Source organism: Halogeometricum limi (assembly GCF_900115785.1).
Taxonomy (GTDB): Archaea; Halobacteriota; Halobacteria; order Halobacteriales; family Haloferacaceae; genus Halogeometricum; species Halogeometricum limi.
This window is the reverse complement of record NZ_FOYS01000007.1, coordinates 56,653-111,967: the sequence shown is the minus strand read 5'-3', so window position 1 is coordinate 111,967 and position 55,315 is coordinate 56,653. Positions and strand designations below refer to the sequence as shown.

The 55,315-nt window shown below is 66.3% G+C and carries 57 protein-coding genes and 1 pseudogene (2 of these 58 running past the window's edge); 32 read left to right on the top strand and 26 right to left on the bottom strand.

Annotation, left to right across the window (positions count from 1 at the left end; translation table 11 throughout):
* On the top strand, positions 1–394 hold the final stretch of the coding sequence (locus BM282_RS17295) for a thioredoxin domain-containing protein (protein WP_089883381.1). It extends 1,787 nt beyond the left edge of the window; the window shows 394 of its 2,181 coding nt (coding positions 1,788–2,181); its start codon lies beyond the left edge, outside the window; the stop codon is at positions 392–394.
* Here BM282_RS17295 and BM282_RS17290 read toward each other — a convergent pair whose 3' ends face one another.
* Entirely contained in the window at positions 395–775 is a 381-nt protein-coding gene (locus tag BM282_RS17290) for a thioredoxin family protein (RefSeq protein WP_089883523.1), read from the bottom strand.
* 187 nt (positions 776–962) lie between these two features.
* Between BM282_RS17290 and BM282_RS17285 the strand changes: the two genes are divergently transcribed.
* Complete coding sequence (locus BM282_RS17285; RefSeq protein ID WP_089883379.1) at positions 963–2,030, top strand: PLP-dependent cysteine synthase family protein; 1,068 nt, start codon at positions 963–965, stop codon at positions 2,028–2,030.
* On the opposite strand, the gene BM282_RS17280 is transcribed toward BM282_RS17285, so the two are convergent.
* The 4 genes from BM282_RS17280 to BM282_RS17265 all read right to left on the bottom strand — a co-directional run bounded on the left by BM282_RS17280 (position 2,003) and on the right by BM282_RS17265 (position 5,067).
* Complete coding sequence (locus BM282_RS17280; RefSeq protein ID WP_089883377.1) at positions 2,003–2,875, bottom strand: alpha/beta fold hydrolase; 873 nt, start codon at positions 2,873–2,875, stop codon at positions 2,003–2,005. The genes BM282_RS17285 and BM282_RS17280 overlap by 28 nt on opposite strands.
* Positions 2,876–2,928: 53 nt before the next feature.
* Positions 2,929–3,384 (bottom strand): DUF5804 family protein, encoded by a 456-nt coding sequence (locus tag BM282_RS17275; RefSeq protein ID WP_089883375.1) that lies wholly within the window; start codon positions 3,382–3,384, stop codon positions 2,929–2,931.
* A 109-nt stretch (positions 3,385–3,493) separates the two neighbouring features.
* Positions 3,494–3,763 (bottom strand): hypothetical protein, encoded by a 270-nt coding sequence (locus BM282_RS17270; protein ID WP_089883373.1) that lies wholly within the window; start codon positions 3,761–3,763, stop codon positions 3,494–3,496.
* Positions 3,764–3,894: 131 nt separating this feature from the next.
* Positions 3,895–5,067, bottom strand: coding sequence for a tRNA sulfurtransferase (locus BM282_RS17265; protein ID WP_089883520.1), 1,173 nt, complete (start codon positions 5,065–5,067; stop codon positions 3,895–3,897).
* 246 nt (positions 5,068–5,313) lie between these two features.
* On the opposite strand from BM282_RS17265, the gene ppk1 reads away from it, so the two are divergent.
* On the top strand, positions 5,314–7,779 hold the full coding sequence (ppk1, locus tag BM282_RS17260; RefSeq protein ID WP_089883371.1) for a polyphosphate kinase 1: 2,466 nt from the start codon (positions 5,314–5,316) through the stop codon (positions 7,777–7,779).
* Here the strand turns inward: ppk1 and BM282_RS17255 are convergent.
* On the bottom strand, positions 7,776–8,981 hold the full coding sequence (locus BM282_RS17255) for a methionine adenosyltransferase (RefSeq protein WP_089883369.1): 1,206 nt from the start codon (positions 8,979–8,981) through the stop codon (positions 7,776–7,778). The two genes, ppk1 and BM282_RS17255, sit on opposite strands and share 4 nt — an antisense overlap.
* A gap of 81 nt (positions 8,982–9,062) precedes the next feature.
* Complete coding sequence (gene cyaB / locus BM282_RS17250) at positions 9,063–9,611, bottom strand: class IV adenylate cyclase (RefSeq protein WP_089883367.1); 549 nt, start codon at positions 9,609–9,611, stop codon at positions 9,063–9,065.
* A gap of 112 nt (positions 9,612–9,723) precedes the next feature.
* Here cyaB and BM282_RS17245 point away from each other — a divergent pair, with 112 nt between their 5' ends.
* The 6 genes from BM282_RS17245 to BM282_RS17220 all read left to right on the top strand — a co-directional run bounded on the left by BM282_RS17245 (position 9,724) and on the right by BM282_RS17220 (position 14,570).
* Positions 9,724–10,242 (top strand): DUF6789 family protein, encoded by a 519-nt coding sequence (locus BM282_RS17245; protein WP_089883365.1) that lies wholly within the window; start codon positions 9,724–9,726, stop codon positions 10,240–10,242.
* Positions 10,243–10,377: 135 nt separating this feature from the next.
* A complete protein-coding gene (gene coxB / locus BM282_RS17240; protein WP_089883363.1) occupies positions 10,378–11,124 on the top strand; it encodes a cytochrome c oxidase subunit II in 747 nt (248 codons plus the stop codon).
* 215 nt (positions 11,125–11,339) lie between these two features.
* The gene (locus BM282_RS17235) at positions 11,340–13,844 is read left to right on the top strand and encodes a cbb3-type cytochrome c oxidase subunit I (RefSeq protein WP_175501615.1); all 2,505 of its coding nucleotides are present in this window, start codon (positions 11,340–11,342) and stop codon (positions 13,842–13,844) included.
* Positions 13,845–13,855: 11 nt separating this feature from the next.
* Positions 13,856–14,116: a cytochrome C oxidase subunit IV family protein gene (locus BM282_RS17230; RefSeq protein WP_089883359.1), complete on the top strand. Its 261-nt coding sequence runs from the start codon at positions 13,856–13,858 to the stop codon at positions 14,114–14,116.
* Positions 14,113–14,337, top strand: coding sequence for a hypothetical protein (locus tag BM282_RS17225; protein WP_089883357.1), 225 nt, complete (start codon positions 14,113–14,115; stop codon positions 14,335–14,337). Before BM282_RS17230 ends, BM282_RS17225 begins: the two co-directional genes overlap by 4 nt.
* A 32-nt stretch (positions 14,338–14,369) precedes the next feature.
* Positions 14,370–14,570, top strand: coding sequence for a hypothetical protein (locus BM282_RS17220; RefSeq protein WP_089883355.1), 201 nt, complete (start codon positions 14,370–14,372; stop codon positions 14,568–14,570).
* Between the two features lie 45 nt (positions 14,571–14,615).
* Here the strand turns inward: BM282_RS17220 and BM282_RS17215 are convergent, their stop codons facing one another.
* From BM282_RS17215 to BM282_RS17205, 3 genes are read right to left on the bottom strand one after another with little or no spacing between them, the layout of a single operon-like run.
* Complete coding sequence (locus tag BM282_RS17215) at positions 14,616–14,903, bottom strand: DUF7410 domain-containing protein (RefSeq protein WP_089883353.1); 288 nt, start codon at positions 14,901–14,903, stop codon at positions 14,616–14,618.
* A 3-nt stretch (positions 14,904–14,906) separates the two neighbouring features.
* The gene (locus BM282_RS17210) at positions 14,907–16,289 is read right to left on the bottom strand and encodes a hypothetical protein (RefSeq protein ID WP_089883351.1); all 1,383 of its coding nucleotides are present in this window, start codon (positions 16,287–16,289) and stop codon (positions 14,907–14,909) included.
* A gap of 14 nt (positions 16,290–16,303) precedes the next feature.
* The gene (locus BM282_RS17205) at positions 16,304–16,744 is read right to left on the bottom strand and encodes a hypothetical protein (protein ID WP_089883348.1); all 441 of its coding nucleotides are present in this window, start codon (positions 16,742–16,744) and stop codon (positions 16,304–16,306) included.
* A gap of 249 nt (positions 16,745–16,993) precedes the next feature.
* Here BM282_RS17205 and BM282_RS17200 point away from each other — a divergent pair, with 249 nt between their 5' ends.
* Positions 16,994–17,977 (top strand): FKBP-type peptidyl-prolyl cis-trans isomerase, encoded by a 984-nt coding sequence (locus BM282_RS17200; protein ID WP_089883346.1) that lies wholly within the window; start codon positions 16,994–16,996, stop codon positions 17,975–17,977.
* A 61-nt stretch (positions 17,978–18,038) separates the two neighbouring features.
* The gene (locus BM282_RS17195) at positions 18,039–18,308 is read left to right on the top strand and encodes a hypothetical protein (RefSeq protein WP_089883344.1); all 270 of its coding nucleotides are present in this window, start codon (positions 18,039–18,041) and stop codon (positions 18,306–18,308) included.
* A 54-nt stretch (positions 18,309–18,362) separates the two neighbouring features.
* Here the strand turns inward: BM282_RS17195 and BM282_RS17190 are convergent, their stop codons facing one another.
* The 3 genes from BM282_RS17190 to BM282_RS17180 are packed head-to-tail and all read right to left on the bottom strand — an operon-like array spanning position 18,363 to position 20,037.
* Positions 18,363–18,983, bottom strand: a complete 621-nt coding sequence (locus tag BM282_RS17190) for an RAD55 family ATPase (protein ID WP_089883343.1) — start codon at positions 18,981–18,983, stop codon at positions 18,363–18,365.
* Between the two features lie 24 nt (positions 18,984–19,007).
* A complete protein-coding gene (locus BM282_RS17185; RefSeq protein WP_089883341.1) occupies positions 19,008–19,619 on the bottom strand; it encodes a MinD/ParA family ATP-binding protein in 612 nt (203 codons plus the stop codon).
* A 43-nt stretch (positions 19,620–19,662) separates the two neighbouring features.
* On the bottom strand, positions 19,663–20,037 hold the full coding sequence (locus BM282_RS17180; RefSeq protein WP_089883339.1) for a YlbF family regulator: 375 nt from the start codon (positions 20,035–20,037) through the stop codon (positions 19,663–19,665).
* A gap of 231 nt (positions 20,038–20,268) precedes the next feature.
* On the opposite strand from BM282_RS17180, the gene BM282_RS17175 reads away from it, so the two are divergent.
* The 3 genes from BM282_RS17175 (at position 20,269) to BM282_RS17165 (ending at position 23,853) form a co-directional block, all read left to right on the top strand.
* The gene (locus BM282_RS17175) at positions 20,269–21,060 is read left to right on the top strand and encodes a hypothetical protein (protein WP_089883337.1); all 792 of its coding nucleotides are present in this window, start codon (positions 20,269–20,271) and stop codon (positions 21,058–21,060) included.
* Positions 21,060–22,304, top strand: coding sequence for a thiol-disulfide oxidoreductase DCC family protein (locus tag BM282_RS17170; RefSeq protein WP_089883335.1), 1,245 nt, complete (start codon positions 21,060–21,062; stop codon positions 22,302–22,304). Before BM282_RS17175 ends, BM282_RS17170 begins: the two co-directional genes overlap by 1 nt.
* Before the next feature lie 91 nt (positions 22,305–22,395).
* Positions 22,396–23,853, top strand: a complete 1,458-nt coding sequence (locus BM282_RS17165; protein ID WP_089883332.1) for a hypothetical protein — start codon at positions 22,396–22,398, stop codon at positions 23,851–23,853.
* Positions 23,854–23,860: 7 nt separating this feature from the next.
* Here BM282_RS17165 and BM282_RS17160 read toward each other — a convergent pair whose 3' ends face one another.
* The gene (locus tag BM282_RS17160; RefSeq protein WP_089883330.1) at positions 23,861–24,064 is read right to left on the bottom strand and encodes a hypothetical protein; all 204 of its coding nucleotides are present in this window, start codon (positions 24,062–24,064) and stop codon (positions 23,861–23,863) included.
* Between the two features lie 135 nt (positions 24,065–24,199).
* Here BM282_RS17160 and dph2 point away from each other — a divergent pair, with 135 nt between their 5' ends.
* Positions 24,200–25,234, top strand: a complete 1,035-nt coding sequence (gene dph2, locus BM282_RS17155; protein WP_089883328.1) for a diphthamide biosynthesis enzyme Dph2 — start codon at positions 24,200–24,202, stop codon at positions 25,232–25,234.
* A gap of 81 nt (positions 25,235–25,315) precedes the next feature.
* Here the strand turns inward: dph2 and BM282_RS17150 are convergent, their stop codons facing one another.
* Complete coding sequence (locus BM282_RS17150) at positions 25,316–25,780, bottom strand: TIGR00725 family protein (protein WP_089883326.1); 465 nt, start codon at positions 25,778–25,780, stop codon at positions 25,316–25,318.
* Between the two features lie 573 nt (positions 25,781–26,353).
* Here BM282_RS17150 and BM282_RS17145 point away from each other — a divergent pair.
* The 3 genes from BM282_RS17145 (at position 26,354) to BM282_RS17135 (ending at position 29,894) form a co-directional block, all read left to right on the top strand.
* A complete protein-coding gene (locus tag BM282_RS17145; protein WP_089883324.1) occupies positions 26,354–27,193 on the top strand; it encodes an MBL fold metallo-hydrolase in 840 nt (279 codons plus the stop codon).
* A 66-nt stretch (positions 27,194–27,259) separates the two neighbouring features.
* A complete protein-coding gene (locus BM282_RS17140; protein ID WP_089883322.1) occupies positions 27,260–28,951 on the top strand; it encodes a hypothetical protein in 1,692 nt (563 codons plus the stop codon).
* Between the two features lie 46 nt (positions 28,952–28,997).
* A complete protein-coding gene (locus BM282_RS17135) occupies positions 28,998–29,894 on the top strand; it encodes a hypothetical protein (RefSeq protein ID WP_089883320.1) in 897 nt (298 codons plus the stop codon).
* 17 nt (positions 29,895–29,911) lie between these two features.
* Here the strand turns inward: BM282_RS17135 and BM282_RS17130 are convergent, their stop codons facing one another.
* From BM282_RS17130 to BM282_RS17115, 4 genes are all read right to left on the bottom strand, one after another.
* Complete coding sequence (locus tag BM282_RS17130) at positions 29,912–31,495, bottom strand: galactose oxidase-like domain-containing protein (protein WP_139229755.1); 1,584 nt, start codon at positions 31,493–31,495, stop codon at positions 29,912–29,914.
* A gap of 204 nt (positions 31,496–31,699) precedes the next feature.
* Positions 31,700–32,692 (bottom strand): tyrosine-type recombinase/integrase, encoded by a 993-nt coding sequence (locus tag BM282_RS17125; protein ID WP_175501614.1) that lies wholly within the window; start codon positions 32,690–32,692, stop codon positions 31,700–31,702.
* Positions 32,693–32,744: 52 nt separating this feature from the next.
* On the bottom strand, positions 32,745–33,167 hold the full coding sequence (locus BM282_RS17120; protein ID WP_089883314.1) for a DUF5805 domain-containing protein: 423 nt from the start codon (positions 33,165–33,167) through the stop codon (positions 32,745–32,747).
* Between the two features lie 1,581 nt (positions 33,168–34,748).
* On the bottom strand, positions 34,749–35,459 hold the full coding sequence (locus BM282_RS17115) for an SOS response-associated peptidase (RefSeq protein ID WP_089883312.1): 711 nt from the start codon (positions 35,457–35,459) through the stop codon (positions 34,749–34,751).
* A gap of 110 nt (positions 35,460–35,569) precedes the next feature.
* Here BM282_RS17115 and BM282_RS17110 point away from each other — a divergent pair, with 110 nt between their 5' ends.
* The 4 genes from BM282_RS17110 to BM282_RS17095 all read left to right on the top strand — a co-directional run bounded on the left by BM282_RS17110 (position 35,570) and on the right by BM282_RS17095 (position 38,797).
* Positions 35,570–36,361 (top strand): ribonuclease H-like domain-containing protein, encoded by a 792-nt coding sequence (locus BM282_RS17110; RefSeq protein WP_089883310.1) that lies wholly within the window; start codon positions 35,570–35,572, stop codon positions 36,359–36,361.
* Between the two features lie 59 nt (positions 36,362–36,420).
* Positions 36,421–36,810 carry a hypothetical protein gene (locus BM282_RS17105; RefSeq protein WP_089883308.1) on the top strand — a complete coding sequence of 130 codons (390 nt, stop codon included), beginning with the start codon at positions 36,421–36,423 and terminating at the stop codon, positions 36,808–36,810.
* A gap of 50 nt (positions 36,811–36,860) precedes the next feature.
* Complete coding sequence (locus tag BM282_RS17100) at positions 36,861–37,547, top strand: dolichyl-phosphate hexose transferase (protein ID WP_089883306.1); 687 nt, start codon at positions 36,861–36,863, stop codon at positions 37,545–37,547.
* 86 nt (positions 37,548–37,633) lie between these two features.
* A complete protein-coding gene (locus BM282_RS17095; protein WP_089883304.1) occupies positions 37,634–38,797 on the top strand; it encodes a DUF3179 domain-containing protein in 1,164 nt (387 codons plus the stop codon).
* An 80-nt stretch (positions 38,798–38,877) separates the two neighbouring features.
* On the opposite strand, the gene BM282_RS17090 is transcribed toward BM282_RS17095, so the two are convergent.
* Complete coding sequence (locus BM282_RS17090; RefSeq protein ID WP_089883302.1) at positions 38,878–39,078, bottom strand: DUF5800 family protein; 201 nt, start codon at positions 39,076–39,078, stop codon at positions 38,878–38,880.
* 100 nt (positions 39,079–39,178) lie between these two features.
* Between BM282_RS17090 and BM282_RS17085 the strand changes: the two genes are divergently transcribed.
* From BM282_RS17085 to BM282_RS17075, 3 genes are all read left to right on the top strand, one after another.
* Positions 39,179–40,030 (top strand): polymer-forming cytoskeletal protein, encoded by an 852-nt coding sequence (locus BM282_RS17085; protein ID WP_089883300.1) that lies wholly within the window; start codon positions 39,179–39,181, stop codon positions 40,028–40,030.
* A gap of 69 nt (positions 40,031–40,099) precedes the next feature.
* A complete protein-coding gene (locus BM282_RS17080; RefSeq protein ID WP_089883298.1) occupies positions 40,100–41,017 on the top strand; it encodes a DUF4349 domain-containing protein in 918 nt (305 codons plus the stop codon).
* Positions 41,018–41,095: 78 nt separating this feature from the next.
* Positions 41,096–42,271, top strand: a complete 1,176-nt coding sequence (locus BM282_RS17075) for a redox-regulated ATPase YchF (RefSeq protein ID WP_089883296.1) — start codon at positions 41,096–41,098, stop codon at positions 42,269–42,271.
* A 196-nt stretch (positions 42,272–42,467) separates the two neighbouring features.
* Here the strand turns inward: BM282_RS17075 and BM282_RS17070 are convergent, their stop codons facing one another.
* The 3 genes from BM282_RS17070 to BM282_RS18720 form a co-directional block, all read right to left on the bottom strand.
* Positions 42,468–42,770, bottom strand: a complete 303-nt coding sequence (locus BM282_RS17070) for a DUF7344 domain-containing protein (protein WP_089883294.1) — start codon at positions 42,768–42,770, stop codon at positions 42,468–42,470.
* Positions 42,771–43,075: 305 nt separating this feature from the next.
* The gene (locus BM282_RS17065) at positions 43,076–44,197 is read right to left on the bottom strand and encodes a pyridoxal phosphate-dependent aminotransferase (RefSeq protein WP_089883292.1); all 1,122 of its coding nucleotides are present in this window, start codon (positions 44,195–44,197) and stop codon (positions 43,076–43,078) included.
* 115 nt (positions 44,198–44,312) lie between these two features.
* Positions 44,313–44,471 (bottom strand): hypothetical protein, encoded by a 159-nt coding sequence (locus tag BM282_RS18720; protein ID WP_175501610.1) that lies wholly within the window; start codon positions 44,469–44,471, stop codon positions 44,313–44,315.
* Between the two features lie 402 nt (positions 44,472–44,873).
* Between BM282_RS18720 and BM282_RS17055 the strand changes: the two genes are divergently transcribed.
* Positions 44,874–46,223 (top strand): DEAD/DEAH box helicase, encoded by a 1,350-nt coding sequence (locus BM282_RS17055; RefSeq protein WP_089883288.1) that lies wholly within the window; start codon positions 44,874–44,876, stop codon positions 46,221–46,223.
* Between the two features lie 28 nt (positions 46,224–46,251).
* Here the strand turns inward: BM282_RS17055 and BM282_RS17050 are convergent, their stop codons facing one another.
* On the bottom strand, positions 46,252–46,656 hold the full coding sequence (locus BM282_RS17050) for a transcriptional initiation protein Tat (RefSeq protein WP_089883286.1): 405 nt from the start codon (positions 46,654–46,656) through the stop codon (positions 46,252–46,254).
* A gap of 114 nt (positions 46,657–46,770) precedes the next feature.
* Here BM282_RS17050 and BM282_RS17045 point away from each other — a divergent pair, with 114 nt between their 5' ends.
* Complete coding sequence (locus BM282_RS17045) at positions 46,771–48,309, top strand: DUF790 family protein (RefSeq protein WP_089883285.1); 1,539 nt, start codon at positions 46,771–46,773, stop codon at positions 48,307–48,309.
* Between the two features lie 13 nt (positions 48,310–48,322).
* On the opposite strand, the gene BM282_RS17040 is transcribed toward BM282_RS17045, so the two are convergent.
* Together BM282_RS17040 and BM282_RS17035 are read right to left on the bottom strand one after the other, a co-directional pair.
* Positions 48,323–48,856 carry a DUF7122 family protein gene (locus BM282_RS17040; protein WP_089883283.1) on the bottom strand — a complete coding sequence of 178 codons (534 nt, stop codon included), beginning with the start codon at positions 48,854–48,856 and terminating at the stop codon, positions 48,323–48,325.
* Positions 48,853–49,791, bottom strand: coding sequence for an RsmB/NOP family class I SAM-dependent RNA methyltransferase (locus BM282_RS17035; protein ID WP_089883282.1), 939 nt, complete (start codon positions 49,789–49,791; stop codon positions 48,853–48,855). Before BM282_RS17035 ends, BM282_RS17040 begins: the two co-directional genes overlap by 4 nt.
* Before the next feature lie 157 nt (positions 49,792–49,948).
* On the opposite strand from BM282_RS17035, the gene BM282_RS17030 reads away from it, so the two are divergent.
* The 5 genes and pseudogenes from BM282_RS17030 to dnaJ all read left to right on the top strand — a co-directional run.
* Positions 49,949–50,686, top strand: coding sequence for a proteasome assembly chaperone family protein (locus BM282_RS17030; protein WP_089883280.1), 738 nt, complete (start codon positions 49,949–49,951; stop codon positions 50,684–50,686).
* A 97-nt stretch (positions 50,687–50,783) separates the two neighbouring features.
* A complete protein-coding gene (locus BM282_RS17025; protein WP_089883278.1) occupies positions 50,784–51,494 on the top strand; it encodes a nucleotide exchange factor GrpE in 711 nt (236 codons plus the stop codon).
* A gap of 120 nt (positions 51,495–51,614) precedes the next feature.
* Complete coding sequence (locus tag BM282_RS17020) at positions 51,615–52,331, top strand: alpha/beta hydrolase (protein ID WP_089883518.1); 717 nt, start codon at positions 51,615–51,617, stop codon at positions 52,329–52,331.
* A gap of 189 nt (positions 52,332–52,520) precedes the next feature.
* Positions 52,521–54,413 carry a molecular chaperone DnaK gene (dnaK, locus tag BM282_RS17015; RefSeq protein ID WP_089883276.1) on the top strand — a complete coding sequence of 631 codons (1,893 nt, stop codon included), beginning with the start codon at positions 52,521–52,523 and terminating at the stop codon, positions 54,411–54,413.
* 99 nt (positions 54,414–54,512) lie between these two features.
* Positions 54,513–55,315, top strand: a pseudogene (gene dnaJ, locus BM282_RS17010) (molecular chaperone DnaJ); it runs 364 nt beyond the window's last position.

Below are 55,315 nucleotides of genomic sequence, written 5' to 3'. Positions count from 1 at the left end.
CCGACCGCTCGAACACGTCTCGCTCGCACTCGCCTCTGAGAAGCGCGCCCGCGGCGGGTCCGAGGTAGTCGTCGCCGCGGACGGACTCCCCGAGTCGTTCCGCGAGTCGCTGGTCTCGCGGTATCTCCCCGACTCTGTTCTCTCCGTCCGGCCGCCGACCGACGAGAAACTGACGTCGTGGCTGGAGACGCTCGGCCTCGACGAAGCCCCACCCGTCTGGAGGGGAAGAGAGATGCGCGACGGCGAACCGACGGTCTACGCCTGTGAAGGCCGGTCCTGTTCGCCGCCCGCGCACTCGATAGACGAGGCGCTCCGGTGGTTCGACGGCGGCGACGACGTGGACGTCGAACCGACCGAGGTAGAACTGGACGAGACGGAACTGGACTTCGACTGACTACGCCAGTTCGTCGGCGAGATAGACGGCGATGGGGACGTTCGCCTCCTCGACGAACCGGGCCACTTCCTCGCCCTGACGTTCGACGACGACGGTCGGAATCAGTTCGATACCGTACTCCTCGACGCCCGGGCCGACCTTTTCGCCGTCTTCCTTCTCGACCGGGTAGTGTTCGATTCGATGTTCGGGTACCTCGGCGGCGCGGAGGGCGGCGGCGAAGTCGGGCAGTTGGTTGCGGCAGTCCTTACACCAGTCGCCGCCCCACACCTTGAAGACGAGTCCGTCTTCCGAGAGCGTCTCGACCACGTCCTCGTAGGAGGCGGCGTCCCACGCGGGGTTCGGTTCCATCGTACTGAGCGTTCCAGATTCGGATTCGGCCATGCGACAGGGTAGCGAGTCCGGCGACGTAAAGCGCGCGGTGTCGGACGGGTTCGCCGCGCGAACGCGTCGACGTTCAGTCCCGTCGGCGAACCGGTCGTCGTCCGCGAACCGGTCGTCGTCGACCCGATATCGGCGTCTCTTGCCCCGGTCCATCACCGTTTTCGGTCCGAGTCCTCTACTGAGGGCAATGAACGGTACCATCCTCGAAACCATCGGGTCCCCGTTAGTCGAGGTGTCGTCGCCGGAGGGAGCGACGATTGCAGCGAAGATAGAGTCGAAGAATCCGGGCGGGTCGGCGAAGGACCGGCCGGCACTCGCGATGATAGAGGCGGCCGAACGCGCCGGAGAAATCTCTCCGGGCGACAGCCTCGTCGAACCGACGAGCGGAAACACAGGCATCGGTCTCGCGATGGTGTCGGCGGCGAAGGGGTACGACCTCACCATCGTGATGTCCGAGTCCGCCTCGCCGGAGCGACGCGACATCATGCGCGCCTACGGCGCCGACATCGAACTCGTCGCGGGCGACATCTCCGAGGCGAAAGACCGCGCGGACGAACTCGAAGCGGAGGGGATGACGCAACTCCGGCAGTTCGAGAACGCCGCGAACCCCCGCGCGCACTACCGCACGACGGCCGAGGAGATTCTCGAACAGGTCGGGGACAGAGAGATAGACGCGTTCGTCGCGGGCGTCGGTACCGGCGGGACGCTCTCGGGCAACGGCCGCCGCCTCCGCGAGGAGTTCCCCGAGATGGACGTCGTCGCCGTCGAACCCGCCGAGAACGCCGTCCTCTCCACGGGCGAACCCGGGCACGACGACTTTCAGGGGATGGGACCGGGGTTCGTCAGTCCCAACCTCGACCGCGACCTCTTGGACGGAATCGAGACGGTCACCCTCGAAGACGCCGAGGCGGAGTGCCGTCGACTCGCCCGCGAGGAAGGGATTCTCGTCGGCCAGTCCTCGGGCGCGTCGTACCTCGCGGCCCGACGCGTCGCGGAACGACTCGCGACGCCCGAGGCGGACTGCCCGGAGTCTCCCGACGGATACGTCATCGAGAACGCGCCGGCGAACGACGACGGCGCGGCGGACGACGAACCGGCCGCCGACGCCCGCGTCGACGGCGGGTCGGCGGCCGACGGGAGCGGCGACACCGGCACCGCCCCTGACACCGGCACCGGCACCGACGACTGTCCCCTCGTGGTCACCGTGTTCTGGGACAGCGGCGAGCGCTATATGTCGACCGGGATGTTCGACTGAAAGAACAGACGGACGAGCGAGTTCACCCTGTCGGGCCGTTCTCGCGGCGGCCAGTGCCCGCAGTCGGGGAGGATTCGCACCTCGGCGTCGGGGACGAGCGACCCCGCTCGGACCGACCACGCGGGCGGCACGAGTCTGTCGTCCTCGCCGTGGACGAACATCGTCGGCACCGACAGGTCGGGCAACCGGTCGACGTAGTTCGTGCGGAGACTCCAGAACCCCACTTCGGCGCGTTGGAACGCGCGCCACGCCGACCCGTCGTTCTCCTTCGCCGCGGCGTACACCTGGTCGACGACGCCCGCTCTGACGTTGCCGTAGGCGACGATTGCTCGGACGGCGAAGTACGCGACCGTCCGACTCCGCGCCGTCGCGCGCCACGACCACTCGGAGACGTACGGGAGGCGGACGAACAGTGCGCCCAGCGGACCCCCCGGCACCGACCCGCCGAGGCCGTAACTGTCGATGGGGACGAGCGCGGAGACGTCGTCGGGATGACCGAGCGCGTAGCCGAGACAGACGGCCCCGCCGAGCGAGACGCCGACGAGAGCGGGGTGGGCTATCGATTCTGCGTCGAGGAACCGTTCGAGGACGCGAACGTAGTAGTCCGTCGTCGGGACGCGTTCGGGTGGGTCGCTGTCGCCGTAGCCCGGGAGGTCGAGAGCGTAGACGCGGTAGTCGTTCGAGAGCGCCGGAATCAGTTCGGTCCAGGACAGTTCGGCGCTGTCGAGGCCCCCGCCGTGGACGAGGACCACCGGCGGGTCCCCCTCGTCGCCGGCGACGAGGAACGAGAGGCCGAGTTCGTCGAGCGTCGTCTCTCGTCGCGTCGCGCCGTGGGGGACCTGCATGACGAGTCGTTCTTCGTTCTCGCAGAAAAATCTATAGCCGCGTCTGCGCGTCCTCAGCCGCCGAACTCCGACTCGGCCACGCGAACGACCACCGTCTCGTCCACGTCGCGCAGGTCGTACGACGGAATCGACCCGTCCGGCCGCCGCGTGACGAACATCGGTTCGACGAGACGGCCGTCTTCGACGCCGTAGACGGCCAGTCGCTCCTTCGTCTCCTCGGGGCGCACGTCGCCGTCGCGGACCTGTTCTGCGAGGCGGCGCGACAACCACTCGTCGGTGGAGATGCTCGGTTCGTCGACGAGGACGTGGTCGACGAACCGGACGAGGTACCAGTTCAGGTCGTTACAGAGCGAGACGGCGGCCCCGACGCTCACGGTGTCGACGGCCAGCGAGTTCTCGAACGGGTCGTGAATCTCGTACGTCGAGAGGGCGGCCCGCGCGGTGTCTCTCGACAGCAGTTCGTACTGGACGTTCACTTCGGGCGACCCGACGAAACAGACCCGCGTCACGTCATGAACACTGACGCGGGGGCGCTTTATCCGTTCCGATGCGGACGGGGCGGCCGCGGCGGGCGGTTCGCGGAGGAGGGCGGGGACCCGAGACGACGCGCGCGCGTGCTTACTCGGCGTCGCGGGCCACGACCCACTCGTCGGCACACGACTCGTCGCAAAACGAGAGGAGTCGGCGTTCGCGGGTCAGTTTCTCGCTCGGGTTCGGCGGTCGTTCGCGGTCGAGTTCGACCTGATAGTGCGCGCCGTCGAGTTCGACGGTGGCACCGCAGGCCGGACACGACTCGGTCCCGGTCCGCCACCGGGCGCGGGGGGTCACCTGTCGGACGGTCCACTCTGCGCCGGCGGCCGATGTGGAGGGGCGGCGAATCTCTACCATGGATGAACGCACGCGTCCGGGCTATGTAAATGCATTTTTGGCCGGTCTTTCATTCACAACGTGTAAATTCGTGTGAGAATGTGTCGCTATGGTTGTGATATACACACACGAACCGCCATCGTTGCCACGGCTCACTCGACGTCGACGACGGACGCCCGTTCGCCCGCCTCTCGCGCCGACGCGAGGACGCCGTCGGGTTCGGCGGCGAGAACGGCGTCGAGGGATGCGCTCGTCTCCGGGAACGACGGCGCGACTCGCTCGCACCCGACGGGGAGCGTCGAGTCGTCGTAGGTGCCGATACGTCTGGCTTCGGCGACGATGTCGGATTTGTCGGCGGTCAAGAGCGGTCGGTGGACGGGGAGCGTCGCCGCCGCGTCCGTGACGGCGAGGTTCGCGCCGGTCTGACTCGACTTCTGCCCGAGTGCTTCGCCCGTCGCTATCGAGTGCGCGCCCTCTCGCCGCGCCACCGCCTCCGCGGCGACGAGCATCGCCCGACGGAGCGACAGCATCCGCGTCGCGTCGACGTCGGCGACGAGTCGGTCCACGACGGCGGACCCGTCGACGACGCGGGGACGGACGTCTTCGCCGGGAGCCCGGGCAGCGAGCGTTCGCATTACCTCGAACGCGCGGGCGCGGTGGTCGGCACCGCCGTAGTCGCCCAAGTCGACGTAGACGGGAATCGGCACGCATCCCCGACGCATTAGTCGCCACGCCGCCACCGGCGAGTCGATACCGCCGCTGAGGAGGACGGCGACGCGGCCCTGCGTCCCGAGGGGGAGGCCGCCGGGGCCGTCGAACCGACTCACCGAGACGAACGCGTCGTCGCCGCGGACTTCGACGCGGTACGTCCGGTCCGGGTCGTCTAAGTCGACTGACGCGCCCGTCGTCTCCTCGACGAGACGGCCGCCATCGACTTTCACGTCGGTGTTCGCGAAGTCGTGCGCGTCGTCGGGGCCGACGCGCGTGCTGTCTACGGCGAACGTCTCGTCGGGCGCGTGGTCGCGGGCGAGTTCGGCCAACGCGTCGCAGATGGCGGAGAGCCTCGCGTCGGCGACGACGACGGGTCGTGCGAACGCGACGCCGGGGAGCGTCGCCACCGCCTCGGCGACGGCCTCGCAGTCGTCGGCGTCCGCCGGGCGGACGAGGAGCCGAGACCACCGTCGCTCGACGTCGCCCGCGACGCCGCGCGAACGGAGCAACGCGAGGACGTTCCCCGCCAACTGCTCGGCCATCTTCGCTCGGACTTCGCTGCTCTTCGTCCCCACCTCGCCGTAGCCCACGAGGACGGCGTCCGCTTCTCTCACGGAGCGAGGTTGCTCGCCCACCGCTATCAGCGTCTCGGTATCCGACGACCACCTTCGAACGCGGGCGTTTCGAGACGCCGCCACGCCTCTCCCTGAAACTATATACTGCCCGTATGCGAACCAATCACAACACGTGTCGGTCGAGCAACCAATATAAACCGTTTAGTACCCAACCACACTTGACATAGTCAAGAAGATGCGCTCGTTCTCGAAAACACTGGCAGTACTTCTCTTCGACCTACAATAATGGACGAAATTTACCGGTTCGAACCGTACGAACCTGAAGGCGATATCGACCTGACCGACCCGGAGTTCTACCTCAACCGCGAACTGAGCGAGATGGAGTTCCAGCGTCGCGTCCTCCACGAGGCGTTGGACGACCGGCAACCGCTTCTCGGACGCGTCCGCTTTCTCTCGTTGTTCACGAAGAACATGGACGAGTTCTTCATGAAGCGCGTCGGCGGCCTCAAACAGCAGATAGACGCCGACGTGACCGAACAGACCGTCGACGGCCGAACGCCGAAACAGCAGTTGGCGGACGTGCTGCGGAAGGCCCGACCGATGTTCCGCGCGCAGGCGTCGTGTTACCTGAACGAGATTCGCGGCGCGTTGGCCGAGGCGGGAATCGCCGTCCGAGAGTACGAGGAACTCACCGACGACCAGCAGAGACGGATGCGCGAGTATTTCGAGCAGTCGGTGCTTCCGACGCTCACGCCGCTCGCGTTCGACCCCGCACACCCGTTCCCGTTCATCTCGAATCTCAGCCTCTCTCTGGCGGTCGTGACGCGTCGCGACGCGGACGACGACCCGACGTTCACGCGGGTGAAGATTCCGCAGAACCGGCCCCGACTGGTCGAACTGTCCGCGGGCGAGTACGTCCTCTTAGAGGAGGTCATCCGCTCGAATCTCGACCTGTTGTTCCCGAACGTGGAGGTGGTGGACACGACGATGTTCCGCCTCACGCGAAACGCCGAGGTGCGCCGAAATGAAGAGGTCGCAGAGGACCTCATCGACATGATTCAGGAGGTCATCGAACAACGGCGGTTCGCCACCGTCGTCCGCCTCGAAGTCGAGGAGGGCGCACCGAAACCGGTGACCGACCTGCTCACGTCGCAGTTGAACCTCTCGGAGGAGGAGGTGTTCCGCCTCCCCGGTCCCCTCGACTACCGCGAACTCATGTCGCTGACCGACCTCGACCGGCCCGACCTGAAACTCGACCCGTGGAGGCCGCAGTTGCACCCGCGACTCGAACACGGCGACCAGCGCCCGGACGTCCTCGGGGAGAACCCGCGAAGCATCTTCTCGGAGATTCGCCGCGACGACATCCTCCTTCACCACCCCTACCACGCGTTCGACGACACCGTCCAACGGTTCCTCGAAGAGGCGGCGTCGGACCCGGACGTCCTCGCCATCAAGGCGGCCATCTACCGGACGGCGTCGGACTCGAAGGTCATCCAGAGCCTCATCGACGCCGCCGAGAACGGCAAGCAGGTGGCGGTGATGGTCGAACTGAAAGCGCGGTTCGACGAACAGAACAACTTAGAGTGGGTCCGTCGCCTCGAAGAGGAAGGTATCCACGTCGCCTACGGCACTATCGGTCTGAAGACGCACACGAAGACGGCACTCGTCGTCCGCGAGGAAGCGGACGGCGTGCAGTTGTACTCGCACGTCGCCACCGGCAACTACCACTCCGAGACGGCGAAGGGCTACGTCGACTTGGGACTGCTCACGGCGGACCGAGACATCGGACAGGACCTCGTGAAGGTGTTCAACTTCTTCACCGGCCCCTCGCTGGACGAACAGTTCCGCAAACTCCTCATCGCGCCCGTCACGATGCGCCGCGAGTTCACCGACTGCATCCGCCGCGAGGCCGAACACGCGCAGAACGGCGACGGCGGGCGCATCGTCGCGAAGGTGAACGGTCTGGAAGACCCCGAGATGGTCGAAGAACTCTACCGCGCCTCGATGGCCGGCGTCGACATCGACCTCGTCGTGCGAGACATCTGTCGACTCCGTCCCGGTCTGGACGGCATCAGCGAGAACGTCACCGTCCACAGCGTCGTCGACCGCTTTCTCGAACACTCGCGCATCTTCTACTTCGAAAATGCGGGCGACCCCGAGTGGTACCTCGGGTCGGCGGACTGGATGACGCGCAACCTCGACAAGCGCGTGGAGGCCATCACGCCCGTCGAGGACCGAGACATCCGCGAACAACTTCGATTCATCCTCGAACTCTGCCTGAACGACAACCGCAAGCGGTGGACGATGAACGCCGACGGGACGTACGACCAGCGACATCCCGCGGACGGCGAACCCGTCGTGCAGATGCAGCGTATCTTGATGGAGCAGGCCGCCTCGGCGCACGGTCGAGACGGGACGCGGGGGATGCCGGCGACGCACCACGCCGCGCCGGGTGAACTCCTCGTCGCCCCCCGAGACGAGGAGAGCGAGGACGCCGACGCCCCGTCCGAGATTCCGGTCGCGAAGGACGGTGGAGCGGTCGAGTCGCCGCCCGCCGAGACGGGAGACGCCGTCGCGTCCGCAGGTCACGGAGGAGACGACGAGATGCCGCGAGTGATGCGCGAGAACCCCGACCGCTGGTACGTCCCCGACAGCGACCACTACGCGTACGCGGTTCGGACGCCGGGGGGAGAACGGAAGTACCGGAAGACACGGCAAGCCACCGTGTCGTTACTCGAACGCTACTACTAGAACGTCGTCAGTTCACCGTCGATGACGCGACGGGTGACGTTCGTCACGTCGGCCAGTTTTTCGTCGATGATGGCCTGCACGTCGGCTTCGATGTCGGAGAGTTCGACGCCGTCCTCGGTGACGACTTTCGCGTCGGCGACGTGCGGTTCGTCGATGGGGCGACCGATCTGCGAGAGGAGTCGGACCTGCAGGTCGCGGATGCCCTCGACGTCGGCGACGACGGACTCCGCGATGTCCGTCGAGAGGAGGTTGTATATCTTCCCGATGTGGTTGACCGGGTTCTTTCCGGAGGTGGCTTCCATGCTCATCGGTCGGTTCGGCGTGATGAGGCCGTTCGCGCGGTTCCCGCGGCCGACGGACCCGTCGTCGCCCATCTCCGCGCTCGTGCCGGTGACGGTGAGGTAGATAGAGCCGTCGTCGTAGTCGTCGGCGGTGTTCACGTCGACGTTCACGTCGCGGTCGGTGTACTCTCGAGCCACGTCGGAGACGTAGCCGCGGACGTGTTCGACGGCGTCTTTGTACTCGCCGATGTCGGCGATGTGCGCGTCCACCATCGCGGCGGCGACGGTGATGTCTATCTGGTCGTCCTCGCGCTTGCCCATCACCTTCACGTCGGGACCGAGATACGGGTGTCGCTCGGCGTAGGGGCCGTTGAGTTGCCGTTCGACGTTCAGGACGATGCTCTCGGTCTCGGTGAGGGGCGCGTGGCCGACGCCGAACGAGGTGTCGTTCGACATCGGGACTTCCACGTTGTCCTCGCCGAACACGTCTTGGAGGTCGCCGGAGCCTTCGCCGAGTTTCACGTCGACGATGACGTCCGTGCCGAACTCCAGTTCGGGGATGTTCTCGGCGAGGTAGTCGCGTGCGGCCTCGAGTGCGACGGCGTCGACGGGGAGTTTCTCTCCGTCGTACTTCTTCGTCGCGCGGCCCACGAGGAGGATGTAGATGGGTTCGATGACCTCGCCGCCGCCGAAGGCGGGCGAGGACTCGCCGGCGACGAGTTGCGTCTCGTCGGTGTTGTAGTGGAGGACCTTCCCGACACGGTCGAGATAGAGGTTCGAGAGCGCTCGGGAGACGCTCTCTGCGATGCCGTCGGCGATAGAGTCGGGGTGACCGATACCCTTCCGCTCGACGATTTCGACGCTCTGATCTTCGACGGCGAGTCGTTCGACCGCCTCGATCTTGATGTTCCGCTCGGTCATTACCCATCCTCCGCCGCACGGCGTGCTATAACTTACGGAAAAAATCGAGGCGTCTCTAATTACTGAAAGTTATATACGTCGTCACTCGTCGAGGAGGAGCGAGAGATACGAGGTCCGAATCTGGTCGTCCGGGTCCAACTCCAACTCGCGGAGGACGGCGAACGCGCCCTCGCGGGCGGCGTCTATTCCGTCCTCCGTCTCCGTCTCGACTTCGACGAACTCGCCCAGTCCGGTCACCGCGTCGAGCGTGACGGTGTAGCCGTCGAGACTGTAGAAGTCTCGGTCTTTCTCGACGGTGGCGACGGGGTCGAAGCCGAGTCCCGAGAGGATGCCCATCGCGCTCTCGTCGTCCGCGACGGCCGTCTCGTGTTCCGTCCGCGTCTTCGACTCGGCGTCCACGAGGGGTCCCTTGTACGTCATCTTCGTCGTCGTCTCGTCCGCCTCGCCGTCGGTGCGGTGCGTCTCGCGACGGAGTCTGAGCGCTTCGTCCGTCTCCGCGAAGTCGCGGTGCGGCGCGCCGTAGTACGTATCTACCTGCGTGACACGCGCGTCGTGGACGGCGTCCGTCTCGGCGAGTCGCGCCCGCACCGTCTCGTGGTCTGCGGGGAGTTTGACCTCCACTTCGTACATGCTGAGTCGGTGGCGGGGCCGGGGTAAAAGACTACGCGCTCTCCGCTCCGAATATCAGCCTCTCTATGTAATAGTTTATAATGGTTCGCTGTGTAGGATGTGAACGAATACCATGAGTAGCGAACTAGCGGAGCGAGAGGTGACGACGGTAGAGGAGTCGATAGTCGAGAGTTTCGAGATACCCATCACCGCCCGCGTCGTCGCGATGGCGATGTTCGGCGGGTTCGTCGGCACCGTGTTCATGATGCCCATCTTGGTGGGCGTCCCCGAACTGCTGGGTCTGTTTCAGACGACGCCGATAACCGAGTTCGCCGGTTTCGCCGCGTTCTTCGGTCTCCAACCGACGCTGACGCTCGGTATCTTACTCTTCGGGTTCGGCGGCACCGTCGCCCTCCCGTTGACGTTCCTCGTCCTCGGGGCGTTCCTCCCGCCGGAGGAACCGCGATACCTCCGCGGTGCGACGTTCGCGACGTTCTTCTGGACGGGGTTCGCCCCGGCGTTCTGGCCGGAGGGCGGCCTCCTCGTCGTCGCGTCGTACCTCGTCTCTTCGCTCGTCGCCCACTGGGTGTACGGCCTGACTCTCGGCACCGTCCTCCACCGCACGACGGGCATCCCCCAGCACCAGGTCTGAACCGTCTCGTCTCCTGACTGTCGACTCTCCGTTCCTCGTTTCCGCTCTCCGTCTCTCTCGCGTGTCTCTCTGTTCGCTAGTGACATCCGCGAAATAGATAAATAGTATAAATAATAATTAGCAACAGGTGTGTCCATGTTTATTGTTACCGTGCGTGACGAACTGTCGGCTCACGTCCTCCAGACCGGTATCGTCCCGCGAGGGACGCGCGCGTTCGTCTTCGAGCGTATCTTCGAGGTGTTTCTGGTCCTCGGGACACTCGTCGGCGTCGTCGTCATCGGGTACATGCTGTACAACGCGTACAAGTACCGCGTCGGAAGCGGGCGCGGCAGCGACCTGGACGTCGACAGGCCGGTGCTCGGCGAACTCCCCACGGGCGGGGGCGGCGGCAAGAAACTGTTCACCTCGTTTCTGTTGAGCACCGTCGTCGTCGTCTCTCTCGTCTCGTGGACGTACGGGACGCTGCTTTTCGTCGAGGAGGGCCCGCAAGCTGAGGACACGATGGAGGTCCGCGTCGAGGGCTACCAGTTCGGGTGGCGGTTCGTCTACCCGAACGGCTACGCCGAGGACGGGACGCTCCGCGTCCCGCAGAACCAGTCCGTGAGACTCGTCGTCACCTCCGACGACGTGTTCCACAACTTCGGCATCCCCGAGTTGCGGGTGAAGACGGACGCCATCCCCGGCACGGAGACGGAGACGTGGTTCCGCGCCGAGGAGACGGGTAACTACAGCGCACAGTGCTACGAACTCTGCGGGTCCGGCCACTCGTTCATGCGGGCCACCGTGGTCGTCATGGAACCCGAGGAGTACGAGGCGTGGTACGAGACCACCGGCGGGTCGAACAGCACGTCGAACACCACACAGGAGCGTGTCTCACTATGACCGACGAGAGTCCAAACGACGACAGAACCGAGAGCCGAGACGAGTCGGACGTGCGGTCCGACGCGACGGACCGCCGACCCGACGGTGGAACGGCCGTTGAGTCCGACGGCGGGACGGACGTCCACTCGGACGGTGGGACGGCCGTCGGCACCGAACTGACCGTTCCCGCGCGGAAGGCCGACTACGAGGACGACTCGGACCACGACTTCCCCGGCATGGGAACGATTCGCCGCTGGTTCGTCACGACCAACCACAAGGACGTGGGCATCCTCTACATCGTCACGTCGCTGTTCTTCCTCGTCCTCGGCGGCGTCCTCGCGTGGTTGCTCCGCATCCAACTGTGGGCCCCGCGGACGCCGACAACGACGGTGCTCGAACCGTTGGCGTACAATCAGGCCGTTTCCGCGCACGGCCTCATCATGGTGTTCTGGTTCCTCTCGCCGTTCGCGTTCGGCTTCGCGAACTACATCGTCCCCTTACAGATAGGGGCGAAAGACCTCGCGTTCCCGCGACTGAACGCCCTCTCCTACTGGCTCTACCTGTTCTCGGGCATCCTGTTCGGCGTCTCGTTCTTCCAAGGGGGGACGTTCGCGGGCGGGTGGACGATGTACGCGCCGCTGAACGTGCCGACGTTCACGCCCGACGTGGGGGCGAGCACGGCGGTGTTGGCGCTCACGCTGTTCGTCGCCAGCGTCACCGTCTCCTCCGTGAACTTCCTCACGTCGATGCACAAGATGCGGGCGGAGGGGTTGACGCTCCGGCGACTGCCCCTCTTCACGTGGTCTATCCTCCTCACCGTCTGGATGATGCTGTTCGCGTTCGCCGCGTTGCTGGCGGCGCTCATCATCCTCTCGTCTGACCGACTGCTCGGAACGACGTACTTCACCTTAGAGTCGCCCGCCGGGTCGATGCTCTGGGCGCACCTGTTCTGGTTCTTCGGTCACCCCGAGGTGTACATCGTCTTCTTCCCCGCGTTGGGCGTGATGGCCGAGGTGTTCCAGACGTTCACCGGCCGCCGCATCGTCGGGAGAAAGTGGTTCATCGCGGCGATGGTCTTGGTGGCGCTCCAGAGCTTCGTCGTCTGGATGCACCACATGTTCCTCACGACCATCAACCTCCAGATAAAGACGCTCTTTATGATCACCACCATCGGCATCTCGCTGCCGTTCGACCTGATGGTGTTCGCGCTCATCTACACGATGCTGAAGGGGAAGATACAGTTCAAGACGCCGTTCCTGTTCGTGTTCGGCGCGCTCTTGCTGTTCATCATCGGCGGAATCACGGGCGTCTTCCTCGGCGCTATCGTGCTCGACTACGAGTTCCGCGGCACCTACTGGGTCGTCGCGCACTTCCACTACGTGATGGTCGGCGGCGTGACGGCGCTCGTCGGCGGGTTGTACTACTGGTTCCCGAAGATAACCGGACGAATGTACGACGAGTTCCTCGGCAAACTCCACTTCGCCATCTACTTCGTCGGGTTCAACCTGCTGTACTTCCCGCTGTTCGTCGCCTGGGAGACGCCGCGCCGCGTGTTCGACTACGCGCCCGCGCTGATTCCGTGGCACCAACTCGCGACCATCGGCGCGTTCGTCCTCGGATTGTCGTTCACCATCATGTTCTACAACCTGGCGAAGAGCGCGTTCTCCGGCGAACCGGTCGGCGACAACCCCTGGGAGTTCGCGACGACGGCGGAGTGGGCCGTCCCCTCGCCGCCGCCGTTGGAGAACTTCCCGGGTCTGCCGACGTACCGCGACGGGTCGCTCGCGTTCCGGAGCGAACGCCGCGCCATCGAGGGCGGCACCGCGACGGACGGCGGTTCGTCGGAGGTTCGCTCCGACGGTGGTGAGCAGACTGACTGTCTGCGAGACTCGTCGGAGGTTCGCTCCGACGGTGGCGTCACCGCGTCCGCGACGGCGACGCCGACGGACCACGACCACGACGACCACCACGCGAGTCACGCGAGCATCTGGCCGTTCGTCGTCGGCGTCGGGACGTTCCTGCTGTTCGTCGGCCTCTCCGGGATGCAGGACGCCGCCTTCCCCGAAGGGATGATGGGGAGCGTCTACGTCTCCCTCACCGTCCTCGGCAGTGTCGTCACGCTCGGCTCACTCGTCGCGATGGCGCTCGAACCGTTCACCGGCCCGGAACTCGTCGACGGCGAGACGTGGCCGTTCGGCGACCTGGAGTACGGAAAGGTGGGGATGTGGATATTCCTCGCCTCGGACGTGGTGCTGTTCGGCGGCTTCATCGGCGCGTACGTGTTCACCCGCGTCGCGTTCGGGTGGACGGCGTGGGAGCCAATCCCGTCGAACCCGATTCCGGGTCTGATGAACACCTACCTACTGTTGACGAGTAGTTTCACCGTCGTCCTCGCACTCGTCGCCGCCGAGAAGAAGAACAAGTGGGGACTCGTCGCCAGTCTGACGACGACGTTCGTCCTCGGCGTGGGCTTCCTCGTCAACAAGGGCATCGAGTGGGACCACCTGTTCCACGAGGGACTGTGGCTCTCCTCGAACATCCGCGCGTCGACGTTCTTCCTCACGACGGGGTTGCACGCCGCGCACGTCATCGTCGGACTGATAGTCACGCTGTATCTCATCGCGCGCGCGATGCGGGGCGCGTACCTGGAGGACAACAGTTCGGTGGAGTACTTCGGCCTCTACTGGCACTTCGTCGACATCGTCTGGCTGTTCCTCTTCCCGCTGTTCTACATCCTGTGAGGTGACAGAAAATGGTCAACACAAAGTTCTACACGATAATCTACGTGGTGTTGTTCGTCTCGGCGACGATTCAGGTGCTGGTGGAGTTCGCCGGGTTGGAGTACTGGACGGCGTTCGGCCTCATCATGGTGCTGTCGGCGGCGAAGGCGATACTCGTCGCCGCCTACTTCCAGCATCTGCGATGGGAACCGCGCTCCGTCACCTATCTCATCGGTATCGGCCTCGCGGCGGCGCTGGCGCTGACGTTCGCGGCGTCGTACTCCATCCTATGAGTACGAACGCCCGAACCGCCGCAGTGGGCGGCCTCGACCGCACGGTCCTGGGCTACGCCCTGCTGTTCTCGGCCCCGATGGCGCTCGGAATCACGGTGATGATGCTCCGCGTCGTGGGCGGACCCGTGTCGAAGCCCATCGTCTTCGCACCCGGACTCGTCGTCGCGTTGGCCGTCTTCCTCCTCGTCGCCGTCGCGGCGTCGGGCGGGGAGACGGAGTGACGTTTATACTGTCTCGTGGTAACAGTACGCGCATGAAGGGAGAGGCGCTGACGCTCGGTATCGCGATGGTTCTCATGGTGGTCGGTCTCCTCGCACTGCTCTACGGCGAGTACGCCGGCCTCACGACGACGTTCGTCCCCGGGGGCGGTATCGTCGTTCTCGTCGGCGTCGGTATCCTGACGGCGCACATCGCCCGCGTCCCGCGTCCGGAGGGCGCGGAGTCCGAGCACTGACCGGGCCGTCGACGGCGGGAGACGGCGACACCGTCGCCACCGCTGTCACCCGGCGATGCTGAACCCGATTATGCCGAGGATGATGAACACCGCGTAGATACTCCCGAGTGCGGTGACGACTTTCAGATGGTAGAGGAACAGTTCGTCCTCTTCTTCCTCCAGCGCCGCCTCGTACGCCGCCTTCTCTTCCGGCGTCCACACGTCCGCGTGCGCGCCGGCGACGTGGAACACGCGCAGTCGCGTCGCTCTGAACGGTCGGTCGCAGTACGGGCACGTCGCGACGGGCGTCTCGTCCGGCGCGATATCGGTCTCGGGGTGAATCTCTGTGTGCATGAGTTAGGTGAGCGCCTGCGAGACGGGTTGGGCGACGACCCACAGGCTGGTCATCGTGTAGAGGACGGTGACGGCGACGAACGGGTACTGGCTCCGGAGCGGTTGGAGTCGCCCGGGGAACACGTCGAACGACCGCGTGTGCGCGACCCAGACGGCGACGAGGTGACCGCCGACGACGAGCGCCAACTGAACCGCGCCGAACCACGACGGGAGCAGCAACAGTTGGACCGTCGTCGGCGGCGACAACGGCGAGGAGACGACGGCGGCGAACGCGGACGAGAGTCCGAGTAGGTAGCCGAGGAAGTGCGCGAGGTGGTAGCCCGCGGCGATGGGGACGAGGGCGGGCGCGAACCACCCGGCGACGAACCGGGCCGTCACGTAGGTGTCCGCGGTTCGACGGGCGAGTCGAGCGGCGAGGCGGTAGACGCCGAGAAAGCAGGCGAAGCCGACGAACGCGAGAGCGAGGCTGAGGAGCCACCCGGGGACGCCGACGGCGGCGACGGACTCCCGAACGCCCCGCCACGCGACGGTGGCGACGAAGCCGTCGTACGTCGTCACCCAGAGGAGGGCGACGACGAACGCCGCGTCGTCCTCGCGCATCGACTCGGGGTACCGGACGAGCGCCGACCCCGGGACTGACAGAGAGAGTCCCCGCTCGCTCCGCTGAATCGGCGCGAGCAGGCCGTACAGCCGGAAGACGCGCGAGACGGGGTCGACGCGGTCGAACCACGCCGACCCGAACCACGCCGCGCCGGCGACGGTGACGGCGGTGTACGCGAGGACGGCGACGGCGAGAGCGGGCGGGTCGGAGGCGACGGGGCTCACGACTTCCACCCAGACGAGGACGAGGAGGCCGACGACGCTCGGCCACGACCCCAATCGGTCGGGGAGCGACGACGGCTCACGAGACAGCGCGTCTCGAACGGCCGCCGCGAGCGTCCGCCACGGGTTCACGACGGGCCAGAGGTCGACGACGAGGTAGGTGAGCATCGTGAACCCGGCCCACCAACCGACCCAGACGACGAGGACGGCGAGGTTCACGAGCGGGACGCTCGGCCCCGCGAATCCGGCCCAGACGACGACGACGAGGACGGGCACGCCTGCCCACCGGAGCAGTCCGCGGAATCGTCCCGCGGCGAGAGCGAGGCGCAGTCTGGTCCGCGCCAACGCGTCCAGCGTCTCCGCGTCGGTGACGAAACTGGAGAACAGAAAGGAGACGCCGACGACGCCGCCGCCGGAGAGGAGCACGAGCCAGAAGGGGACGGGAACCGAGCGGAGCGACCCGGCGAGCGACCCGGCGTGCGCGAGGGCGGGGCGAGAGAACAGCGCGACTCCGACTGCGACCGAACAGCCGAGGGCGAGACGGCGGGGGAGAGAGCGGGTCATCGAGGAGGGAGGCCTCAGAACAGGCCGAACAGTTTGAGCGTGACGGCGACGAGGAACAGCGCACCGATGGCCCACGCGCCGAGGAGGGCCGCCTGCGAGTTCTTCAACCCGCGATTCCGCGCGGAGACGAACGTGCCGTAGAAGACGTAGGAGCCGAACACCAGCGTCGCGAGGCCGACGAGGACGACGCCGCCCATCGCGGCCATCCCCTCCGGAATCTCGGTTCCGCCGACGAACAGGATGGCCGCGCCGCCGAACGCGAGCGTAACCGCGACGAACGCGGCGGTCCACACCGCGGGGCTGTCCGCACCCCGAGCGAGCGCCGACGGTCTCGGCCGCGTGGTCCACCCACCGGCGACGGAGTAGGTCCGCCATCCGCGTCCCGTGAGTAAGACGACGACCGAGAGCAAGCCGAGTCCGAGCACGAAACTGACGAGCAGCGCGGATTGTACCATGTCAACACTCACCTATCACGAATAATTATTACTGTTGGTGACATAAACCGTTCGATTCGGGGGGTCGCGACGCGGCGGTTGAGCGGGCGGGGCCGACAGACCACCGACTCACGGTCGCTCCGTCGGTCTCCCGACAGTTACGCTCGCGGCGGCGACGGCCCGAGACGGGCACGTGTGCGAGATTGAGACGCTCACAGTCGCCATCCGCGAAACGTGATTCTTAAGGGTCGCACGGATGATGTACCGGATATGAGTGACGAACAGCAGGCGGAGGCCGCAGAGCAGGCAGACGCCGATGCAACGGAGGACGTCGAAGAAGAGGTCGCCGAGGAGGAGACCGAGGGCGGGATTCAGGACGGAGACTTCGTCCGACTCGCCTACACGGTCCGAACCGTCGAGGACGACACCGTCGTCGACACGACCGACGAAGAAGTGGCCGAAGAGGCCGAGATAGACACCGACGAGTACGAGTTCGAGCCTCGAACCATCATCGTCGGTGCGGGTCACATCTTCGAGTCCGTCGACGACGCCCTCATCGGCGCGGAAGTCGGCGACTCCGGGACGGTCGAGATTCCGGCCGTCGAGGCGTTCGGCGAGTTCGACGACGACGACGTTCGCACGGTCAGCGCGAACAAAATCGGCGAGGACGACCGCTACCCCGGCGCGCAGGTGCAGGTCGACGGCGAACAGGGTCGCGTCGAGACCATCATCGGCGGCCGCGCCCGCGTCAACTTCAACCACCCCCTCGCGGGCGAGGACTTAGAGTACGAGTACGAGATTCTCGAACTCGTCGACGACCGTGAGGAGCAAGCCGCCGGTCTCCTCGGGATGTACCTCCAGCAGGTCCCCGAGGTCTGGATAGAGACGGACGAGGTCGAAGAGGAAGAGGTCGTCGAGTCCGACGAGGACGACGAGGACGCAGAACCCGAGACCGAGACCGTCACGGTCGAGAAGGAGACGCTGTACATCGAGGCCACGCCGCAGATGACGATGAACCAACAGTGGATGTTCTCGAAACAGCAGATCGCACAGGACCTGATGGACCGTCTCGACCTCGACCGCGTCATCGTGCAGGAGACTATCGACGGGATGGGCGGCATGATGGGCGGTATGGGCGGTATGATGGGCGGCATGGGCGGCGGCGCCGACGCGGCCGACATCGAAGAGGCCATCGAGGACGTCGACGTCGACGCCGACGAACTCGTCGAAGAACTCGAAGGCGACGAAGAGTAACCGCCTGCAGTCCGGTATCCACACATTCTTTTGCGGGTTGCGCCAGACTCCAGACAGACGCATGTCCGACGACTCGACCGCCGAACTCCCCGTCCCGGACGACCTGAAACTCGCCGCCGTCGCCGCCGCGTGCACGGTCGGACTGACGCTCGCACTGGAGTACGGACTCTCGCGGGACGTCTCCTTTCTCGTCCGTCTGGTTCCCCTCGTGCCGTACTTCGTCTATCTCTTCTCCCGGCCCGTCCGCTCCGGGAAACTGGACTCCGTTCGCAACTGGTCGGTGCTCACGGTCTCCGTGACGCTCGGCGTCCTCGTGTACGCCGCCGTCTGACTCTCGGAGGCCTCGTTTCGTCCCGCTCTGTTCCGTCTCGACCGACTCCGACGCTCAGGCGATGTCGCGACTGGTGTCGACGGTGACGGCCTCGCTCAGGCGGAGTTTGATGGTCTCTTCGAGGGCGCGGCCGCCCCGGAACTTCGGGACAGCGAGGCGGTTTTCTATCTCCGCGCCGTCGATGCTCGTCTGGAGGTCGAACACCACGTCGGACATGTGCTTCGTGTAGCGACGGTTGGCGTGCGCGTCGCCCTTCATGCCGTGGAGGACGGCGATTCCGCCGGTGTTGACCATGTGGGTCTGCAGACTGTTCAGGAACTGGCGGTACCGGACGGGGTCGGTCGACTCCAACACGTCGACGACGTCGACGACGAGGTTCGACCGTTCCGGGAGGTCGTGAACGAGTTTGTTCGCGGCGTCGAGGGGCGCTTCGCCGCCCACGTCGCGGACGGTCGGACTGCCGGACCGGGGCGCCCGCGCGATGGCGTCGTTCACCGCCTGACCCGACCGGATGGTCGTCAAGTAGAGCGTCCCGCGGACGGCGCTGAGTTCGTAGAGGAACAGTTCGGACTGACTGGCCGGGTCTGCGAGCAACGCGACGATGCTCCCCTCGGGGAGGCCGCCGCCGAGTTCGCGGTCGAGGACCGTGATGCCGGTCGTCAGTCGTCCTGACACATCATATCTAGAGACAGTCGAGCATCATAGCTCTTTGCCAGCGTGTAACTCAGTTGCCACGTTCCGGTAGGCTCGCCGGACGCGTTCGTGTTCGAGCACCGGTGCCTCGACGGACGGAACGACGCCGAGGATGGGACAACCGAACAGCGACGCTATCTCGGGCGGGGCGACGCTCGTTCGGACGAGGACGACGCCGACGACGGGCGTCCCCAGTGCGTCGGCCATGGCGGCCGTCTTCACCGTGTCGCGGAGTGCGGGGGCGCACGGCGGCGTCACGAGCACAGCGCCGTCCGCCCGCCGGAGGGGAGCGACGGCGTCCGGTCCGGCACCGGCCGGGCAGTCGACGAGGACGGGTCCGGTGGCGGCGTCGCGGACGCCGTCGAGGTACGCGCCGTCGTCGCGGCACTCGTTCGCGTCCGTCGGTGGCGCGGGGCAGACGACGACGCCGTCGTCGTCGGGGTGGACGTGGCCGACGTCGCCCGCGGGAACGCGGCGCGGGACGCCCGCCAGCGAGTGCAGGTTCGGCATGTCGGTGTCGGCGTCGGCGACGAGGGTTCGGTCCGAGAGGGCCGTCGCGAGGCCGAGCGTCGTCGTCGTCTTTCCACAACCGCCCTTGCCACCGGCTATCGCGAGCATGGGGCGTCTGGCCGCGTCACCCTACAAAAAGTCGCGGTCGGTCTCAGTCCTGACAGCAGCCACCCGCCTCGCCGCCGAAGTCGACGGAGAGGGGGTCGGAGATGGCTTCGTTGACGGCTTCGAGTCGGTCCTGCAGTTCGTCCTGCGCGTCGAGGTAGTCGGCCATCACGGGCACCGAGTGCAGGTCTTCTTGCGCCGACTGGACCTTCTGGAGGCTCTCTTGGGTCGCCTTGCCGCTCTGGCGGGCGACCATGAACTCGTCGCGGAGTCGGTGGAACTCGCGAATCTGCGCTTGCACCTCGTCGTCGTTCTCGACGGCCGCCTTCGCCTCTTCGAACGCCTCGTACTCGGGCGTCTCCGCGATTGCCTCGCCGAGTTCGTGCCCGAGTTCTTCGAGTCGGTCCGTCTGGATGCTCATACACGCGTTTGGGTGTGGATTCGTTTCAACCTGCCGGAGGCGGCGGGGTCGTCTCCCGGTCGCTTCCGGTCGCTCTCCCGCGCGATTTCTCGTAACCGCTGATTACACCGCATTAGTCGGCTCGTATCTATGTGTGGTTGTGTTTACATTCTTTCCAGAGCGTATGAATGCAGACGAAAGCGGTCGCCGGCGGGTGGCCTGGCTGTCGGTTCGGGTCGAAGCGGTGGTTCGATGAACGTCTCCGGACTCGTCTCGACCGTTCCGCTGAGCCTCTCGGACCAGTTGGTGACGCTCCTTCGACCGTACGCGTCGCTCGTCCTTCCGGGGGTTCTGGTGCTGTTTTTCGTCGCGGCTTCCGCCGCAGTGGTCCTCTCGGACCGGTGGCACGCGCGGCGGGCGTTCGTTCTGTGTTTCTTCGTCGGCTTGCTCCTGTCTAACTTCCTCCTCCCGGTGTCGCCGTTGCCGTTCGTCTCGTGGGGTCACTTCTCCCAACCGACCTCCGAGGTGGAAACCTACCGGGAGATTCGCCTCGTGGACGAGTCCGGCCACGAGATAAAGATGGACGACGGGTTGACGCTCGCGTTCGACTCGGTGTCGGAGCGACAGCTAATCAGACACGTGCGCGGGGGACAGAGCGACGCGAGGAACGAAACGGAGGCTCGGCGTCTTCTCGCCCGCGCGTCGCAGTACCGCGAGGCGGTCGGGCGCGGAGAGACCGGACGCATCGAGCGGTTCCCCCACCACGGGTTGACGAGCAGGTGGACGCCGGAACTGCTCGACGGCTACGAGCGGTTCGTCGGCGTCAGAGTGTACGAGATGACGTTCGTCACCTCGGAGGACGGGACCCACGTCGTCCGGTACGAGGAGGCCGTCGTCTTCGAGTCGTTCCCGCTGGCCGACGCGGAGTCGATACCGGCGCGGGCGAGTTCGATGCCGACGAGGTCGATGAACCGGACGGGTCCGCGAGAGCGGAGTCGCGTCGTCGCCGGGGCGGGCCTCGCCCGGACGGGGGTGACGGGCTGATGTTCGTCAACTACTTCGCCGACGACGCGCGGTCGTCGCCGGTCAACCTCGCCGTCGGGCGGTTCGTACTCGGCTGGTGGCTGGTGTGGAAGACGGTGCACTACGATTGGTCGCTGCTGTTCTCGGGCATCAGTCGGTCGATGGCGTACAACGGGTACGACGCGATACTCCCCGTCTCGGCCCCGTGGATTCTGACCGTCGAGAAGTGGCTCCTGATAGCGCTCGTCCTGTTGGTGGTCGTGGGATATCGGATTCGGTTCACGGCGTTGGCCAGTGCGGCGCTGGCGACCCATCTGGGAACCGTCCGGAACACGGTGACCAGTTCCGGAGAGGTCAGCAGCCTGTTCATCGGGTCGGTGTTTCTCGTGTTCGTCGCGCTGTACTCCGACGACGACGTGCTCTCCGTCGACGGACTCCGAAGAGTGCGGTCGAAGTCGCTCGATTGGCTCGTCGCTCGACTGAAATCCGACGACGACCGCTCGTACCGGATGCCGTCGATGAAGTACGCGCTGCTGACACTCGCGATACTGTTCTTCAGCACCGCCGCGAGCAAAGTCGTCGACGGCGGCGGACTCGGCTTCGTCGCTCCCAGCAACCTGGCACGCCTCGTCCTCGTTCGCTCGTACGTCTATCCCTGGCACGACGTCCAGTTGGTCGTCGTCGACTACCCCCTACTGGGCGTCCTCGGTGGCATCGGAACGCTCGCTCTCGAATTCGGACTCCTCGTCGCGGTGCTCGCCGGGGCCACCGTCACGCCGTTCGTCCTCGGCCTCGTCGCGTTCACGCTGTCGAACGTCGTCTTACTGGGGATATTCTTCGTCGACAACCTGTTCTTCCTGACGCTGTTCGCCGCGTTCGACCGCGCCTACGCGCGACTCGCGGTCGACCGCGACTTGGACCTCGTCTTCGACGAGCACTGCCTGTTCTGTGCCCGGTCGCTGTATCCCGTCGACCTCTTCGACGTCGAGGGGTCGGTGACGTTCTACTCGCAGTACGACGCGCCGGACGGCTACGAGGACCGACCCGGCGTCGACTTCGGCCGGGCGATGTACGTCTTCGACGGCGACGACGCGCACGAGGGCTACGACGCCTTCCGCGAACTGCTCCGGCAGAACCGACTGTTCCACCCCCTGGCGTGGGTGATGGCGCGCCGACCCGTTCGGGCGGTCGGTCGCCGCGTCTATCGGTACGTCGCGGACAACCGCGGCAGGCACTTCGCCTGCCGCGTGGAGAACGGAGGGTAGGGGCGTCTGCGGTCGCCCGCGGCGGCCTCGACCGCGACGACGCCGTCGGGGAGGGGAAAGAGTCGTTGTCTCTCGGATGATACGACTACACATGCCAGTCGTCCCGACGCGGACGTTCGCCGGGTGGCTTCGTCGACTCGACGGGCCTCGCTTCGCGGCGTTCGTCGCCGACCTGCACGCGACTCGCGGCGTCGGGGCCACCGTCCGGGACGACGGGACGGTCGCCCTCGACGACGGCCGAGTGCTCGCGACCGTCTCGGGGCGGCGACGACTCCGGACGCCGCGCGTCGCCGCCGACGCTGACGCCGTCGTCGCGGCCACCGTCTCCCCGCGCCTCGCCCGTCTCGCCGCCCGACGAGACCTGGCGGTCGTCGACGCGTCGGACCTCAGAGACCTCGCCCTGTACGGTATCGACCGCTCGGAGACGGAACGACTGTTCGCGGAGTACTTCGACGCGTCGCCGGTCGTCGCCGCCCCGGAACCCACGGACTCCGCGGCGTCCCGTCTCGCTCGCGTCGGCGACACCTCCGCCGCGAGCGTCGCCGCCGTCGTCCTCGTCGGCCTCGTCGTCGCCGCACTGTTGGGTCCGTTCGGTCCCGGCGTGGCCCCGGCGGACGACGACGCCGCGCGGGCGGGGTCGGGTCCCGTCGTCGTCGGCGCGTCCGACCCCGCGTCCGACGGGTCCGAAGACGAGTTGTTCCCGCCGGGTATCGGTGCAACGGGCGTCGTCGACGCCGAGACGCTGGCCGCCGCGCACGCCGATAGCGTCGCGGGACGGTCGTACCGCCTCATCGTCCACGAGTCGGGCACCCGCGGGTGGAACGACCGAGTCTGGCGCGGCGTCTGGCAGCAAGCGGAGGTCGAGAACCCCCGGCACTTCCGCTACACGGTGACGGGATACGTCGAGAGCGCGGCCGAGAACGACTCCGCTCGGGGGGTGCAGAACGGCACCGCCGAATCGGCGGGCGACACGGACGGCGACGGCGACGAACTCGTCCAGTACACCGCCTACGCCGACGGCGAACTCGTCTACGTCAGGACCGAACTCCGGAACGAGTCGTTCTACCGCTACCCCGTCTACACGGACGAGAACGGCCACGGACTGTTCGAGCGACGCGCCGCCCGGAACGTCGAACGCTACCTCGACGCTCCGGAGACGACCGTCACTCGCGAACCGCGCGACCTGTACCCGTTCCACGTCGTCGCCACCGGCACGCCCCCCTCGCTCCCCGACGCGGAGAACGTCAGCGACTACCGCGCGGAGGCCACCGTCGGAACGGACGGATTCGTCTCGCTTCTCATCGTCTCCTACGACCGGACGCGCGGCAACGAGACGCGAACGGTGACCTATCGGCTGGAGTACGCGACGATGGACCGCGTGAACGTCTCGCGTCCGACTTGGTACGACCGCGCGGTGGGGGAGACGGAGTCTCCGTCGACGCGGTCATCGGAGACGTCGAACGAGTCGGCCGACGAGGCGGGAACCGCGACGGAGACGGCCGCGGAGACGACGACGCCTGCCACCGCGACGGAGACGCCGGCGACGTGACCGCGTGCTACCGTTTCACGCCCAAGGTCGCGCCGCACTGCTTGCACATCCAGAGGTCGGTTCCGCGACGCCCGACGTACGCGTGCCGTCGCTCGACGGTCAGTTCGGGAACCGACTTCGCGGTCACCGACGCTTCGCCCGCTATCTCCGCGCCGCAGTCGGGGCACTCGGTCAGTTCGTCGCCGCCGTGGTCGTGTTGGTCCGAAGACATAGAAGCGAACGTACGCGAGCGTCCCTGATAAACCGACCTGCGGACTGCGAACGGCACGCACGACCCCGCAACGGTCGGTTCGTGGATGTCGGGGAACCGCCGACGTTATCCCTCCCCACTTTCAAGAGAGGTGCAATGAGCCAAGACGCGACGTCGGAGGGGGACCTCAGAAACACGGGCATGTCCCTGCGGCACGACCGAGAGTGGGACTACGAACTCGAACGAATCGTCGAGGAAGTCGAGGAGCGAGACGCGAGCAGAGTCGGTCTGCAGTTCCCGGAAGGGCTGAAACGCCGCGGCCCGGCCGTCGCCGACGACCTGCGCGAACTGTGCGACGACGACGTGACGTTCATGCTGTCGGGGCAACCCTGCTACGGCGCGTGCGACCTCGACACCTACCTGATGCGCCGGACGGACGTGTTCGTTCACTTCGGCCACTCGCCGATGAAGGAGTCGGACAAGATAATCTACGTCCCCCTGTTCTCGAACGTCGACCCGTTCCCCATCCTCGAAGACGCCTTAGACGAGTTGGAAGGCGACGAGGTGGGTCTGGTGACGACGGCCCAGCACATGAACCGCTTCGAGGACATGTGCGACTGGTTGGAAGAACGCGGCTACGACGTGCACACCCGCCGCGGCGACGACCGACTGACGTACGAGGGGCAGGTCCTCGGTTGTAACTACGCCTCCGCGGACATCGACGCCGACCAAGTGCTGTACGTCGGCGGCGGGAAGTTCCACCCGCTCGGACTCGCGATGGAACACCCCGAGAAGAACGTCGTCATCGCCGACCCCGTGAACAACGTCGTCACCATCGCGGACACGCGCAAGTTCATGAAACAGCGCTACGCCTCCGTCCACAAGGCGATGGACGCCGAGAAGTGGGGCGTCATCTTCTGTACGAAGATCGGACAGGGCCGCATGGAGATAGCCGAGAAGATTATCGAGGACAACCCGAACGCCTACCTCATCACGATGGACGAGGTGACGCCGGACCGCCTCCGCAACTTCGCCATGGACGCGTTCGTCAACACCGGCTGTCCGCGAATCACCACCGACGACGGCCCGCGCTTCCACAAGCCGATGCTGACGCCGCAGGAGTACCGCATCGCCGTCGGCGACGAACCGCTGGACTCCCTGGAGTTCGACACGTTCCACGGCACCTGGTAGGCGACGCTATCTGCCTTTCCAGTCTCTCCGGTCTCTGCTCTCTCTTTCTCTCCGGTCTCTGCTCTCCTTCCTTTCTTCTCGTTACGGCGGCGCGGTGCGTCCCTCGCCGATGCTCGATTCGACGTACCTCACCGCTTCTTCCGGCGTCTCACACGCTCGTATCTCCGGCACGTCGTGCGTCCCCAGCCCCGCGATAGGCCGGTCGTAGACGGACGCGAACCCGACTTCCGAGAGCGTGCCGCCGCCGCCGTCTACGGCGACGACGGCGTCGCCGTTCATCACGACCAGCGCGTTGCGACTGTGACCCATCCCCGTCGCGATGGCGACGTCGACGTACTCGTTCGCGTCCGCGCGGCGGTCCGTCGGGAGGATGCCGATGGTGTCGCCGCCCGCGTCTTTCGCGCCCTCGCAGGCCGCCTCCATGACGCCGCCGAGGCCGCCGCAGACGACGGTGTGGCCCCGTTGGGCGACGACGCGACCGGTCGAGACGGCCGTCTCGCGGACGTCCTCGGCGACGACACCCCCACCGATGATACTGATTCGCATACTCACCCGTCGTCGGGGTCTGTGGTACGTGTTTCGCTCCGGAAAACGGGGCGACGGCGGAACGTCGCTGGTCGGGGACCGAGACGGTTCGGATGCGGGGAGGGGTGGGCGGTGCGCCGCTCTTCGCCGCGGCGCGACTGTCCGTTGCGCTCAGTCTAAGTCGGGGGCCGGCGGTTCCGGCTCCCACGACCCGAGCAAGCGCATCGTCGCGTCCATCTCCGAGAAATCGGCGGTCTGCCTGCGATGAACTGACATAACGAACTAAGACTCGTCGGTAAAGAATAAATACCTTATGCCCGATATAGGTTTGCTAACCTCGATGGCTCGGTAGTTTATTTAGAATAATGTGCGTTATAGAGCGCCTACCGCCGACAAATGTTGTGTTCTTCAATGAGTGTCTCCCCGACGGGAGTGTGTTTTTCAACCAACATGTCGGGCGGCACTCGCGGTCATCCGACCACCGTCTCTCTTTGTTTCAATATCACACCATATGAATCTTTTTGCCGCCGCGACGGCTCCGCCCGAAACTCGCGGTCCGCAACACTTAGCCTTCGCCCGGACGCAGCCACCTCCATGAGCGTGAGCGACTGGGCCGACTGGCTGCCTCGTGCGGTCGAAGACGCAGACCCCGATACCGTCTCCGTCTGGTATCTCGGCTGCAACGGATTCTTCTTGAAGGGAAGCGACGGGACGACGCTGGCTATCGACCCGTACGTGGGACTCGGAGACCCGCCGCGGACCGTCCGCATGATTCCGGTGCCGTTCGACCCCGAGGACGTGACCGAGATGGACGCCGTCCTCGCGACGCACGAACACACAGACCACGTCCACGGGCCGAGTCAGGCACCCATCCTCGAATCGACGGGCGCGCAGTTCTACGCCCCGGACGACTCGCTGGACGTGGCGTTCGAGGACGAAGCGTGGTTGGACGACTACGACCTCTCGGAGGACCAGTTCACCGAAGTCACCGAGGGCGACAGCTTCGAGGTGGGCGAGTTCACGATTCACGTCGAGTTCGCGCACGACCCCGACTCCACGCACCCCGTCTCCTACGTGATAGAGCACGATTCCGGCACTATCTTCCACGGCGGCGACACCAAGCCCGCGCCCGGCGAGGAGTTCGTCGAACTCGGCGAGACGTACGACATCGACCTGGGCGTCCTCGCGTTCGGTGCCGTCGGAAACATCCCCGACAAAGAGACGGGCGAACCCGTCCGCACGAAGTGGTACTCGACGGAGAACGAGGCCGTGAAGGCCGCCTCCGACCTCCAGTTCGACCGATTCCTCCCGAGCCACTGGGACATGTGGAAAGGGATGACGGCGGACCCGACGGTGCTTCACCACCACGCACAGAGCTACGCGTTCCCCGAACGCCTCGAAGTGGTCGAGGTCGGCGACCGGGTCGAACTGTAGCTTCTGTTTCTCAAATTTCGTATTTTCCCCGGTTGTTTTATGGTATCCCTACCGGTACGGTCCGACATGAGTCGCGAGTCCGAAGTTGGGGGACCGGTGTCCGTCTCGAACGGGGACGTCACGGTCGAGAAATCGTTCGTCGCCGACGAGTTCCCGGTGCCTGCGATCAAGTTCCAGATTACCTCCGAGAGCGGAGAGTCACAACACGTGCGTATCGTCGACCAGATTCCGGACGAGTTCCCGATGGAAGGCGTCGGGTTCCACCCGGATTACGAGAGCGACAACTGGGCGGCGTACAAAGACCACCGCGTCGAGTACGAACGCACCCTCGCTCCGAACGAAGAGGTCGTGACAGTGTACGGAATCCGCCTCGACCAGGTGAGCGAGGCCGAGTCGTTCCTCGTCGAACCCGTCTTGGAGAGACCGCCCGCGCCGCAAGACGGCGAGGCCCCGGACCGAGACGACGGCGTCGAAGACATCCTCGGCGAAGACCGGAGCCAACTCGTCCGCGACGCCCTCCAAGGAAACGGTAGCCTCGCGGAGGAGACGGACGCCGTCGCGGCCGAAGACGCCGCGAGCGCGGTCCTGCAGGCGGAGGCCGACGAGGGGGCGGACCCGCTCGCCGACCCCGTCGAGGACGCGGAAGACACCGCCGTCGACGTGGCCGTCGAAGCCGAGTCGGAAGCGTCCGCGGCCGACGTGGAGGCCGCACTCGAACAACACGACGTCGAAGGCGAGGAGGACGCCGACGTGGAGGGGTCCGTCCCCCGCGAACTCGCGACGGAGGCGACGCCCGCCATCACGCGCTCCGGCGAGGCCGACACCGACGCGGCCGAGACGGTCGAGACGGAGGGTTCCGAGGCCGAACACGCCGACGCGGCCGCGAAGACGACGGACACCGACGACTACGTCGACGTCGAAGACGCCGTCGAGGCGGACGCTCCCGACGAGGACACCGTCGACGACGACGCTCCCGCCGCGGCGGCGGTGTCGGGGTCGCTGGCGACGACGCTGGCGGCGGAACTCCGCTCGGGCGACGTGCCCGAAGAGGACCTGGAACTCCTCCGCTCGGAACTGGACCTCGGCATCCCGCGTAGCGCCGACGTCCGCATCCGGCGTCTCCAAGCGCAGATGGACGACCTGCAGGCGTACAGCGACGCCCTCGCGGAGTTCATCGACGAGGAGGGGACGGGCCAAGAGTTGGTCGACGGTCTGCGGCGCGAGGTGGCGTCGCTGGACGAGCAACTCGACTCGTTCGGCGAGGAACTCTCGGCGCTCGACGCCGAAGTGACCGCCGCCGACGCAGAACGCGAGGACCTCAGAGACGACCTCTCGACGCTCGAAGGCGACCTCGCCGCGGTCGACGAACGCGTCGAAGACACCGCACAACGCGTCGGCGAGGTCGACGACCAGGCGACCGAAGCCATCGCCGGCGTCGAGGAACTGAACACGACGCTGGACGAGGAACTCGGCGCGGTCCGAGAAGACATCGACGAACTCTCGAACGACCTGAGTCAGACCGCCTCCGCGGCGGCCGGACTGGACGAGGAACTCGGCGACGTGCGAGAGGACATCGCCGACCTCGACGGCGAAATCGTCTCGACCCGCGAGTCGCTCGAAGGCGACGTCGAGGAGGTTCGCTCCGAACTCGCCGAACTGGAGGCGACGAAGGCGCGCGTCGACAGCATCGAAGACGACATCGAGACGCTGATGCAGTTCCGTGACCGCTTGAACGACGCGTTCGGCCCCGGCGAGTAAGAACCGAAGCGCAACCTGTTTACTCTCCGCCCCCGTGCACCCGACAATGACTGAGACGGTGCGCGTCGCCGTTCCGCGCAAGGGGCGACCGCTCGAAGCCGTACTCGATAGATTCGCCGCGAGTGCCGACGCGGCGCAGGTCGCAGACGAAATCACCTCGACGCTTCGTCACGAGAAGTCCGTCACGAAAGGCAAGGCACATCCGGACGACGACGTGTACGACCGACTCGCGGCCTACTCGGACCTCTCCGACCCGGCCGCTCCGGAGTACACGCTCCTCCGAGACGACAGAGAGGGGATGCCCCGACGCATCGTCTTCGACAGCGTCACCGTCGACGTCGACGGCGTCGCCGTCCAACTCGTCGGCCGCGAGGAACCGTTCCGCGCGCTCCGAACGCACGAGTTCGGTCTCGGATTCGACAGCGCCGACCTGGTCCTCGAAGAAGTCGTCCAACTGCGGGAGGAGGGCGTCGGCTCTCTCGCCGACATCAACGCCCGAATCGACCCGATGGACACCGACGTGCGCGTCGTGAGCGGCCTCGGCGACACCGTCTACCACACGCTGATGGCCAAGCCGGAGATTCTCCCGCCGGGGGCGACGTTGGACCGCGAGTTCGTCGCCGACTACGAGGGACCGCTCTGCATCTCGCCGCGCTACGAACGACTCGTCGAAGCCGTCCTCGGAACCGGGCCGTTGGACGGTGTGTCGTTCGCCTACCCCGACGAGTCCGCAGAGGAGGAGGCCGCCATCGCCGACACCGGCCTCGGCGTCTACCTCACGATGACCGGGTCGACCGCCCGCGACTACGGTCTCGTCCTCGGCGACCATCTGTTCCCCTCCGAGACGGTGCTGATGGAGAACGGGTCGGAGACGACGGCGGTGGCCGACCGCGTGAAACGGGCCATCGCCGGCGACGACGTCGAGACCGAACTCGTCGTCTGAGACTCGGGTTCGCTCTTCTATTCGGTCCGTTCCACCCGAACGAACGGTGCCTCCGAGGGGACGCCGTCCCGCAGGAGAAACAACATGTAGTACCCCGGCGGGAGGAGGTTCGGTTCGTCGGGCACCGACGCGAGGAGTTCTTCGCCCGCGCGCGAGTCGAACGCGAGTTCCACCAGCCGTTGGTCCGTGTTGAGACAGTGCGTCGTCGAGGACTGCCGAATCAGGACCACCCTGTCGACGGTATCGGCGTCCGGCGTCTCGACGGCGAGTTCGTCGCCCCACGCGACCGATTCTGCGACCGACGCCACGACCGGACGCTCGCCGGCGAAGAGGTACGGCGGTTCGAACGTCTCGATGCGGAGTTCGTCGACTCTCCGCGCGGGGTTGCTCCCCATCGCCACCACGCGCGCGTCGGGGAGGAGGAGGGCGTTCGAGTGGTAGAGTCGGTCGACGCCCATCGGCGCGAGCGTCGTCCACGACTCGGTCTCGGGGTCGAACAGTTCCGCCTCGCGCACGGCGTTCGGACTCGGCGGAACCGCGCCCTCCTCTCGGTCGGAGTCGTCGAAGCCGCTATCGCCGTCGTCGCCGTCGCCGTCGCTGTGACCCGACTGCCCGCCGTGTCCGCCGACGACGAGCACCGTCCCGTCCGGGAGGAGCACCGCGTAGGCGTGGTACCGGGCGTGCGCCATCGACGGGACGGACCGCCACTTCGGCGTGATGGCTCCGAGGTCCATCACCTCCGCGGCCGCGACGGCGACGTCGCCGCCCGGTGTCCCGCCACCGACGAGGAGGACGCGCGTCCGATAGTCGTCGCCGGGGCGGAACGGGAGCAGGACGGCCGCGCCCTCCTCTCGTTGCGACTGGTTCGGCAGGCCGAGGTCTATCCACCGGCGGTTCTCCACGTCGAGGATGGCCGTCGGGAACCCCCGCAAAGAGAACGGGAACGTGTAGTGGGTGTTGTACGACCCCGCGTAGAACACGTCGCCGTTCGGGAGGAGGAACAGTCGCGGATACAGCGGAAGCCACCGACCCGCCCCGCGGAGCCGTCTCCACCCGGACTCGGGGTCGTACAGTTCGAGTTCACGGAGGGCGACCCACGGAACGTGTTTCGTCAGTCCCGCGGCCGTCAACACTCGTCCGTCGCCGAACGTGACGAGCGTCGGGTACCACCGCCCGTGCCGCGTGTAACCCCGGTGTTCCCACCGTTCGGTTTCGGGGTCGAACGCGTAGGCGTGGTCGAGACCGCTGAACGGGGGGAGCGTCACTCCCCCTATCTCGAAGTCACCGTCGTACGCGTGCGTCCCGCCGGCGACGAGGAGCGACCCGTCCGCGAGAAACGAGTGGCCCGCGCAGAACACGTCGCCCCCCACCGTCTGGTCGACTACTCGCACCTCGTCTGCGACCGGGTTCCACAGTTCGGCGGGGTGGGGGTCGTCGTGGCGCCGTTCGTCGTTCGCGGACCCGCCGAACGCGAGAACTTCCCCCGTGTGGAGCATCGCCGCGTGGACTGGAAGTGCGTCGAATCGGGCGTCTGCTACCGCCCACCGTCCCCCGACTGCCGGGTCCGGTCGTTCCGAACCGCCCGTGCTCTCTGTGCTCATCTGTCACCCAATAGGTAGGACGCCGCGAGAGATAGCAGTTCCGTCGGTTCACCTCGCTGTCGGGACGCGAAGTCCGTCGTGGCCGAGACTCAGACGAGAGCGGGACTCTCGGGGTGGTTCTGACCTCGAATAGGGTCGGAGGGCCAACGGCCATTTTGTATAGCAACATATGATTTATTTGTCTGCCAGCGAGCGCCGGTCCTGTCAGAGTAGCGAATAGATGTGCTGTTCGTACGTCTCTCTGACCCGGTCACCCCAGTTGTGGGTGTAGGTGTCGATGATGTCGCCGCCGACGTCGCCGCGGAGGTACTTCACGATGCCGCGGTCACCCGTCCGGTCCCGGAGGTGGGTGGTGAAGAAGTGCCGGAAGTAGTGGGGCGTGACGTTCTCCTCGGCGTCGCCGCCCGCGCGGTGCCACCCACGTTCGGCGGCGTGTCGTTCGACGAGGTGGTGAACCATGTCGGTCGTGAGGCGTTCGCCCCAACTCCCCGACGTACTGACGAAGAGGGGGTTCGCGGGCGAGGTGACGTCGGGTCTGACCGCGAGCCACCGCGTGAGGACGGCCTCTAACTCGTCGTCGACGGGGACGACGGTGGAGCGCTTTCGCTTGTTCGCCGCCGTCCGTACCTCGCCGTTCGTCGCCGACCCGACGCTCGGTTCCGGCGAGATGTAGAGCGAGGGTCCACGGCCGTCGAGTTGGGCACGACTCGATACACCGTCCAAAGGTGTACCGTCCGCAAACGACAGGTCTCGAAGGTCGAGGTTGCACAGTTCGCCGACGCGCATCCCCGTCTTGAGGAGGGTGAACACCACCGCGTGGTCCAGCGGGTGGTGTATCTCCGCGAGGAACGCGCGCATCTGTGGAATGGATATCTCGCGGCGCGAGGGGTTGGTGTCTATCTGCTCGTCCATCTCCTCCATCACGAGTGCCATCGGGTTGGCCTCGAACGCGCCCACTTGCGTCATGTAGGCGTAGAACCGGTGCAGGTAGGAGGCGTACGTCGCGACGGTGCTGTCTGCGGCGTCCGCCCGTCGGAGCGAGTGTATCCACGCCATACAGTCGCGGTGAGAGGCGTCTGAGACGACTCTCTCGGTCTCTGTCGGGTTCTCTTCGCCGTCACGAAGGAATGCCTCGAACCGTCGCAGGACGCGCTCGTAGGCGTCTCTCGTCCGGTCGGTCTTCCCGTGGTACGTCATGTCCTGCAGGAAGTACGCAACGGGGTCTTCGACCCGTTCGCCGTCCGCCGTCTCAACGGCCACTGTCGCCTCCCGTCCCCGGTGCGAGTGCGTACCCGCCGTGGCGGCCGCTGTACTGGACGTCGTTCGACGCCTGTAGCTCCTGTAGCGTCTCGTCGAGTCTGTCCTCGATGTCGTCGGTCAGCGACTCGATGAGGTCGTCCCACGACCGGTGCTCGGCGGCCGAGAGCGCGTCGAGGACGCGTCGCTCGAACTCTCCTCTCCCGGCCGCCTCGTCGGCGTCTTCGGACGCTGTCGGCTCCGCGCCTCGCTCCGGTATCTCGAAGTCGCGACGGCCCGCCTGCACCATCGTTCGGACGAACTCGCTTTGGCTCATTCCGAGGCGTTCGGCGTGGCGCTTCCACTCGTCTTTCTGGTACGCTGGGACGTACGTCTGTACGGTCGTTCGCTCCGTCTCTCCATCGTCTGTGGGCATGTCTCGTGTCTCGCTGGTGGTCGTCTTCTCGGTTTCGTGTCAGTTTCTCTCGGCCGCCGTGAGAGGACGTTCGATACGAACCATCCCGTTCGGTGCAGGGTGGACGAACGCGCTGTCTCGGCCGAGTTCGGTGTCGGTTTCGGTCGGCGAGCGAGCCGGGGGTTTTCGCTCGCCCACCGGCTTTCCAACGGCGCGCGTCGAACCGCGTTCAGCACGCCGAATCGGGCTCTCGACGCCGCCGTCTCGTCGCTCGCCTCCCGTTCAGTCTCCGGTCTCTCCCTTCGGTTTGAACACCTGCATCGAACAGTATAACTCCACTTATACTGTCCTATGGCGGTAAATTTCGATAAGTTATCTGTATTCGTGATATCGTACTCGTGGCTTAGGATGCACACACACAAATAATAATTTTGCCGCTCCAGTCGGATGCCCGACGACGAATTTCGACGACGTTGACTCGTGAGTGGCGAGTGATGGGGGAGTCACTCGAACAGAAGTCGGTCGCACCGCTCGAATATATCTCGAAAGAACGGCATGAAAATATCTCTCTTGCAGTACCGTTCTCGCCCTCTCTACCCCTGGGGTTGTGTGCCCGAAAGCCGGCTCCAGAAACAAGCAAAAGTTTCCGCAACTCTCTGTGGAGGTCTCTCACGACCCGAGTCGTCAGCGCCCTCGGTCGGACGCGTCTCCCCCGACAGCGCGGGTGTGTGTCGGGGAGTTGTCATACCTCTGCGCGACGAGAGGTGGGCCGTTCCAGAAGAGCGACGGCCCCGACAGTCCCGACGCACCGGGGGGAGAACACGTGCGTAGCGACCGGTTCCCTCCGGCGGGCCAGCGACGCCGGACGCGGCAGACCGACGGGAAGAGATAGGGGGCGACGCGCTCGTTCGTCTGCGAGTCTCCGACTGGCCGTCCGACGCTGAGAGGGCCGCCGAGTCGTACCGGAGCGTCTCGTCTCGTCCCGACGACACGCCCTCGATGGTACGCTTGCCAGTGCCGTGAGCGACACCCTTCTTCACCGGCTGAACCCCCGGAGTTGCGTGCCGACATCGGCGCTACGCATCGGACCCTCGTCGCTCGTTCGCACCGCGAAGTCTGTCACCGACTACCGGCGTCCTCTCCGTCGGTGCGGCAGTCGCGTCGCTCTTTCGAGTCGACGATTCGCCTCCGGCACGACGGTGAACGCTCTGCCAGGCGACCCTTCTTCCTCAGGCATCTCGTCTCGACCGATGATCCGTCCCGCCTCAGGCGTTCCGTCCCGGCCGACGGCCGTGGTCGTCTCTCCGTCAGGTCGCTTCGCTCGTCTCTCGTACTCGGTGGGAAGTGGGGGCTTCGACTCCGTGGAAAACGCCGACCCCCGTCGGTCGGGAGACTCTGTCTCTCCTGCGTCTTCTCGGCTGTCTATCCGTCGTGTGAACCGCAAAGTGCGCTATCGACGATATCCCGACTGAATAGCTGTTCAGAAATGGTATCACACCCCGTGACGACTGCCGCGCCTCAGACGCGTATACTCTATATCGCTATATCGAATCTGCATCCAACTTCGTCGTCCAGATCTGGTCAAATACGCTTCGGTGGGGGTCAGACGTCGACCGGTTCGACGATGTCCGCATCGTCGTTCGCCGGACTGTTCACGCGGGACGAGACCGGATACGCTCGCATCTCCGTGTCCGGGAAGGTGTCGAGGAGGGCGGCGGCGTCGTCGTCGTCGCCGTGAAGCCACGTCTCCTCTTCGTCGGGCGCGAGGATGACCGACATGCGGTCGTGGAGGTCCGAGACGAGTTCGTTCGGTTCGGCGGTGACGACGGTGAACGTCTCCAGCACCTCCGGTTCGGGGTCGGTCGGACCGCCGCCCCCCGCGAAGTCACCGAGGCCGGTCTGCGTCTGTTTCGGCTTCCAGCGTTCCCAGAGGCCGGCCATCGCGAACGGCCGGTCGTCCGCGAACGCGACGCGGTACGGTTGCTTGCCGCCCGCTTCGGAGACCCACTCGTAGAACCCGTCGGCGGGCACCAGACAGCGACGACGCTCGAACGCCTCGCGGAAACTCGGTTTCTCTCTGACCGTCTCCGACCGGGCGTTGATGAGTCTGCTCCCGACGGATCGGTCGTCGGCCCACGGCGGGACGAGACCCCACTTCAGCGACCGGAACCGCTCGGGGTCGTCGTTCGTCACGACGGGGAGGAACTGACCCGGGGCGCAGTTGTACCGCGGTTCGGGAGTCGTCTCGAACGTCGCGTCGAACCGGGTCTCCAGGGCTTCGGGTGCGGTGAACAGACTGTAGCGGCCACACATACGCTCACTACGCGCGGCGGCGTGAAAACCGTGCGCCCGGGGGTCGCCCCTCCTCCGGGTGAAACGCGCCACTCGAAGGGTTTAGGCGTCGGCGTGCCCGCGGTTCGGACATGCGTATCGAGAACAGTTTCATCCCCGTCCGCGGCGTGGGCGAACGGACGGAACGGTCGCTGTGGGACGCTGGAGTGCTCACTTGGGAGTCGTTCGACCCCTCGTCGGCGCCGGTCGGCGAGAAGACCGCAGAGAGTATCGAGACGTTCGTCGCCGACTCGCTGGAACGGTTGGACGACGGCGACGCTCGGTACTTCGGCGAGGTGTTCCCCTCCGGCGAACGCTGGCGACTGTACGAGAACTTCCGCGAGGACACGCTCTTTTTCGACATCGAGACGACGGGTCTGGACTCGTCTCGAAACGACGTGACGACCGTCTCGTTCTACCGGGACGGTGAGACGACGACGCTCGTCCGCGGGCAGGACCTGACGACGGAGGCCCTCCGCGAACAGTTCACCGACGCCTCCCTGGTCGCCTCGTTCAACGGCAAGCGCTTCGACGTGCCGTTCCTGGAGGACAACTTCGGCGTCTCCGTCGACGCGCCGCACCTCGACCTGATGTACCCCTGTCGCCGTCTGGACCTGACCGGCGGGTTGAAGACCATCGAGAAGGACGTCGGCATCGACCGCGACCGACCGGACCTGTCCGGGCGCGACGCGGTGCGCCTCTGGCACCGGTACGACCGCGACGGCGACGAGGAGGCGTTGGACACCCTCGTCTCGTACAACCGCGACGACACCGAGAACCTCGCGAACCTGATGGACGTCGTCGTTTCGTCGCTCCACGACGACTCGCTCGGTCCGTTCGTCGACGCGACCGAATCCGACGACGCCTCTCCTCCCCCGTCCTGACCCTCGTCGCTCGTCTCGGAGGCGAGACGCTTTTGTACCGCCGTACTGAGGCGAGAGACATGACCGACGACGCGGACGCCGAGGAGACGGCCGACCCCGAACGGGACCCGGCCGAGTCGGACGCGACCGACGGCGACCCATCCGACGGGACGTCAGACGCCGCCGGAGCGGACGGCGAAGACCCGGACGCGGCGGTGGAAGACGGCGGCGTGGACGACGCCGAGGACGGGAGCGGGGACGACGGCGCGGACGACGCCGAGATGAACGGCGCGTACGACGACACCGTCCCGAACGTGGAACTGGGTCTGTACCAACTCTCCGTGCGCGTGAGCGGCCGTTCCGACGACGACCTGAAGACGGTCGAAGACTCGGCCAAGCGCCTCATGGACTACCTCATCGACCGGGCCGAAGAACTGGAGGAGCGACCCGACGACCGCGGCCTGAGCTAAACTTTTTGGCGAACCTAAAAGCTCAAATATCCGGCCGATAAACGCCGGATATGACCGACGAGTTCACGTTCGACGACGTCGCCGTCGTCATGGGAACGTACAACGAAGAACAGGCCATCGGAGCGGTACTCGCCGATATCGACCGCGTGACCGACGGGCGCGCGGAAGTCGTCTGCGTCGACGGGTCCGACGACCGAACCCCCGAGATAGCGCGGAAGATGGGCGCGACGGTGATAGAACAGGAACCGCAGGGGTACGGCGTCGCCGTCCGCGAGGCGGTGCTGACGCCGGACCGCCCCGTCGTCGTCACCACCGACTGCGACGACACCTACCCGATGGAGATGCTCCCGGAGTTTCTCGAGCGAATCAACGATGGCGACGACGTGGTGTCCGGCGACAGACTCGCTCGCGGCGCGGACGCGATGCCGACGCTCAACCGCTACGGCAACCACGCGTTCGCCCTCCTCGCGTCCCTCCTGATGGGTCGTCGCGTTCACGACACCACGACGGGGATGCGCGCGTACCGTCGCGAACTCCTCCACGACATCACGTGGACGGAGAACACGGGCCTCTCCGCGGAACTGCTCATCCGTCCGCTGATGCGGGGGTACGACGTGACGGAAGTCGGGATACCGTACCGCGAACGCGCGGGCGAGACGAAACTCGACCCGTTCCACGGCGGTGCGGCCATCGCGGCGTCCATCGTCACCGTCTGTCTCGAAGAGCGTCTCCGCTGACGTCGGTCGCTCTTCGCGTTCTTCTCGCGTGTGTCGCTCTCGCACGACCGAACTGCGGCTTTATCACTGTCGTGCGAACTACCCCCATGAACCGACGACAGTTTCTCTCGGCGGCGGGCGTGGGGGCGACCGGATGTCTCTGCGGATGCGTGGGCGGTGAGGGGTCTGCGCCCTCCGGAGGAGGGGATACGAACGCATCGAACGCGCCGCGCGAGGGGTTCGACGCGACCGACGCGGCGGGCGACCCAGACCCCGTCGGGTTCGCGAACGTGTCGCTTCCGGTGCCGATGGACGAGTTGAACCGGGGCGCACCGCTCGACGCCATCCCCGCAATCGTAACCCCCGAGTTCGACGACGACTGGGCCGACGTGGATGCGACGCTGGACGACGGCGAACTCGTCGTCGGCGTCGAACTCGCCGGCGAGGCGCGCGCGTACCCCCTCGCCGTCCTCAACTGGCACGAGATAGTCAACGACGAGTTCGACCGCCCCGTCCTCGTCACCTTCTGTCCGCTCTGCGGAAGCGCCGTCGTCGCCGAACGCGTCGTCGGCGGCGACACCCGCACGTTCGGCGTCTCGGGCTACCTCTGGCAGTCCGACCTCGTCATGTACGACAGCGAGTCCGACTCGCTGTGGAGTCAGATTCTCGCGACGGCGATTCGCGGTCCGCTCACAGGGACGCAACTCGACTTGCTCCCGTCGACGACGACGTCGTGGGGCGAGTGGCGCGACTCCCGTCCCGAGACGACCGTTCTCCTGCCGCCACCTCTCTCCGACACCGTCACCGGGAGAGTGACCCGCGACTACGACCGCGACCCGTACCTCGGCTACGACACGTCCAGTCGGGTCGGTATCGGCTACAACGACGAGGTGGACGACCGACTCCACCCGAAGACGCGCGTCGTCGGCGTCGCTCACGGAAACGCCGCCGTCGCCTACCCGCTCCCGGTCGTCTCCGAAGCTTCGGTCGTGAACGACGACGTCGACGGCCTCCCCGTCGTCGTCGCCGCGTCCACGCAGGGAACGCTTGTCGCCTACGTCCGTCGCGTCGACGGCGAGACGCTGACGTTCGAACGAGAACCGGGCGCGGACGTGCTCACGGCGGGCGGGTCGCGGTGGGACCTCCACACCGGCCGGGCCGTCGACGGGGCACGGGAGGGGGCGACGCTCGCGCGCGCGAACGACCGCTCTCCCATGTTCTGGTTCGCGTGGGCGGACTTCTTCCCGGAGACGGAGATACACGGCGAGTAGCCGTCCGAGACCGACTGGACGGTCAGCCCGGGGCGACCGAAGGGGCGGACGGGAGGAGAGATTCGCCGCCGTTCAGCTGTTCAGGTGTTCAAGATGTCTCGAATCCGCCGGGGTTCGCCGCTCAGCGTGGGGTTCTTCTCGACTATCTTCAGGACCTCGTGGTCGGTCACGTCGGGGTAGGACTTCTCCGTGGCGTCCTCGATGAGTTTCTTCTCCAGTCGGAACTCGGTCCCTTCGTACTCGACGTCGACGCCCTTGTCGTCGAACGACAAAACAGTCATACTGCCGGATAATCCGTCGGGGTACAAAAGAGCGTCTCCCTCTCTCGTCAGCCGTCTGTCTTGCGGGGCGCTTATAACCTCGGACGAATCACAGAGAGGTGTGTCACTCGGTTCGGACCCGCTCGACGCGCTCGAAATCCCCGACGGCACGACCGTCGAAGAGCACGACTTGGTGACCGACGGGGACGTCATCGTCGGCGGGCAGAGCACCGTCGAGTTCGGGGTTCGCGGCCGAAACGTCGTCGCCGGCGAACGCGTCAGATTCGGCGGCGACATCGAAGCGGAGGGCGACTGCCGACTCGACGTCTGGTGCGACGTGGCCGGGAACGTCCTCGTCGGCGAGGACGCCTACCTCGGCGAACGCGTCCACGTCGGCGGCCGTCTCATGGTCTCCGGCGACCTCGACATCGGCGACGACGTGGACATCGAACAGGGGTTCGAGGCCAGCGGCTGGATCGTCATCCGCAACCCCGTCCCGACGCTCGTCTTCTACTTCATCGTCCTCTCGCAACTCCTTCGGTTGGGCGAGAACGAGGCGGCGGGCGAGTTGGCGGACTCGCTCTCCGGGAGCAGCGAGGTGGACCCACTCGTGATACCCCGGGGTTCCACCGTCTCCGACGACGCGTGGCGCGCCTCGACGCCCGCCCACATCGGCGACGAGTGTCGAATCCACGGCAACATCCGCGCGGAGTCCATCACCGTCGGCGAGGACGACAACATCTTCGGCAGTCTGCGCGCGCGGGGCGACGTCGCCGTCGGGTCGGGAACGAGAATCCACGGCGACGTGACGACGCGGAACGGCACCGTCACCATCGCGGAAGACGCCCGAATCCTCGGCGACGTCTCCTGTGCGGAACTCGAACTCCACGAGAGCGCCGCCGTCGACGGGACGATGCGCGCGAAAGGCGACATGCGAATCGTCCGCGCGGACGTGTCCCGCGACGCCGAGTAGGCGGTATGTCAAACGACCGTTTGTGCCAACGTCAAATCTTTTTGATACGTAGTCGTACGGTGTGTCAGGATGTCACAGAGACGAACGCTCGTCCTCGTCGCCGTCGTCGTCCTCGTCGCCCTCGCCGGGTGTAACGGGGCGGCGAACAGCGGTGGTGGGGACGGGGGCGAGGCAGTGTCACAGAGTCGTGCAGACGCGGGCGCGTCGGCCACCGCAGTCGAAGCCGAGGCGACGAGCGGCGGGTCCGGCGGGTCGAACGGCGACGCTTCCGTACAGGCGAACGTGCAGACGCGGCAACTCATCAAGACCGGTCGGATGCGCGTCGAAGTCGACTCGTTCGACGCGTCGAAACGGAACCTCACGGCCCACGTCGAGGAGTACGGCGGGTTCGTCTCGGACACGACCCAAGAGCGACACAGCGTCGGCAACGAGACGTACACGACGGGGCGACTCGTCCTGCGCGTCCCCGCCGACCGGTTCGACGCACTCGTCGACGACGCGCGCGCCGAGGGCGACGTGCAGGTGGTGGAGACGAACACCGAGGACGTGACGGACCGACTCGTCGACCTGAACGCGCGCTTGGAGAACCTCCGCGCGCAACGGGACCAACTTCGCGAACTGTACGACGAGGCGAACACCACCGAGGACGTGTTGGCGGTCCAGCGAGAACTCTCCGACGTTCAGGGCGAGATAGAGCGTCTGGAGGCACAGAAACAGTCCTTGGAGGACCGCGTCGCCTACTCGACGCTCACCGTCCAACTGAACGAACCGCGGCCGACGCCGCAGCGTATCGCGCCCGACCGGTGGTACGACACGCCCGTCCTCTCGGCGTTCCTTCAGTCCGTCGACGGCGTCGCCGTCGTCGCCCGCGCCGTCGTCGTCGGCGTGGCGTTCGCCCTCCCGTACGTGCTGGCGTTCGTCCTCCCCGTCGCCCTCCTCGCCGGCCTCGCGTGGCGCTTCCGGCACCGACTGTTGCCGCACTCGTAGTCGGGACGCCGCGTCTCCGGGCCGTTCGAGAACTCTCGGGACCGAAAGGATGTTCCGACCGTCACTCGTTCTGCAACCATGCTCTCTATCGCACTCGCGGGCAAGCCCAACGCGGGCAAGTCCACCTTCTACAAGGCGGCGACCATGGCCGACGTGGACGTGGGCAACTACCCGTTCACGACCATCGACCCGAACCGCGGCGTCAGTTACGCGCGGACCCGGTGTCCGTGTCTGGACCGAGACGAACGCTGCGGGAACTGCGAGGACGGCGTCCGGTACGTCGGCGTCGAACTCCTCGACGTGGCCGGACTCGTCCCCGGAGCGCACGAGGGCCGCGGACTGGGGAACCAGTTCCTGGACGCCCTCACGAACGCCGACGTCATCCTCGCCGTCGTCGACGCCTCCGGCGGAACGAACGAGGAGGGCGAACCCGTCGAGATAGGGACGTACGACCCCGTCGAAGAGGCCGACTTCGTCGAAGCGGAGTTAGAGCAGTGGCTCGCGGGCATCATCGAGAAGAACTGGGAGTCGGTCGTCCGCAAGTCTCGGTCGCCCGACTTCGACATCGACGAGGCGCTCGCCGAGATGCTCACGGGGTTCGGCGCCACGGAGTACGAGGTGGCCGCCTCGCTCCGCGCACTGGAGTACCCCGCTGACCCCAAACAGTGGACCGACGAGCATCGCGAGGCACTCGCGCGCGACGTCAGAGCGCGGACGAAACCCATCGTCCTCGTCGCCAACAAGGCGGACGTGGCCCCGCCGGAGAACCTCGAACGACTCCGCGAGAGCGACAAACCCGTCGTCGCCGCCACCGCCGACGGCGAACTCGGCCTTCGAAAGGCGGCCGAGGCGGGCATCGTCGACTACCTCCCCGGCGACGACGACTTCGACATCGTCGGCGACGTCTCGGCGGCGCAGGAGAAGGGCTTAGAGAAGATTCGCGAGGTTGTCGAAGCGAACGGCGGCACCGGCGTCCAGACGGCCCTCAACACGGCCGTCTACGACGTTCTCGACATGGTCACCGCCTACCCGGTCCAGAACGAGACGCGATGGACCGACGGCACCGGCGAGATGCTCCCCGACGCGTTCTTACTCGAACGCGGGTCGACGCCGCGTGACCTCGCCTACGCCGTCCACTCCGACATCGGCGACGGCTACCTCCACGCCGTCGACGCGCGGTCGACGCGCCGTATCGCCGAGGACTACGAACTGGACGAGGCCGACGTCATCAAGATAGTCAGCACCGCGAAGTAGCGGGCTGAAGGCGGTTCACAGCGTCGCGACTCGTCGTCGCGAGTGCGACACGAAAAGCGAGCGACGAGGGCCGTCGCTCGGAGGTGTAGTGTCCGTAAACCGGGTATGAGGACCTACGTGTCCATGGCAGAGTCCTGCGTACGTCCCGGTCGTATTTTATTTCGTGCCGATACCGTATAAGTCTACCTCGACGCGCTCAGTCCGAGAGCGCGGGCGAGGGTCGGGCCGTTCCACCACGGCGGCGACGGCGAACTGTTCCGGTCTCGTGGTCGAAGTCGACGAATCCCGCGTTCTGGAGTTTCGGGAGGTCGACGTGGTGCAGACGGACCATCGCGGCGTCGCGGTCTTCTTCGGAAACCTCGTCGCGGGACGTGCCGTCACAGGCGGCGACCACGTCGGCGGCCAACGTCTCGATGTCGACTGCGGCGGAGTGGTCGTCCAGACAGGACAGCACGGTTCTGCGGTCGCGGTCGGCGAGGGTTGCGATTGTATCGTTCATCGTTCGTGGTGGAGTGCGCGGGGTTTCGTTCGTCCCCTGCTGTACTCTCTCGGAGACACGGTTCCGTATTCAGCACCCGGCCTAACTGATTAGGACTGAGCTAGAATCGCTAAATTATCACGAGAATATACCAAAATTTTGCTACCAGTACGAAATATTGACTGTACTGTGTATGTGAATTTTGTACGCGGTTCGGCCCGAAATCGGTGCGAACGCCCGAGAGTGAAGATTAACGTACCGCTATCAGAACTGGTCGTCCTGCGTACGCCGACGAACCGGGCCGTCGGCGAGCGTGGTGCGTCGTCTCAGACGACGGCGTCGTAGGCGTCGCCCATCACGTCCAGCGCTTCCCGGAGAGAGTCCTCGTCCGTCGCGTAGGAGAGTCGCGCGTAGCCCGCGCCGTTCGCGCCGAACGCCTCGCCGGGGACGACGATGACGCCGCGTTCGAGACACTCGTCGACGAACCCCTCGGGCACTTCGGGCATACAGTAGAACGCCCCCGTCGGCGTCGGCACCGAGAGGCCGATGTCTCGCAGGCCTTCGACGACGATGTCTCGGCGACGGCGGAACGACTCCGTCATCTCGTCGACGATGTCCTGCGGGCCGGTGAGTGCCGCCTCCGCGGCGAACTGCGACGGGGCCGACGCGCAGGCCTGCGCGTACTGGTGCACGCGAACCATACGCTCGACGCGGCGCGAGGAGCCGTACACCCACCCGAGACGCCACCCGGTCATCGAGAACAGTTTCGACGCGGAGTTGACGACGACGACGTTGTCCGTCTCGGCGAACTCGATGGGAGAGCGGAACTCGCCGTCGAAGACGGTGTACTCGTACACCTCGTCGGAGATGCAGAGCACGTCGTGTTCGTCGGCGATGCGCGCGAACTCGCGGATATCTTCCGGCGGCGACACCGCCCCCGTCGGGTTACCGGGACTGTTGACGACGAACGCCGCGGTGTCCTCGGTGATGGCCGCCTCCACCGCGGCCGGGTCGAGCGTCAGGTCGTCGCGGAGGGCGATGGGAACGGGCGTCCCCCCCGCCAGTTTCGTCAGGGCGTCGTAGGAGACGAATCCGGGGTCGGGGATGATGACCTCGTCACCGGGGTTCACGTGCGCCTCCATCGCGATGTGGAGCGCTTCGGACCCCCCGGCCGTCGCGATGACGTCGTCGGGGTGCAGGTCGATTCCCTGGTCGCGTTCGTGTTTCGCCGCGATGGCCTCGCGGAGCGAGTAGATGCCCTTGTTCTCGGTGTACGCGTCCGCGCGGCCGTCCTCGATGGCGTCGATGGCGGCCTGTCGGGCGTGTTTCGGCGTCGGGAAGTCAGGTTGCCCGATGCCGAGGTTTATCGCGTCCGCGCCCGCGGCCTCGAACACCTCGCGGATTCCGCTTATCGACACCTTCTCGACTCTGTCGGAAAAGTCCGTCATACACTACCCCGAGTCGCCCGCCGGGATAGTTCTTCCCTCACATGGGCGGTGCCGACGTTCGCCGACTCCGCGGACCGGTCGACGACTCACCGACGAGTCGTCGCGTCGGTATCGACTACGCTTCGTCCTCGTACGTCTCTTTGAGGTCCTCGACGTGGTTCATCACGAGTTCCAGCGTCGCGTCGGCGTCGACGTAGCCCTTCTCGTACTCGCTGTGCGCCTTCTTCACGTCCGAGAGGAACGTTCCGACCGCGTCTTCGAGTTCGTCTGCCATATCCGTCAGATGTGGTCGGACAGTCAAAAACGCCTCGTCGTCGCGTGAGCCACGGGTTGTTGGTGAACACAGAACTCAGCGACTAAATCACCAATCAGGCCACAGCCAGAGAAACACCCCCACTCCCGAGACGCCGAGAGCGAGGTGGTATGTGTCGACGAGGGTACGCAAATCAACGACTGTGCCGTGCGCGTCTCCGGACACGGCTACAAAAACTGCTAGAAACACCCCCACAGTAACGAGATATCCAGTCTGAGTCCACCGATTCATCGGATGTTAGTTCTCTCCCTATAATTAAAATATTCTGTCATGTTGAACATTGTATTACGGTAGCGATTCGTATCGAAATCCGCAGTACCGCACGTCCGTCGATTTATACCCGATGCCGACCCAGACTTCTGTGTGCTCACGCTGACGTTCGAAGACGGGACGGTCCGCGTCGGCGGTCTCTCGAAGTCCGACGTCGCCGCGTCCGACCTCCCGGGGGTGACGTGGGACGACAGGGGACTCGTCGCCCGCGCGCCCGCCCACCGCTACGGTGACCTCCGGGCGACGCTCGACCGGCGCGGCGTCGACTACGAGGACCGCGTCCTCCCGGAGACGACGCTGGACCTCGCGCACGCGTACGACCTCCGCGACTACCAGCGGGCGGCGCTCGACGCGTGGCGCGAGAACGGCGACCGGGGGGTGCTCGAACTCCCGACGGGGGCCGGAAAGACCGTGATAGCCGTCGCCGCCATCGCCGCACTCGGCGTGCCGACGCTGGTCGTCGCTCCCACGGTGGACCTCGTCGGCCAGTGGCGACGCGAACTGGAGACGGAGTTCGGCGTCTCCGTCGGTCAGTTCGGCGGCGGCGAGCAGACGCAGGAGGCCATCACCGTCTCCACCTACGACTCGGCGTATCTCCGCGCCGAAGACGTCGGCGGCGACTTCGGCCTCGTCGTCTTCGACGAAGTCCACCACCTCGGCGGCGCGGGCTACCGCGACGTGGCGCGACTCCTCGCCGCGCCCGCCCGCCTCGGTCTGACGGCGACGTTCGAACGGCCCGACGGCGCGCACGAACTCCTGACCGACCTCGTCGGCCCGAAGGTGTACGACCGGTCGGTCGACGACCTGGCGGGCGAACACCTCGCCGACTACGAGGTCCGACGGGTCGAAGTCGACCTCACGCCCGAGGAACGCGACCGTTACGAGGAGGCGCAGGGGACGTTCGTCGACTACCTCAAACGGTCGAATCTCTCCTTTCGCTCCGGAGCGGACTACCAGAAACTCGTGATGCGGTCGGGGTCGGACCCGCGGGCGCGAGAGGCCCTCCTCGCGAAGCAACGCGCGCGCCGCATCATGATGAACGCCGACGCGAAGGTTGAGCGACTGGGTCGCATCCTCGACAGACACCGCGAGGACCGCGTCATCGTCTTCACCGCGCACACAGACCTCGTCTACCGCCTCTCCGAGCGCTATCTCCTCCCGGCGATAACGAGCGAGACGGGTGCCGAGGAGCGACGCGAACTGCTCGAACGCTTCCGCGACGGGACGTACTCGCGCGTCGTCGCCGCGAACGTCCTCGACGAGGGAGTCGACGTCCCGGATGCGAACGTGGCCGTCATCCTCGCCGGAAGCGGGTCCGAACGCGAGTTCACGCAGCGACTCGGGCGCATCCTCCGCCCGAAGGTCGACGGTGGCTCCGCGATACTGTACGAACTCGTCAGCAGCGAGACCGCAGAAGAACGAGTCGCCGACCGGCGGCGGTAGTTTCTCTCTCCGCGTCGAACTCCGGCGCTCAGACGAGCGTCACGTCGAGTTCGCCGCCGTTCGCGAACCGCTTTTCGGTCACCTCGAACGCCGTCGAGAACGTCGCCGTCTCGCCCGGGCCGACGGTCACGTCCTCCTCGTCGGTGTACGACTCACCGCCGACCGTCACGCGCACGCGGACGGTGGCGACGCGTTCGACGTCGCCGCGGTTGCCGACGGCTCCGAACACGCGGAGGCCGCCCGAATCGGTGGCCTCGAAGTCGAACCGTTCCACGTACAGTTCGTCCTTCTCGGGGGTCTGTCGGGGCTGTCCGGCCGGTGCGTCCGGCGGGCGACGGGGGCCGGTCCCGCGCGGGGGCGACCCGAGACAGCCGCCGCCGACCGCGAGGACGCTCGCCGGGAGGGCGCGGAGGAACGTGCGGCGCGTTGCCATGTACGCAGAACATCCCGTCGGACGGTATGAGCCTTCCCCTTCGCCGTCCGCGCCGGGGGCACTCGCCGACGCTGCGTCGGCGGCCTTTTGAGACGGCGCGGCCAACGCTCGCTCGTGTTGACGAAAGACCTCTTGCGCGTCTCTCGGGCGGGCGGCGGCTACCACCCGCGGTTCGTCGGCCGGGAGTCGCGTCCCCTCGCCGCGCGCGTCTTCGGGGTCTATCAGGGGCACGTCGGCGAACCGCGGCACCGCCTGGACGACGCGCTCTCCGCCCTCGAAGGCGACGCCGAGGACTTCAAACTCGTCCGCGGGTTCGCGGCGCTGTTGGAACGGGAGGCGACGTTCGAGGTGTCGGCTCCGCTCCCGCCCGTCCGCGTCCGTCGAGCGACGTTCGAGGCGGCCGAAGCGGCGGGCGTCCCCACCACCGAGGCGGCGCGAACGGCCGTCCTCGACGCCGCGGCGGACCGCCTCGCCACCGACCGCGAGTCGATAGCGCGGTCGCTCTACGCCGACCGGTCGGTGAACGAACTCCTCGCCGAGTTCGACCCGCGCTGGTCGCCCGACGCCCTCCTCGACCAGTACAACCTCTCTCTGGCACAGACCGCGTTGTTCGACGCCACCGAGGTTCGAGTCCGAAGCTCCGACCCGAAGCGACTCGTCTCGGCGGTGAAACGCCTCGGACTGATGTACGAGATTCGCCGCGACGGCGAGACGCGGGAACTCGTCGTCACCGGTCCCGACGGCCTGTTCACCGGGACGCGACGCTACGGGACGGCGTTCGCCCGCCTCCTCAGGACCGTCGCGGGGACGGCCGAGTGGCGACTCACGGCCACCATCGACGACCGAGGCACCGAACGCGAGATGACGCTCTCGGAGGCGGACGTGTCGGTTCCGGACGTCGACCCCGTCACGGAACCCACCTACGACAGCGGCGTCGAAGCCGACTTCGCCGCGCGGTTCGAGGGGCTGAACCTCGACTGGGAACTCCTGCGCGAACCGGAACCGCTCGCTGCGGGCGCGCGGGCGATGATTCCCGACTTCGCGTTCGACTACCGACCCGGCGGGCGAGAGAGAGAGGGTGCGGGGGACCCACCGCTCCGCGTCTTCTTCGAGGTCATGGGCTTTTGGACGCCCGAGTACGTCGAGAAGAAACTCGACCAGTTCGCCACCGTCGCCGACGACGTCGAACTCGTCGTCGCCGTCGACGAGTCGTTGGCCGTCGCCGAGGACGTCGCGGCACTGGACCACCGCGTCGTCACCTACTCCGGGTCGGTTCGGGTGAAGGACGTGGTGGACGTCCTTCGCGGGTACGAGGCGGAGTTAGTCGCCGACGCGGCCGCCGAGTTGCCCGCGGAACTCGCGCCCGACGAGGACGTGGTTTCGCTCGCGTCGCTGGCGGAGGCTCACGGCGTCGCCGAAAACGCCCTCTCGGCGGTGGCGTTCCCCGACCACGAACTCGTCGGACGGACGCTCTTTCGGCCCGCGGTGCTTGACGCTCTCGCCGAGGAGTTAGACGCGGGGATGTCGCTGTCGGAGGCGGAGGCGGTTTTGGAGCGCCGAGGGGTCACTGAGTCCTCGGCGGTGTTGTCGCGACTCGGCTACCGAGTGGCGTGGGAGGGACTGGGCGGCGGGACGCTTCGAGAGAAGGAGTGACCGAGAGACGACCTTACGACAGGTCTTCCTGCCGCCCTTTCGGCACCGTCGACCGCAGTTCGCCGTGGAGATAGAGGCCGACGCCGATGGGTTCGACCGCGCCCTCGAACTCGTGGGCGGCGACGACGTAGCCCCAGTCGCCCTCCCAGCGTTCGAGTTCCTGGTCGTCGCCGCGGGCGAACGTCTCCGCCTCGTCTTCGTCCAACAGGACGACGTTCTTCGACGCCGCGCCGCAGAAACGCTGGACGGCGTTGGTCGAGGGTTTCCAGTGTTCCTGCCGCGCGCGGAGGATGCGCAGACCGAGACCCTCGACGGGGTTCGGACTCACCAGGTCGGCGGCGAACGCCCAAATCTTCCCGTTGCCTTTCTCCCAGAACGTGTGTCCGTCCCACGTCTCCGGCGGGAGTCCGTAGCGCTGTTCCCACCAGCCGACGACTTCCTCGCGGGTGGGTCGCCCGGCGACGACGCGTTCGTCGCTCGTCGCGGGCAGGCGGTCGAACCGCTGGCCGTCGTTCTCGGGCCTCTGGTCGCCGGTGTCGTCGCTCATGCGGTCACCTCCAGTTTCGCGCAGAAGAACCCGCCCGTGTCGTTGTGGTGCGGGTAGACGCGGTGTGCCAGTTCCACGGAGGGGTCGTACTCGTCGCCGTCCCACTCGGTCACGCCGAGGGCCGTCTCGAAGCCGTCGGGCGCGTCCCATTCGACCATCTGGCAGTCCTCCTCGCCGAGCACGTGGTCCAGTACGGCTTCGTTCTCCTCGGGCGCGAACGTGCACGTCGAGTAGACGACGGTGCCGCCCTCGCGCGTCGCTTGCACCGCGCGGCGAAGGATGCCTTTCTGGATTCCGGCGACGCTGTGGACGTGGTTCATCGTCCACCGGTCCAGCGCGTCGGGGTTCTTCCGAATCGTCCCCTCGCAGGAACACGGCGCGTCCACGAGTGCCCGGTCGAACGCGTCTATCGCTTCGGGGTCGTCCGTGTCCTCGCCGAACGGCTTCAGCGAGTAGTTTCGCGCGTCCTGATTGGTCACGACGAGGTTGCTCACGCCGAGGCGTTCGGCGTTGTGCCGCAGAGCGGAGAGGCGGCCGAGGTTGTTGTCGTTGCCGATGAGCGTTCCCGTGTCGTCCATCAGGTCCGCGAGTTGCGTCGTCTTGCTTCCGGGGGCGGCACAGGCGTCCCAGATGACCTCTCCCGGTTGCGGGTCGAGTGCGAGTGCGGGGAGCGCCGACACTTCTTCTTGGCCGTGGAGCCACCCGTGGAAGTAGGGCCACGTCGTCCCGGGGCCGCGTTCGTCCAGTTTCAGGATTCCCGGATGCCAGTCGGTCGCCTCGTAGCCGACGTCGCCGGCGTCGAGTGCCGAACGCGCGCGCTCTACCGTCGTCTTGATGCCGTTGACGCGAACGACGGACGGAAGCGGCCGGTCGCAGGCCTCGAAGAACGCCTCCTCGTCGTCCACGAGCGGCGCGTACCGCTCTAAGGGGTTCATTGCACGCTTCTACCCGAGGGGGCCGCTTGTGGGTTTCGGAGTGCGCGCCGCGCTCTCGAACGTCCACGGTCGACGCGGCACCGCCCCGGACCGACGGATTCGCGTCGCCGATGCCCCGACACCGCGCTTTTACCTCCTCGGCGTGTCAAGGTGAATCATGGCTCAAATACGCATCCTCGACGACGTGTCGCTGTCGGAACCGGCGATGGTCGAGGGCCTCCCGGGAATCGGACTGGTCGGCAAGATAGCCGCGGACCACCTCGTCGAGACGTTCGACATGGTCCACTACGCGAACCTCCACTGCGACGGCATCCCGAAAGTCGCCGTCTACCACGAGGGCGACGCGTCGCTCTCCTCGCCCGTCCGCCTGTACGCCGACGAGGAACACAACTTGCTCGTCCTGCAGAGCGACGTCCCCATCGCGCCGAAGGCGGCCGCGGAACTCGCCACCTGCCTCTCGGAGTGGTTCGACGAGACGGCGGTGACGCCCATCTTCCTCTCCGGTCTCCCGCGCGAGAAGTCCGACGACGTGCCCCACCTGTACGCCGTCGCGTCGGGCGACGGCGCGACGTTGGTCACCGAGGCGGGAATCGACCTCCCGAGCGAGATGGGCCTCATCTCGGGGCCGACCGGTGCGCTGTTGAACGACGCAGTCGAACACGACCGGACGGCGGTCGGACTCGTCGTCGAGTCGGACCCGCAGTTCCCGGACCCCGAGGCGGCCCGCGTCATCATCAAATCGGGCATCGAACCCCTCGCCGGCATCGACGTCTCCGTCGACAACCTGGTCGAACGCGCAGAAGAGATTCGAAACGCGAAGGAGCAACTCGCCCGCCGGATGCAGGAGGGCGACGAGGAGAGCACGCAGGCGCAACCGCTTCGGATGTACCAGTAACGACCGGAGCGTCCGAGTACCGGCCGACTGGGCGTCGTCTTCGGCCCCACAGACCGAGTCGTACAACCTTAAGCCGCGTCACCCGTTTTGGTCAGACATGACCGACGACTCTCCCGACGGACGCACCTCCGGACGCGCAGACGTCGACGAGACACCCGACCGCGGCGCAGTCGACGGGTCCGACGCGACGCCCGACTCGGACGCGTCCGACGGAGACGCCGCCCCCGAAGAGGGCGCGGACGCCGCCACCGCGGGCGAGGGGACGCACGGCGAGGAACTCGTCTCGCGCGTCGCCGAGTACGACGAGGAACTCGCCGACGACGTCGCGGCGCTTCGGGGCCGCGTCCAGCGACTGGAGACGGAACTCGCGGCGACCGAAGAGGAACGGGACGAACTCACCGACCGTCTCAAGCGGACGCAGGCCGACTTCCAGAACTACAAGAAACGCGCGAAGAAGCGGCAAGACCAGATACGCGAGACGGCCACCGAGGACTTCGTCGAACGCGTCGTCACGGTCCGCGACAACCTCGTTCGCGCGCTCGACCAGGACGAGGACGCCGACATCCGGCCGGGCGTCGAGTCCACGTTAGAGGAGTTCGACCGCATCCTCTCTACGGAGAACGTGACGACCATCGACCCCGAACCCGGAAAGGAAGTCGACCCGGCGCGACACGAAGTGATGATGCGCGTCGACAGCGAGCAACCCGAAGGCACCGTCGCCGACGTCTACCAACCCGGTTACGAGATGGCGGAGAAGGTCATCCGCGCCGCGCAGATAACCGTCAGCACCGGCGAAGACGAAGAGTAACTCGGTCTCCCGGGCCGACTCGCGAGAGGAACTCACCGCTTCGCGTACGTTTTTGTCGACGGCGTGTCACTCGCAGGCATGAAACTCTCGTTCAGAAACCGCTTCCGTGAGACGCCTCGAATGCGCTTTTCTGTCCACGGCGACAGCGACGGCGACACCGGCGACGACCTGTTGTTCGTGCTAGGGTGGGGCAACGAACCGGAGCACGAACACGTCTCGTGGCTCGTCGACCGACTCACCGACGACTACCGCGTCCACGCCGTCACCATCCCGACGAACGGATGGGACTTCGACGACCAGTACCTCGCGCCCGTGCGGGCGTACTACGAGAATCGCGACTTCGAGGTGGTGTTGAGTCACAGCACGGGTGGACTCGTCGCCGAACACCTCTCGGACGCCGTCGACGGGGTGAGAAACGTCTTCTTGAGTCCGTGGTGGGGGACGGCCCCGAACGAGGGGTTCGAGTCGGTCGTTCTGCCGTACTTTCTCCGGATACCGACCAGCAAGCGCCTCTTTCGACCGGACCGGGACGTCTCCGCCATCGGCGACCTGAAGTCCGAAGACGAGTACGACGACGGCCCGGACGGACTCTCACCGGCGTTCCTGCGGACTATCCTCGACGCGCAGGCGCGCCTCCCCGCGTTCGACGACGAGGACGTGGTGTTCGCGTCGCTGTCGGACCGCATCGTGAGCGTCCGAGCCATCGGCGACCGGACGCCCGCCGCGAACCTCCGGCCGTACGACGGCGGCCACGAGTTCTTCGCCTCGTCCGGACGAGAAGCGGTGGTCGAAGACGTGATGGCCGCCTTGGACGAGGGCGTCGAAGCGATTCGGTAGCGGCTGTCCCGCCGCACCGACGACGCCGCGGCGGTTTGACTGGACCGACTGCGTGCGGTTCGATATAAAACCTGTCACACGACGCTCCGGCGAACGACCAAATCGACAGACAGCGGCGACCCGCCTGTCCGCGGTTCACGCTCCCGTCTAGTAACCTTTAACCGATTTAGACCAGTAGTTGGCGTCAAGATGGCGAGCAACAAGATTCTCGGTATCGACCTCGGTACCACGAACAGTGCATTTGCGGTGATGGAGGGCGGCGACCCCGAAATCATCGTAAACGCCGAGGGAGACCGCACCACACCCTCCGTGCTCGCGTTCACCGAGGACGGAGAGCGCCTCGTCGGGAAGCCCGCGAAGAACCAGGCGATTCAGAACCCCGACCGAACGATTCGGTCCATAAAGCGCCACATGGGCGAAGAGGACTACACCGTCGAGATAGACGGTGAGGACTACACGCCCGAGCAGATATCGGCGATGATCCTCCAGAAGATCAAGCGCGACGCCGAAGACTACCTCGGCGACGAGGTGGAGAAGGCGGTCATCACCGTTCCGGCGTACTTCAACGACCGACAGCGACAGGCGACGAAAGACGCCGGCGAAATCGCCGGCTTCGAGGTCGAACGCATCATCAACGAACCGACCGCGGCCTCCATGGCCTACGGACTGGACGACGACTCCGACCAGACCGTCCTCGTGTACGACCTCGGCGGCGGGACGTTCGACGTGTCGGTCCTCGACCTCGGCGGCGGCGTCTACGAAGTCGTCGCGACGAACGGGGACAACAGCCTCGGCGGCGACGACTGGGACGAGGCCATCATCGACCACCTCGCAGAGGAGTTCAAGAACAACCACAACATCGACCTCCGCGAGGACCGACAGGCCCTCCAGCGACTGAAAGACGCCGCCGAAGAGGCGAAGATAGAGCTCTCCTCGCGCAAGGAGACGACCATCAACCTGCCGTTCATCACCGCGACGGACTCCGGTCCGGTCCACCTCGAACAGAAACTGACGCGCGCGAAGTTCGAGTCGCTCACCTCCGACCTCATCGACCGCACCGTCGGCCCGACGGAGCAAGCCCTCGAAGACGCCGGCTACGCCGCCGACGACATCGACGACGTCATCCTCGTCGGCGGCTCCACCCGGATGCCGCAGGTCCACGACAAGGTCACCGAGATTCTCGGGAGCGAACCGAAGAAGAACGTCAACCCCGACGAAGCCGTCGCCCTCGGTGCGGCCATCCAGGGCGGCGTTCTCGGCGGCGAAGTCGACGACATCGTCCTCCTCGACGTGACGCCGCTCAGCCTCGGTATCGAGGTGAAAGGCGGTCTGTTCGAGCGACTCATCGAGAAGAACACGACCATCCCGACCGAGGAGTCGAAGATATTCACCACGGCCGCGGCGAACCAGACGTCCGTGCAGGTCCGCGTCTTCCAGGGTGAACGCGAGATAGCCAACGAGAACGAACTCCTCGGCGAGTTCCAGTTGAACGGTATCCCGCCAGCACCGGCCGGAACGCCGCAGATCGAGGTCACGTTCAACATCGACGAGAACGGCATCGTCAACGTCGAAGCCGAGGACAAAGGCTCCGGCAACGCCGAGTCCATCACCATCGAAGGCGGCGCCGGCCTCTCCGACGAGCAGATAGACAAGATGCAAGAGGAGGCCGAGAAGCACGCCGAAGAGGACAAAGAACGCCGCGAGCGCATCGAGGCCCGCAACGAGGCCGAGAGCGCCGTTCAGCGCGCCGAGACCCTCCTCGAAGAGAACGACGAGCAGATAGACGACGACCTGCGCGCCGACATCGAGGCGGCAATCGAGGACGTCGAAGCCACCCTCGAAGACGAGGACGCGACGACGGAGGACCTCGAAGGCGCGACCGAAGACCTCTCGACGGAACTCCAAGAGATCGGCAAGCAGATGTACCAGGGTCAGGCCCAGCAAGCGCAGGCCGGCGGCGGTGCCGGACCCGGCGGCATGGGTGGCATGGGCGGCATGGGCGGTCAGGAACCCGACGGCGGCGACGACGACGAGTACGTCGACGCCGACTTCGAGGACGTGGACGACGAAGACGACTCGTAGAGTCGTCACCTGACCCCCGACGCTATCGTCTTCACTCCCAATTCTGTCGTCTTCGACCCGTTCTTTTGAAGTAGTTCAACCGAGTAACGGTGACAACGAATGAGCGAGGACTTCTACGACGCACTCGGAGTGTCACGCAACGCGTCCGAGGACGAGATAAAGAAGGCCTACCGCAAAAAGGCCGCAGAGTATCACCCCGACGTCTCCGACGACCCCGACGCCGAGGAGAAGTTCAAGAAGGTCAAGAAGGCCAAAGAGGTGCTGACGGACGACCAGAAGCGCCAGCAGTACGACCAGATGGGCCACGACCGCTACGAGCAAGCCGAGAAGCGCGGCGGCGTCGGCGGCGGTGCCGGCGGCATGGGCGGGCAGGGCAACCCGTTCGGCGGCGCGGGCGGACAGGGCAACCCCTTCGAGGACATCTTCAACCAGTTCTTCGGCGGCGGTGGCGGCATGGGCGGGCAGGGTCGCCAGCGCAACCGTCCCCGACAGGGACAGAACCTCCGCACGCGGGTTCGGTTGGACCTCGAAGAGGCGTACGAGGGCGTCGAAAAGCAGTTCACCGTCACGCGCCCGGAACGCTGTCCAGAGTGCGACGGCGACGGTCACCCCGAGGACGCCGAGGTGAACACCTGTCCGCAGTGCAACGGGCAGGGACAGACGACCACCGTCCGCGACACGCCACTCGGCCGCGTCCAGCAGACGCAGACCTGTCCGCAGTGCCGCGGCGAGGGCCAGACGTACAGCGAACGCTGTCCGGACTGCGACGGCGACGGCGTCGTCGAAGAGGAGGCGACGCTGACGGTCACCATCCCGGCCGGCATCCGCGACGGCCAGACGCTCCGGATGGAACGCGAGGGCGCGCCCGGCGAGAACGGCGGGCCGAACGGTGACCTCCTCAT

What these genes read in the sequence shown, in the direction of transcription:
- BM282_RS17290 (WP_089883523.1), bottom strand. Translation starts at nt 775, where the DNA reads ATGGCCGAATCCGAATCTGGAACGCTCAGTACGATGGAACCGAACCCC.
- BM282_RS17285 (WP_089883379.1), top strand. Translation starts at nt 963, where the DNA reads ATGAACGGTACCATCCTCGAAACCATCGGGTCCCCGTTAGTCGAGGTG.
- BM282_RS17280 (WP_089883377.1), bottom strand. Translation starts at nt 2,875, where the DNA reads ATGCAGGTCCCCCACGGCGCGACGCGACGAGAGACGACGCTCGACGAA.
- BM282_RS17270 (WP_089883373.1), bottom strand. Translation starts at nt 3,763, where the DNA reads ATGGTAGAGATTCGCCGCCCCTCCACATCGGCCGCCGGCGCAGAGTGG.
- ppk1 (WP_089883371.1), top strand. Translation starts at nt 5,314, where the DNA reads ATGGACGAAATTTACCGGTTCGAACCGTACGAACCTGAAGGCGATATC.
- BM282_RS17255 (WP_089883369.1), bottom strand. Translation starts at nt 8,981, where the DNA reads ATGACCGAGCGGAACATCAAGATCGAGGCGGTCGAACGACTCGCCGTC.
- cyaB (WP_089883367.1), bottom strand. Translation starts at nt 9,611, where the DNA reads ATGTACGAAGTGGAGGTCAAACTCCCCGCAGACCACGAGACGGTGCGG.
- BM282_RS17245 (WP_089883365.1), top strand. Translation starts at nt 9,724, where the DNA reads ATGAGTAGCGAACTAGCGGAGCGAGAGGTGACGACGGTAGAGGAGTCG.
- coxB (WP_089883363.1), top strand. Translation starts at nt 10,378, where the DNA reads ATGTTTATTGTTACCGTGCGTGACGAACTGTCGGCTCACGTCCTCCAG.
- BM282_RS17235 (WP_175501615.1), top strand. Translation starts at nt 11,340, where the DNA reads ATGGGAACGATTCGCCGCTGGTTCGTCACGACCAACCACAAGGACGTG.
- BM282_RS17230 (WP_089883359.1), top strand. Translation starts at nt 13,856, where the DNA reads ATGGTCAACACAAAGTTCTACACGATAATCTACGTGGTGTTGTTCGTC.
- BM282_RS17225 (WP_089883357.1), top strand. Translation starts at nt 14,113, where the DNA reads ATGAGTACGAACGCCCGAACCGCCGCAGTGGGCGGCCTCGACCGCACG.
- BM282_RS17220 (WP_089883355.1), top strand. Translation starts at nt 14,370, where the DNA reads ATGAAGGGAGAGGCGCTGACGCTCGGTATCGCGATGGTTCTCATGGTG.
- BM282_RS17215 (WP_089883353.1), bottom strand. Translation starts at nt 14,903, where the DNA reads ATGCACACAGAGATTCACCCCGAGACCGATATCGCGCCGGACGAGACG.
- BM282_RS17210 (WP_089883351.1), bottom strand. Translation starts at nt 16,289, where the DNA reads ATGACCCGCTCTCTCCCCCGCCGTCTCGCCCTCGGCTGTTCGGTCGCA.
- BM282_RS17205 (WP_089883348.1), bottom strand. Translation starts at nt 16,744, where the DNA reads ATGGTACAATCCGCGCTGCTCGTCAGTTTCGTGCTCGGACTCGGCTTG.
- BM282_RS17200 (WP_089883346.1), top strand. Translation starts at nt 16,994, where the DNA reads ATGAGTGACGAACAGCAGGCGGAGGCCGCAGAGCAGGCAGACGCCGAT.
- BM282_RS17195 (WP_089883344.1), top strand. Translation starts at nt 18,039, where the DNA reads ATGTCCGACGACTCGACCGCCGAACTCCCCGTCCCGGACGACCTGAAA.
- BM282_RS17185 (WP_089883341.1), bottom strand. Translation starts at nt 19,619, where the DNA reads ATGCTCGCGATAGCCGGTGGCAAGGGCGGTTGTGGAAAGACGACGACG.
- BM282_RS17180 (WP_089883339.1), bottom strand. Translation starts at nt 20,037, where the DNA reads ATGAGCATCCAGACGGACCGACTCGAAGAACTCGGGCACGAACTCGGC.
- BM282_RS17175 (WP_089883337.1), top strand. Translation starts at nt 20,269, where the DNA reads ATGAACGTCTCCGGACTCGTCTCGACCGTTCCGCTGAGCCTCTCGGAC.
- BM282_RS17170 (WP_089883335.1), top strand. Translation starts at nt 21,060, where the DNA reads ATGTTCGTCAACTACTTCGCCGACGACGCGCGGTCGTCGCCGGTCAAC.
- BM282_RS17165 (WP_089883332.1), top strand. Translation starts at nt 22,396, where the DNA reads ATGCCAGTCGTCCCGACGCGGACGTTCGCCGGGTGGCTTCGTCGACTC.
- BM282_RS17160 (WP_089883330.1), bottom strand. Translation starts at nt 24,064, where the DNA reads ATGTCTTCGGACCAACACGACCACGGCGGCGACGAACTGACCGAGTGC.
- dph2 (WP_089883328.1), top strand. Translation starts at nt 24,200, where the DNA reads ATGAGCCAAGACGCGACGTCGGAGGGGGACCTCAGAAACACGGGCATG.
- BM282_RS17150 (WP_089883326.1), bottom strand. Translation starts at nt 25,780, where the DNA reads ATGCGAATCAGTATCATCGGTGGGGGTGTCGTCGCCGAGGACGTCCGC.
- BM282_RS17145 (WP_089883324.1), top strand. Translation starts at nt 26,354, where the DNA reads ATGAGCGTGAGCGACTGGGCCGACTGGCTGCCTCGTGCGGTCGAAGAC.
- BM282_RS17140 (WP_089883322.1), top strand. Translation starts at nt 27,260, where the DNA reads ATGAGTCGCGAGTCCGAAGTTGGGGGACCGGTGTCCGTCTCGAACGGG.
- BM282_RS17135 (WP_089883320.1), top strand. Translation starts at nt 28,998, where the DNA reads ATGACTGAGACGGTGCGCGTCGCCGTTCCGCGCAAGGGGCGACCGCTC.
- BM282_RS17130 (WP_139229755.1), bottom strand. Translation starts at nt 31,495, where the DNA reads ATGAGCACAGAGAGCACGGGCGGTTCGGAACGACCGGACCCGGCAGTC.
- BM282_RS17125 (WP_175501614.1), bottom strand. Translation starts at nt 32,692, where the DNA reads ATGACGTACCACGGGAAGACCGACCGGACGAGAGACGCCTACGAGCGC.
- BM282_RS17120 (WP_089883314.1), bottom strand. Translation starts at nt 33,167, where the DNA reads ATGCCCACAGACGATGGAGAGACGGAGCGAACGACCGTACAGACGTAC.
- BM282_RS17115 (WP_089883312.1), bottom strand. Translation starts at nt 35,459, where the DNA reads ATGTGTGGCCGCTACAGTCTGTTCACCGCACCCGAAGCCCTGGAGACC.
- BM282_RS17110 (WP_089883310.1), top strand. Translation starts at nt 35,570, where the DNA reads ATGCGTATCGAGAACAGTTTCATCCCCGTCCGCGGCGTGGGCGAACGG.
- BM282_RS17105 (WP_089883308.1), top strand. Translation starts at nt 36,421, where the DNA reads ATGACCGACGACGCGGACGCCGAGGAGACGGCCGACCCCGAACGGGAC.
- BM282_RS17100 (WP_089883306.1), top strand. Translation starts at nt 36,861, where the DNA reads ATGACCGACGAGTTCACGTTCGACGACGTCGCCGTCGTCATGGGAACG.
- BM282_RS17095 (WP_089883304.1), top strand. Translation starts at nt 37,634, where the DNA reads ATGAACCGACGACAGTTTCTCTCGGCGGCGGGCGTGGGGGCGACCGGA.
- BM282_RS17090 (WP_089883302.1), bottom strand. Translation starts at nt 39,078, where the DNA reads ATGACTGTTTTGTCGTTCGACGACAAGGGCGTCGACGTCGAGTACGAA.
- BM282_RS17080 (WP_089883298.1), top strand. Translation starts at nt 40,100, where the DNA reads ATGTCACAGAGACGAACGCTCGTCCTCGTCGCCGTCGTCGTCCTCGTC.
- BM282_RS17075 (WP_089883296.1), top strand. Translation starts at nt 41,096, where the DNA reads ATGCTCTCTATCGCACTCGCGGGCAAGCCCAACGCGGGCAAGTCCACC.
- BM282_RS17070 (WP_089883294.1), bottom strand. Translation starts at nt 42,770, where the DNA reads ATGAACGATACAATCGCAACCCTCGCCGACCGCGACCGCAGAACCGTG.
- BM282_RS17065 (WP_089883292.1), bottom strand. Translation starts at nt 44,197, where the DNA reads ATGACGGACTTTTCCGACAGAGTCGAGAAGGTGTCGATAAGCGGAATC.
- BM282_RS18720 (WP_175501610.1), bottom strand. Translation starts at nt 44,471, where the DNA reads ATGGCAGACGAACTCGAAGACGCGGTCGGAACGTTCCTCTCGGACGTG.
- BM282_RS17050 (WP_089883286.1), bottom strand. Translation starts at nt 46,656, where the DNA reads ATGGCAACGCGCCGCACGTTCCTCCGCGCCCTCCCGGCGAGCGTCCTC.
- BM282_RS17040 (WP_089883283.1), bottom strand. Translation starts at nt 48,856, where the DNA reads ATGAGCGACGACACCGGCGACCAGAGGCCCGAGAACGACGGCCAGCGG.
- BM282_RS17035 (WP_089883282.1), bottom strand. Translation starts at nt 49,791, where the DNA reads ATGAACCCCTTAGAGCGGTACGCGCCGCTCGTGGACGACGAGGAGGCG.
- BM282_RS17030 (WP_089883280.1), top strand. Translation starts at nt 49,949, where the DNA reads ATGGCTCAAATACGCATCCTCGACGACGTGTCGCTGTCGGAACCGGCG.
- BM282_RS17025 (WP_089883278.1), top strand. Translation starts at nt 50,784, where the DNA reads ATGACCGACGACTCTCCCGACGGACGCACCTCCGGACGCGCAGACGTC.
- BM282_RS17020 (WP_089883518.1), top strand. Translation starts at nt 51,615, where the DNA reads ATGCGCTTTTCTGTCCACGGCGACAGCGACGGCGACACCGGCGACGAC.
- dnaK (WP_089883276.1), top strand. Translation starts at nt 52,521, where the DNA reads ATGGCGAGCAACAAGATTCTCGGTATCGACCTCGGTACCACGAACAGT.